The organism is Thauera sp. 2A1 (assembly GCF_009469595.2).
Classification (GTDB): Bacteria; Pseudomonadota; Gammaproteobacteria; order Burkholderiales; family Rhodocyclaceae; genus Thauera.
The window spans coordinates 227,979-284,935 of the sequence record NZ_SSXV01000002.1; the positions used below are offsets into that span (position 1 = coordinate 227,979).

Sequence of the window (56,957 nt, forward strand, 5' to 3'; positions counted from 1 at the left end):
AGAACGTGAAGGTCGAGCCAAAGGAAACAGTCACGGTCATGACCAAAAAAGGACCGAAGGTTTTTAATTGCAAGCCCGACTTCATGGTAGACAACCGTATCATCGACGCAAAGTTTCCCTGCGACGAAGGCAAGCTTAGGCCGAAGTTGGCGCCCCCCGGCAAGCCCGGCTTGGTTCAGGATCGCGCGGTCGGCGCGGCCAAGAAAACCCCGAAGGAAAAGCTCGCATATCCAAAAATGAAAGGTCCGGATGGCAAGAAGGTGAAGAGTGTTCGCGTAATGGGGCCGAAGGAGGCCGCGAAGAAGAAGGGTGACTGCCAATGCTCATGATGGACGTCGCCCGATGAAAATTCTGCAGTACTTCGAGTTGCAGGAAGAAGGCATTCGGCTCACGTCGCTGGTCCTTGCAACAACAATATTCTTCGACGGATCGATACGCGAGCACGGCGACGATTTGCTGGCGGCCTGGAGCGAGTACCGCGATTGGTGCCCGCCGGAAAGCATGAACTTCTATTCGACCGAGACAATGTCGAAACACAAGGCGGTCACCCAGAACACATTGGGCATGCTGCAAGCGTGGTTCGCGCCTGGGTCTCCCGAGCGCAGCATCATTTCGTTCGAGGTCAAGGACGGAAAGACATTCGATGAAACGCCGCGATGGCTGTTCGATATTGTTGGTATCGAAGGCGATCTGGAGGAACCCTCGCTGTTTCAGATTACGGTTCCTTACGCCACTGATCCGGCGGTCGCAGACAGGTTGCGCGCATTTACCTGCATGATGATTGGTCGTCTCGACGCGTCGCATGCCGTCGCCGGCGTCGCGCTGGCGTGTTCGCCGTACGAAGAGGAAACCGCCCAAACCTTTGCGCGTGCGAGGTCGATGCGGCACCGGGGTGTGGACATCCTGCTACGCGAGGCGGACCGAGTGACCGTCGGTCGAGCTGGCGTCAAGGGGGCGAACTGGCTCACATTCATCGATCAGGGACGGGTGCAGCGACTTGGCGGTGAGGCCGGAGTTCGCTCCGCGCTTGATCCTGCGGTCGAACTGACTTCCATAAACGGCGGGCTGCTGATGCGGGCAGGTCCAACACCCGCCATCGGCGACGAAAACCGGCGCGACCGGCTGCCGCTATATCGTAGCGTTTTCCGGGTGATCGAGCCGCTGACAGTTGACGCCTTTGACCGTGCCCTCGATCTTGTGCTCGAGGACGACGAGGAAGCGACCGAACTCTCCCAGCGCTGGCGCAGGCGTCTCGCCGAATGAGCCTTCTCTTGCCCATCCGCGCTCCCCGGATTGCCAATCTGAATGGGCACTGGCTTTTTTGCATACGCGCAGATGCGGTTGTCCATGGCCAACTTCGCAGCCTTGCGGGCATGATCCTGCCCTACTGGGTCGCCGCGGGCAAAGAGGGGGGCTATCTCGCCGCAGCGGCTGAGCCCGGCAACGCTTGTCTGATCGAACGGCCCTTGCCCGATGAGCTTGTAAATGAGGCCGATCTTGCGTTCTTCGCCCGTGCGCTCGACCTCCGCGCGTTTCAGATTGTTCGCTCGGCAGTTCTGGCCCAAGCTGCTGGACGCCTGCCGCCCGCAGCCGGAGGTATGGATGACAGGGGCGGTGGGGCGGAATGGCCCGAGCCACTCTTGTCACTCTTCGGGGCCGCGAGTTTCGTGATCCGACCGCTCGCACGGGGTACCGAGGAGCTCGTTCCTTTGCCGGGTGCGGAGCCCGACGCCGACGTGTCTGAAATGGATCTGTATCCGTCCGCGCGTCTCCATGCGAGTTACAATTTCGTCTTGGCGCCACAGCCCGGCAAGCTGAGACGCTGCATCGTCACGTTTGCGGAGAGCGTGGATCGAGCGCTATTGAGCCAGCTTGCGCAGTTCATTTTCCCGTGGGTGCGTTTACTCGAAACCGGTGGTTTCGATCAGCCGACGGATACGCCGGGCGAACGATCGGCAAGATTCGGCACCGTACAGGTGTACGATCAATTCAGCGCGGAGATCGTCGTCGATCACTTTGCCGCGGCGGAGGGCGCCTGGAGCGTTCTCGCCAATCTCCTCGCTACGTTTGCCCTCACGCATCCGATCGTCTCGGTCGAGATCAACTAAGGGTTCAAGGGCGTCGAGTCACGCTTCCTGATCAGCATCCACTCATGCCAGTCGCCCCCAGCCACCTTGTAACGACGGTCATTAATCAGCACGTCGAAGAATCGGCGATTCTGCGCAATATCCGTTCGGTGTTGCTGACGGCACCCCACGTCAAACTCCATCAACTCCGCCGCCTTGATGACCGCATTGCCGCACACCTGGATGGTCTCGCGATAGCGGGAGACTTTGGCGTGGCCTTGTCGATGGAGGCTTTGGAAACGCCCGGCGTTGGCGAGGTTTTCGCGGCAGCGGTGCGGGCAATCGAAGACGCGGACAAAGGGCGCCTCGACCGGTTGTTCGCAGTGGCCGAGGCGGTGCCGGAAGCGCAGCCGGGACTGATTTCGTCCTTCGGCTGGGTGTCGTCTCAGGTTCTTCAAGGCACCGTCAGCCAACTGCTCGCGTCCGGCTCGCCGTTTCGTCGCCGGGTGGGCATCGCGGCCTGCGCGATGCACCGCGTCTCCCCCGGGGCTGCGCTCGACGCCGCCCTTGAGCATCTGGATTCACCGCTGCGTGCCCGAGCGCTGCGTACGCTTGGCGATCTGGGCAAACGTGACACTCTTGCGTCGGTGCGCGATTCGCTGGAGGACGAGAACGAAGGGTGCCGCTTTTGGGCGGCCCGGTCGGCGGTGCTGCTCGGGGATCGCGAGTCCGCGCTGGCAAGGCTTGCGAGCGTCTGCCAAGCACCAGGACCACAACGCGAACGGGCGATGCATCTGACGCTGCGCGCAATGGATGTGCCCCGTGCCCACGAACTGCTCAAGCTTTTCGCCCGCGAGCTCAAAGACATCCGCCCGCTGATTCAGGGTGCCGGCATCGCCGGTGACCCGCATTACGTCCCGTGGCTCATCAGACACATGGACGACCTGAAGCTGGCGCGCCTGGCCGGCGAATCCTTCACCTTTATCACCGGCCTGGATCTCGCCTACCTCAATCTAGATCGGCGCCGGCCGGAGGGCGTGGAGTTCGGCCCGAACGACAATCCCGAGGACGACGACGTCTCGATGGATCCGGACGATAGCCTGCCGTGGCCCGACCGGCAAAAGATCACTGCCTGGTGGACGGCCCATTCGCAGCGTTTCCAGTCGGGTGTCAGATACTTCATGGGCGAGCCGGTCAGCCGCGGGCACTGCCTCACCGTTCTCAAGGAAGGTTGTCAGCGCCAGCGCATTGCCGCGGCGGAATTCCTTTGCCTACTCGATCCTGGCACCGGACTCTTCCCGACCAGCGCCCCCGCCTGGCGCCAGCAGCGATGGCTGGCGGAAATGAGTTGATCGGCAATGACCGCGAAAGTCATTCTGCCCCTGCTTGCCTTGCTGTTCCTGCTCTTCAGTGTCGCCCGGCTGGCTGCGGCGGGCTGGAGGGTCACTCCGGCGAGCAAGGCCTGGCTGTTGATCGGCACAATCTTCTCAGCCGTGTCACTCTGGCTGTGGTTCCACGTGGCCTGACAAGTGCCGCCCTACGAATGTGTCAAGCGCGCAGGCGGGCGCTGTTGCGCCGTTATCGCTCTCCGCCTTGGATTGTCCCATTTCCACCGTGCCTCAAGACTGACTTTGCGACTGCCCATCCACGCACAGGTCCGGAAACCTGTGCTGGCAGCGAAGAGCGTCACTTCGCCAGCATCCCGCTCGTCAAGTGTGCCTCGTCATACGCAAAGACAACTTCCGGATTCGGCAGCACCAGGTCGCGATCCTTGCCATCGTAATGCAGGCGCATCAGCAGGTCCTTGATGAGGTTGATGCGAGCGACCTCCTTGTTGTCGGCGCGCACCACCGTCCAGGGTGCGGACAGGGTGTGGGTGCGCGCGAACATCTCATTGCGTGCCTGGCTGTAGCCGGCCCAGTGCTTGAGTGCCTCCGCGTCGATCGGGCTCATCTTCCACTGCTTGAGCGGATCCTTGCGCCGATCCTGCAGGCGCTTTTTCTGCTCCGCCTGGCTGATGTCGAGGTAGTACTTGAACAGCTTGATGCCCGATCGCACGAGCATGTGCTCGAAATCGGGGACGGTCTCCATGAACTCGTCGTAGTCCGCCTCGCTGCAGAAACCCATGACCCGCTCGACGCCTGCGCGGTTGTACCAGCTTCGGTTGAACAGGACGAATTCCTGACATGCGGGGAGGTGGGGGACATAGCGCTGGAAATACCAGGTGCCGCGGTCACGATCGGACGGCCTGCCGAGCGCCACCACGCGGGTCTCTCGCGGGCTCAGGTGCTGGATGATGCGCTTGATCGTGCCGTCCTTCCCGGCGCCGTCGCGGCCTTCGAGAATCACCAGGATTCTGTCGTTGCACTTGATGAAGTGGCGCTGCAGCTTTACCAATTCGATCTGCAGGGCGTGAAGGGTCTCTTTGTATTCCTTCTTGCCGATGTGCGGGGCGACGTGCGCTGCGTCGTCGTGATTGGATTTCTTGTTCATGGTCGGCTCCAGACAGCGGATGGAATGGGCGATGGTCATTCCTTCTTGACCAAGCCCGTCGGCTGTTGCGGGGGCGAGGTCCTCGCGTGCAGGAGGGCTCACCATTTTTTTCCGGCACCGTGTGCTCTGGTTTCATCGGCCGGTCGTTCGGGCCAGCGGTAGCTCGCCGAGCGGCGGCGGTGCAATCAACTGGGGAGTCTGCGGCCCCACGCTCTTGTCGCGGAGCCTTTCGACGATGGGCCGGGCGGCAGTGAAAACTTCCTGCACCGTCACCAGGCCGTTGTTATCGGTGTCGGACGAGGGCGACAGGGCATCGATCAGGGCGTAAGTGAAAAGTCCATGCTTGCCGGGGGCGTATTCCTGCGATTCCTCGTCGCCCTTGGAGGCGACGATCAGGGAGAACAGCGACGCGGCCGAGCGTTTCATCAGCGAATAGGGCTCGAAGCGTCCTTCGATGTTTCTCGCCTGACAAGTATCGACAATCAGCAGCCGGCGGCCGGCGGCTCCGCGCAGAGCCTCGAAGAACACCGTCCAGGGCAACAAGGACTCGAGCGTGCGTCCCTCGCGCAGTGCCTCTAGGTCGGCGGGTTCGGCGTCGCGCGGGACGAAGTAGTAGTTTCCAGCGGGGTCGCTGATGCCGTGCGAGGCCAGGAAAACGACCACGGTGTCTTTTGGGCGTGTCTGGCTCAGAAAATCCAGGGCATCCAGGATTGCACGTCGATCCGGTTTGGTATTGGTGTCGTCGGTGAGCAACTGTGTGTTCACCCGCCGGAAGTAGCTGCTGCCGCGCTGTCGGAGGGCTTCAGCGATACCCGCTGCGTCCGCTGCCCCGTAGGCAAGCTGCGCCCGGGGCGGCAATTTCGGAAAGGCGTTGATGCCTACCGCCAGCAGGTAAAGATCACCCGCGGGCGCCTTGTCCCCGATGGGATCGGATAGCTCGTAGTAGGTTTCGGCGACGCCCATCGAGACGCCGGTGAAGGATTCGACCCGGATATTGTTACCGCGGTCAAAGAGCTCGACTTCGAGTTGGCGTTCGAAGCGTTCAGTCTCGCGTCCAGACAGGCGCCGCTGCTGACTTGGGGTGACCGGAATGTTGTTGACGAAGACGGTGAGGTCCTGCATGTCGAGCCGGTTTCTTTCGCCCTTGATCTGCAACTGAAGGCGCGGCTCGCCGTCCCGTCCTCGCTTCGTTGCCAACGGCTGCAGACTGAGCCGCGGCGGGGCGATGTCGCGCAGTTGGCCGATCTCGAAATTCGCAGCCGGGGTGTTCTGGCCAAGACTCCTAGTCGTGGTCGGCTTGATGGCGGCCAGGAATGCTGCGGCGACGACATCGGGGCGATACAGGATGCGGTCGAACTGCACCGCACGGTAGAAGTCGGGCGTGAGGTCTCGTCCCCGGTTGAAGTGCCAGCCGACGAAGTTGTCGCCGTAGACGGAGGACATGTAATAGCCGTTTGGAACCCAGGCGACCCAGTCGCGGCCATTGGAGTGCGGAAAATAGGCCAACTCCTCGTGGCCGTCGCTCATTCGATACCAGCGCAGGGTGCCGTCGGATAGCGCCGCGACGGCGAGTTTGCCGTTCTGAGCGATGTTTACGGCCCACGCGACTGCCGGCAGTTTTACGCTCCAGATTTCCTCGGCGTTCGCATCGAACAGCCGTAGTGCCCATTCCGTGCCCAGCAGCACGACCTTGCGCTTTGGGTGCAGGGCGTAGCTGCGGGACATTTCGTACTCGTCCAACAGCGCTTGCTTGCCGTTGATAGTGGGATCGAAGGAATCCTTCCACCGAGCCACCTCCATGCCCGGCGCATGTGTCAGCGGCCGAAAAGATTTCTCCTGCGATGTTTCTTCGAGCCCCTGATCACCCGCAAGAAGGGGGGAGAAGCTCCGCATCGCCGTCTCGGTGCGTCGCGTTGGATAGCGCAGCAAGGAACCGTCGGCAGAAAGTTCGATTCTCCCCTGGGAAGCGCTGAAATCCACAATCTCGGGTCCGCGCCACGCATGGCGCTTGCCGTCTGGGCCCACGATGCCCACTCCCGGGTCCTCCGCCGCAAAGGCCATCGCGCCTTCGGCCATCGGCTGGACGTCGATAATGCGGTTGTTGGACACAGGAATCGACTGCAAGGCACCTCGGCCGCCGTCGGCCCAACGATACAGCGGCGTCTCGCCGCTGCCCCGGTAATCGCCGCCAGCGTAGAGATACCGCCCGTCGGAGGACCACCCAACACTGTTGAAGCCCGCTTGCGCGTCGACGCCTTCGATGCGTGGTCGATAAGCCTCGCTCAAGTCGCGCGCCTGGAGCAGGGTGATCGCCGGCTGGTCAAAAAAGCTTACGGCGAGCCAGCGGCCATCGGGTGAGAATCGAACGCTCGAGGGCTTGCTGCCGCCGGCGACTGTCCGCCGCCCCAACAGCTTGAAGTCGCGATCGTAGAGCCGCACCATGCCGTCCAAGGCGACCGTCACCACCAGCCCGTCGAGCCGTTCATCGATCTCCATGATCTTGTCGCGGTAGTCGAGATCGCTCGCAACGACCTGGTAGTCCGATAGCCTGAGCCGGTGGAGCCCTCCACGCGCTTGCAGTCCAATCAGCAGGTGCTTGCCGTCCCGCGTCCAGGTAAGCGCCTGGAAGGCGTCCTTGAAGCCACCCACTCGGTGGATCAGTTCGCCGCTGGCGATGTCGAAAAGGTAGAGCGATGCGGCCCCATCCCAGTCCCAGCCTGTCCAGCCACCTGTCGCCACCGTCTTGCCATCGGGCGACACCGCCACAGCAAAGAGTTGGCCTTCGTGGCCCTTATCGATGGGTACGCGAAGCGTACGGATTAGTCGTGCCTCGGGCATCTGCCACACCCGCACCGTCTTGTCGTCGGAACAGGTGATGAGCCGGTTACGTGGCGTGTCCACCGCGATGCGGCGGATGAGGGTCGTGTGCATGCCGACCTCCACGCGCAGTACCGGCTCTGCAGTCGGGTCGCCGGCGCTGGCAGAGGCGACGCAAGTCAGCAGCAAGAAGCTACCGGCTGCCGCGAGCGCGAGCGCGAGAGTCAGAGTGAGTGAGGCGAGAGGCCGCTTCACGGCCCTATTGCAGCGATTTCGGCTTGCGGCGCAAGCTTTCATCGTCGTCCTCATCGGCGTAGACGACGGAGGGGCTGCCGAAAGCGCCACTCCGTCCCAGATCCACACTCTGAGCTAGGCCACGTCCGCCGCTGAAAAGCAGCACTCCCCCTTGAACTGCTACCGTGCCGTCGACGCCCGGTGTTCCGTTTCCGTCGGCGGCCATTTCCGTCCCGATGGTGGCCAGCGCGGCAGCAGTGTCCGCAGCCTGCAAGGCATCCGCAACCTGCGTCGATTTAGTCGTGCCCGCCGAGCCGGGTGGACCGGCGATGCCCACGTCGATCGCATCAGGGGCGGTCACCAAGATCTCGGGCAAAGCCGGCGCGGCCGGCCCGGAAGCCACTGGAATCGGAGGTGCATCAACCGGAGTGGCGCGCAAGGGACCCGGTGCGGGCGGGCCGACGGGAATATCGGGAACGGAGATCGGTAGTCGCGAAACTGTTGCAGTCGGAGCAGGCGACGCGTTGAAGGACGCCGCATTCACGACCACTGCGCTGGAGTTGGACGTGAGAGCGAAGCTCGCTGTCACGTCTCCGCTGGGCGAGTTGATAACGATAGGGCCCTCGGCCCGCGCACCTTGCAGGTTGACCGTCGCACCGACACCCGATGCGGTCAGGTTCAGAGAGTCGACCCCCTGATTGTTCGGGTTCCAGATTGCAAGCCCCGGCGCTACCACGTCCACCGGGGCGCCGATGGGGTGAGTTATCGTGATGTTGCCGTTGTCCGAGTTCAGGCTCACTGGGCCGATCGTCTCCAGTTGGCCCATCGTCATGTTGCCGCGGGCGTTAAGCATGGTTGGTTGCGGCGTGGCTTCGAAGCCGAGAAGGCTGTCCGAGACGTGCACTGGCTGGACGATATCGATGCTGCCGCTTGGCGCCGACAGCCAGAGCCCCCCCATCGGTTCCACCCGACCGCCATCGGCGGGATTGCGCAGCGTCATCGATCCGCCCGGACCCGCGATCCACGTCTGGCGAAATCGCGATGCCGGAATCGGGTCGATGACAATGTTGCCGCCGGCCTGTGCCTTGAGCGCATTCGCTATGACGTCGCCGTCGACCTTGAAATCACGGCCCGCGCTGACCCAAAGCAAGTTGCAGCAGAATGTCGACAGATTGACGTCCCGCCCCGCCACGAGTTCAGCCGTGCCACCGAAATTGCCGCTGATGTCGTGTGCCGCGCGAATGTAAAGTGCGTCGGCTCGCAGGTTGGCTGCCACGGAGCCTGCCGCGGAGAGGGCTTCAATATCTTCGGCAGTGGCTTGGAAGTTGTCGATGCCGAGTTCGCCCTCTAACCGTACTGATTGCGGAAAGGTACTGTCGTCCGAAGTAACCTTGCTCCTGAACACCGCGCCGTCGATGATCTTCCCTGCCGTAGAGGTGATACGCAGCGTGCCAGCCGTCCGCACGGAAGGTGCGTTGATGTCTCCCTGAGCCAGCAACGTGACATTGCCTCGCCTAGCGTCGATGTCGCTGATGAAGGTGCAGACGGTTTCGGACGTGCAGTTGGTTTCATCAGTAGGAAGCGGGCCGATCGGCAGTGCCTTGATCGTCGTATTCATCACAATTCCACCGGATCCTGCGGTGATGCTGATGTTCTCATCATTGGAATAGATGCGCTCGTTGACGTGGACTGCATTGCCCCCGTATAGATTCACCGGGCCGGTGGTTGCCGGAATAGGCGCCTCGATGTACAAGGTGCCCCCACTCGATGCAATGTCGAGCGCGCCGGAGGTAACAAAGGGGGTATCGGGATTGGGCTTGGGGGCCGAGGCATCGCCGACAGACAGATCTCCGCCGGCGGACACCGTGAGGGTGCCGTTTCCCGTGCGCAACTGTTTCCCTGCCGCTATGCGGACGGTGCCCAAGCGACCCTGCACCGTGAGGGCCGCATTGCGAGTCACGACGTCATCAGCGACGATGACATCGGTTCCGGCGATCAAGGTGATGGTGCCGGTGTCGGTGATGGCGTCGCGATCCTGGCCAATCTGGGAATTCACACGAATGTCCCGTCCGGCGTTGATCGCGAGGCTCGCCCCGGTACGCACGTTTTCCACGCGCCGATCCACATTCACGTCGGTTGCCGCGGCAATGGCGGTTGTTCCGGTGGTTTCGTAGATGGGCTCACCGACCGTGACCGCGCCGCTCGTGGAGCGGAGGTCCACCGACCCGGTGGTGGCGTAGCTACCGCTCACCAGCTCACCGCCGGCGCTTACTGCAATCGGCGCAGCTCCGCTGCGCAGTTGTACCCCGGCGCCTTGGGCAACCGTGCCCGTGGCAGCGCTGACGCGAATGGCTCCCTCATTGGTGGCAATGGATTGCAGAAGATTCACCGTTCGACCGGCGGACAGGGTCGCTTTGCCACCGGCGACACCGCCCCGTCCATCCACCTGGGCACGCACTGCGATGTCCCGTCCCGCAGTCACCGAGAGGGGCGCGCCGCTGCGAAGATTCAGCACTTCGGCCTCGAGGTTGGCATCCTGCGCGGCAGTCAGTGTCAGCGCGCCGACCGTGCCGTCGATCCCTTGACCGAGGGTGACCGAGCCGCTTGTCGACGCGAGGTTCACAGGGCCAGTCGTAGCCAGAATGCCGGTCGTAAAGTCGCTCCCCGCAATCAGGTCGATCGCGCCTCCGTACGCAAACACGCCTTTGGCCGACGCGGTGACAATGCTGCCGGTGTTGGCCCGAACACGGATCATGCCGTTATTGGTGAGGAGGAAATCGTTGAGCTGCACGCTGCGCCCCGCGACGAGATCTATCGCGCCGCCGGCGCTGCCGCCGCGCCCGTCGACCTGCGCGTTCACCATCACGTCTCCGCCCGCGTTGGCCGTGAAGCTGCTGCCGTTTCGCAGGTTTACCACCGGCTGGTTGATGCTCACGTTGCCGGCCGCGTTCACGCTGACCGGACCGGTGGCCGCGCTGATCGCCGTGTCGAGGCTGACGCTGCCACCCGTGGAAGTGAAACTCAGGGGGCCAGTCGTGATCATCGGGCCAGTGGACAGGTTGTTGCCGGTCCTCACCGAAATCGGTGCGCTCTGGGTGAACACACCCTTGCCTGCAGCTACGCGGACCGTCCCCCCGGCCGCGTCGAGGCTCACTGCCCCGTTGTTGGTCACGATGAAATCATTCACGTTGATGTCCTGGCCGGCCGTCAGCGTCAGGCCACCGCCCGAAATGCCGCCGCGGCCATCGATCATGGCGTTGACGTTGACATCGAGGTCGGCACGCAAGGTAGTGCTGGTGCCGGTACGCAGTGTCGTGTTTATGACGCGGGCCTCGTTAGGGCCGATGTCGAATGTCAGCGGATCGAGCAGTAGCGACCCCGCTGCGCCGAAGGGCGCGCTGGCATCGACTGCGCCGGCGAAGACCAGGCTTCCCTTGCCCGAAACCTCCACCTGCCCGCCATCGCCGCCCCGAGCGCCACCGCGAGCGCTGATGCTACCTGCGTAGCGCGTATGCCCATCAGCCCAGACCACGATGTTGCCGCCCTTGCCGTCATCGGCGGCGTCGGCTGTCAGCGCTGCCCCTGCATCCACGGCGGTTGTTCGGGCGCGGTAGGTCGACCCGCGTCCCTGGAGCGCGCCACCCACATGGATCGTGCCGCCGCCCCTATCGCCGCTGACGTTAAGTTGCGAGCCGGCAGCGATGTGCACTGTGTCGCCGAGAATCTCGACTGTCCCGCCGCGCTGCCCAGCCTGCACGCCCTGGGCGCCGATCGTGCCGCGCACTTCGACCGTGCCGCCGTGACTCAGCAGCACGACACGCCCGTCCTGCTGCAGTGCCGAATCCGCCTGAATGGTGCCGGACAGATTGATGACCTGATCGAGCACCGCCTTGGCTGTTGGTGCGTTGATCAGCACCACCTGACCACCCGTGGCCTCGATCTTGCCAGACTGTGAAATCAAGGCGCTCAAGGGTTTGCCGGCGCTATCCAGCAGGGTGAGCGCTTGCTCGGGCGCGAGCGCGACGTTGATCAGCCCGTCGCCGTACAGGTCCAGCGTGAAGGTGTCGCCCGCACCGAGCGCCACCTTGCCGAGGCGCGCCTGGATGAGTCCGCTATTGGCGACATGCGGGGCGACGAGCGCGACGAGCCCCCCGTCGGCCGCGCTCAGATGACCTTGGTTGCTGATGCCGGCGCCCGGCTTGCCGGCTTCGAGAAAGCGCAGCCGCCCTGCCATGAAGTCCTGATCGCTGACATTTGCAGTGCTCGCGATCAGGCTGCCGACGTCTATCCGGGACCCGGGGCCGAAAACGATTCCATTCGGATTGATCAATACGAACTGGCCGTTTGCCTCGATCCGGCCGAGGATCATCGAGAGCTGGCCACCCGTCACGCGATTCAGCGTCGCAGAGGTGCGCGACGGCTGGGCAAACACGACGGACTCTGGAGCATCGACGCCGAAGCTGCGCCAGTCGATCACTGCCCGATCGGTTCGCTGGTCGATGCGCGTGTTCGTGCCGGACTGGGAAACGCTGGCCGTTCCGGCACGTATGACAGCACCCTGAGGCGCAGCCCAGGTGGCGAACGAACAAAGGCCCAAGGACAACAGGGCCGCCACGAGGGGCAGAGGGCGGACGAACCTCGGGAGTGGGTGGGGGTGCTTCACCTGGTCCATGGCCTTGCTCCTTCTCCTAGATGGTGCGACCGTGCCTAGTCACCTTCGTATCAGGAACGAATGGGCACTGATGGAAACATCGAACGTCGATTAGAACCGTGCAGAAAGACCGACGTAGCCGCGCAGATCACGATTGCCTTCTGCAGCGACCGTGCGGGTCAGGGGCTTTGCAATTTCGACAAACCCTGAAAAATTCCGCGTCAGGTCGAAACGCAGACCGATCCCGGCCGAGGCAGCCGACGAGGAGTCGTCGAGGCCAGCAGGGGTGCGCTGACTTACGTAGCCGGCGTCGTAAAAGCCGTAGCCTGTATAGCCCACGCCGTTATCGAGCGCGTTCGTATAGCGCACTTCGAGCTTCATTGCGGCGCCGTGGTCGCCAACCAGCTCCGCAGGATCGTAGCCCCGCCCGAACTGCTCGCCACCAAAGCTGAAGAGTTCGGGAGCAAGCAGGTCCGATGCCGCGTATTGCGCATTCAGGGCGGCGAGGAGCGACCATCCCGGCGCGAGGGACTGCAGCCGAGCCGCATAGAGGCTGAACTTGGTGAAGTCTGGCCTGCCTTCCGCACGCGACAGATCGGGCTCATGCGGCTCGGATGCCCCGAGCGCACGCAAGCCCTGCGCGATCTCGAAATCGAGGATGTTTATTCCTTGGTAAGGGTCAGCGAGGTCGTACGTCATGCCGACCCGCAGGGCGCGGATTCGGTCGCGCGAACTGGTGAAGCGTAGCAATTCCGTCGAGCCGTCATAGGACGACAAGCCGGCGTGCACATACAAGTTCTGATTGCGGCTGCGGACAACGGGATAAGAATAGGTAATGGACCCCGAATCCGACCTGGTCTGGAGGTTCAGCGGGATGAATGAGGCCCCCTCAGCCGGACGCGACCGAACAGCATTTGCCTGAATACCGAGCTTGCCCCCTTCCACGCCGATCTGCTGCTCGTGCCAGATCGAGGCGTAGTCGAGCTCGCCATTCAGCGTGGAGACGAGCTTGATGCCGGTCGTTTCATGTAGATCGAGGACGGAGTTCAGCCGCAGGTCGGCGCTCCACCGCACCGGGCCGAGTGCATCGCTGCCGCGGTTATCGACGCTGACGCCCCCGCTGACACGGCGTTGTGAGAACTCGACGATCAGGTCGGACGCTCCGGGCTCGGTCTTCGAAGCTACCAGCGATGCCCGTGCAAATGCGCCGGGCAGATCGTTCATCAGCAGAAGGTAGCGTTCAAGCGTGGCAGAAGTGAGGGGACGTTCGCGCTCGATCGCTCGGGCATAGCGGGTAACGAGGGCTCGCCGCGATTCCTCATCGCCCTCCAGCACTACGCGAGCGACATACCCTTCGACCGCCTGCAGCTTCAACCGTCCGTCTTCGACGATCTGCGCGGGTACCAGAACCTGCGACAGGATGTAGCCGTCGTTGCGGTAACGAGCGGTCAGCGCGGCGGCGATGGCATAGATGTCGGCAAGCGACACCTCGCGATCCAGGGAAGGATCGAAATAGGATCGCATGTCGTCCTGACGATAGACGGACATTCCCTCAATTTCAAAGTGAGAAAGGGTGAAACGCACCTGATCTGCATTGGGCGGAACGACTTGCGGTGATATTGGTACCCGGAACTGTCCCGGCTGGGCGCGGGGTTCGGCGGGGGCCTGAAACTGCCGTTGGATCAGCCCGGGTTGGCCGGGCGCCGACGTCTGCGCGGCTGCGATCGTGGGAGTGATGGCGAATGAGATTAAGGAGAGTGCGTGCAGCGTGGTTTCAAGCTTGCTGATTCTCATGAGTCGTCCTTATTCATTGACGGCCGAAGAGAGATGAAGCACACCCTCCGGCCAGCACGCAGCGCCAACGCCATACGAAATACACATTCATTTCGAGTCAACATGCTGCCGGATGCCGATCGAGATCATCCATCGTCAAGCTTGGATCTACTTGCTAACGATCCGGCAATGTCTGATTCACTTCGGGGCGTCCGGGTAACGTTTTCCTCTGTTTGGGGTGTGCACGGAACTGGTCTTTCGCGAGGAAAAGGCGCGGCCGCTCTCCGCCCGCACGAAGCTGCGGATGGATATACGTTTGCGCCGCTCTCTTGTCGCCAATTACCGCCACGTCGAGGATGCAATCGTCGAGCAATTGTTTCTTGACTCCCGTACTCAAACAATGTTTCTTGGCCTGCAGGTAGATCTTCGGCTTAAGATGGCTTGCATCGAAACGTTGCTTGGGGTTCGAGGCTCGTACGGCGGGAAGCTGAGGCTTTGCTTGACTGAACAGGGATTCATCGTTCGTTACCCGCCAGCTATCACCATAGTCCTGGTAAAACGTTTCAAAATCAAAAGGAGCAGTGAATATTTTTCCCTTGCGCGCCTCGACGGCACCCGCATTATCGGATGCGCTGGCGAGTAGCCCTTTCACGTAAGTCGGCCAGCGGCCAAGGCCGACGTAGACGTCCAAGTAGTGCGTCGCCGCACGTTGAACATACACCTGGATCGAATTGCCACGCATGTCACGTGCCAGGTACATGTCCATGTGGCGGATCAGGTCGCCGTCATCGGGTAGTACGCGTCTTTCCCCGTCCTTCAGGGAAACGAGGGTGCCGTCGACGAAGACCTTCGGATTGTTGTCCGCCACCGAGAATACAAGCACGGAATTTCCGATCTTCGCTGCGATGGCCTGGTTGAGCGTCGCGTTAGGCCACGTCGGCGCGCCTGATATCTGGCGAGTTTGGACTTCGAAGCCCATGTCCGTCCTGGCCAGGATGAACTCGCCCTCCGCCTGGAAATCGTAGGCCAGGCTCGCAGCGGAAGTGGTGACTTGCTGAGCCGGCGGGAACGTGCGGATATGGATGTCACCCAAGCCTGCGGCAACGACGCAGGACGCGGGTGGCGCATTGGTACTTGCCTGGTTCGAGACCATGGTCGGCGAGGGTTGAATGCCAATTGCGGGTGTGGCGGCCAGATACAGATTGTTCTGCTCTCCAGTGAGGCCCTGCAGCATACAGGTTGGCGCATTTGTCGTTCCGTTGTGAACCGTGAGCTTTACTGCAATCGAAGTATTGCCACTGAACTTTGCCGTGTGGCGGCAGCAGTCTCCAACAATCGCATATTCTGCGTCAGTCCAGTTCGCGGCCAACGACAAGTAGTCATCCGGTACGGAGAGTGCGTAACGAGTCGTCCCCGATGCCAGGTCTACGCGGTAGCCTTTACTGCCGTTCGCATTGCTCTCAACCGTCGCGGAGAGTCTCGTTTGCGCAAGAGATCCAGCCGGTATCAACGGCACAGGAGATATCGAAGAAGTTCGATAACAGTCACCCGCTAGATTGCTGTTGTCCGGGCTCCAACCCGACGGGCAATTATTCCCAGGAGTGCTACCTCTGTAGTTGAGGAGCCAGTGCTGTATGAAGATGCCGCCGTAACTGATGCTCGAGTAGGCGAATTGCTGCCAGCCCTTGCAGTTAGCTGGATTAGGGGAGGCAGCACAAGCGGGAGAATCAAATCGGTTACTGTTGAGTTGCAAGCTGTACGCATCAGGTTGGTCTTGGAATTGGGATTGAAACGTACGACCCATGATCCCGTTGGTCACCAATTGATCGAAAGAGCCTTCGGCGGATATGAGTTGACCCGACACCTGCGCCGAATAATTATTCCCATTTCCAACATTGTAGGGTATGTCCTTGGCCATCGGTGAAAATGGAATGTTCTCCCGATCAACACATGGGATTTCCTCCCACTTGAGGTCCGGATACTTCGCCTTGAAACAGCCATCCCGATGCAGCGGCAAATTCCCCATTTTCGTGTGCCACTCGCGCGCCTTCCGCTCCTTCTCGAGCCGAGCCATACGCGCGTTGTTGGGTAACGGCTTCTCCCTGGCCTCGGTGAGCGCCGGTTTCAACTTGCGATCGGGTTCGGCGATCGACGGCTGGCTGGTCAGCGCGATCAAAGCGGTGGCGGTGCAGCCAGCGATCGTGCCAAGTAGATGTCTGCTTCCAGATGGCGTGCTCATGGTCACGATGTTTCCCTTTGAAGAAATGTAAATCGCGGAATGGCAATCAACGAGGCCGAAGGGTGTGCCAGGCACGACGCGAGCGCATGTCGGCGAAGTTGTCTGCTCCAAACGGACGCGTGCCCCTTATTTGTAGCATTCAATCCGAATTATTGAAGTACTGATGTCATGGGATCATGGCATGCAAGACGTGGCGCGATGCGATCGCCCTCTACGACGATCATCACCTGGAAGCAGGAACTGGCGGGGTGGGTAGTGGCTCTGTTCGAACGGTCCCCATGTGAATGCAACTTCACTCAGTCGGCAGCAAGTCCTGCAGGTATGCCTGGTCATACGCAAGACGACCGCCGGATTCGGCAGGACCAGGTCGCAGTCCTTGCCTTCGTAGCGCAGCCGCATCAACAGGTCCTTGAGCAGGTCGATGCGAGCAACCTCCTTGCTGTAGGGGCGTACCATCGTCCAAGGGGCGGACAGGGTGCGCGTGCGCGCGAACATCTCGTTGCGTGCCTGGCTGTAGTCGGCCCAGTGCTTGAGTGCTTCCGCGTCGATGGGGCTCAATTCCCACTGCTTGAGCGGATCCTTGCGTCGCTCCTGCCGGCGCTTCTTCTGCTCAGCCTGGCTGATGTCGAGGCAGTACTTGAAAAGCTTGATGCACGTTCGCACAAGCACGTGGTCGAAATCGGGACTGGTTTCCATGAAATCGTCGTATTCGGCACTGCTGCAGAACCCCATCACCCCGTCTACGCTAGCGCGGCTGTACCAGCTTCGGTCGAACAGGACGAATTCCAGCGACGCCGGCAGATGGGGGCGTAACGCTGGAAATGCCAGTTGCCGCGGTCGCGCTTGGACTGGCGGCCTAGCGCCACCACGCGTGTCCCGTGCGCGCGGATTCTCTCCGCTCACCGGGTCGTTGAATCCTGCAATGGGCGCCCCCTTGCCGTCGGCAATCACTCAGCTTCATTACGTCGGCTCGGAGGATCGCAACGTTACGCCGGCGATGGTGCGAGGCTATGCGGAGCGCGATCCGGGTGCTCGCGTGGTCGAGGTTCCGGGCTTCGATCACCGTTGCTGCTGGGAGGTCGAGTGGCCGCGTTTTCTGTGCCGGTCGCCATTGCAGGATTCGACCGCGTGCCATAATTGAAGCGCGTAGCGAGCGCGATTCCTTCCGGGGGCTCCAGCGATGATCATGATCCGGGTCGTATCCTTCAATGGTCAGGCGCCTGCGCAGCCGCTCGCGTACGAGTTCGACGAACTCGGCGGCACGATCGGCCGCGCCGACACCAACCAGCTCGTGTTGCCCGACCCCGAACGGCATGTTTCGCGGCAGCAGGCGCGCATCGTGTGGCGCAATGGCCGCTTCGAGATTCTCAACATCGGTGCAAATCCGCTGGATGCGGGGATGCAGGTCGTGCCCAACGGAGGGGCTGCCCCGATCGGCCCTGGCGATCGCCTCACGATAGGTGGCTACGTGCTCGAGGTGGCCGGGGAGCTGCGAGAGGCGGCGGGAGCCGACCGCCCGGGGCCAGCGCCGGTCGATGATCCGCTGGGGCTTTTTGGCGCAAGCAATCCGGCGCAGCCGCCGCTTGCGCCGCGCCCGATCGACGATCCTTTCGCGGCTTTCGCTGCGCCGCCTGCTAGCCCCAAGGGGGCAAGCGGCGGCGCGTCACGCACGCCCTCCGCAGCGACGCCGCCTGCGCGTTCGGCGGCGCTCATCCCGGACGATTTCGACCCCTTCGCCGATCCTTTCGCCCCGCGCCCCGCGGAAACGCCGCAGCCTGCATCGACGGCGCTCGACGATCTGGGGTTCGGGCCGACCGGCGAGTCGGTATCGGGTCCGGGTATCGACACGATGTTCGGACTCGGATCTTCGGCGCCTGCGAGCGGGAATGACCCGCTGGCGGGAAGTGCGCTCGCTGCGCCGCCGGCGGGCGAGGAGCGGGGTGGGCAGGTCGTCGAACCGCTGGCGGCACTGGCCGGCGTGCGACCGCAGGCGGCGGAGCCGGCACCCGTGCCCGATCGCGTGCCCGAAGTTCAGGGCGCCTACCGGCCGCCGGCAGCCGTGCTGCCTGACGATGCCTTCCTGTCCTGGGAGCAGGCCGGTGAAGGTTTGAGCAAAGGGGGCGAGCAGCGCTCCGAGGCGCAGCGTGGTGGTGCGGACGCATCCGCCGTGGTCAGGCCGCGGATCGACGTCGAAGTGTCGCTCGGGGAGCCACCCCGACAGCCTGCGGAGCGGGAGGCATCAGCCGGTGCGCCGCCGGCGGCCGAATCCCGAGTGCCTGCCCCCGCGCCCGTCGAAACGCTGGCGGCGGGCCCTGTCAGCACCGACGAGGAAGCCTTGCTCCGCGCCTTCCTGAAGGGCCTCGGCATGCCCGATCTGGCCCTGCCGCAGGGCTTGACGCCGGCAACGATGGAGGCGGTCGGCCGGCTGCTGCGCGAGGCCACCGAGGGCACGCTCGCCCTGCTGCTGGCGCGCGCGGTGACCAAGCGCGAGGTTCGGGCCGAGGTGACGATGATCGTCAGCCGCGACAACAATCCGCTGAAGTTCTCGCCCAATGTGGAGGCGGCGCTGGCGCATCTGCTCGCACCGCGCGGCAAGGGCTTCCTGCCGCCGGTGGATGCGATGCGCGACGCCTACGACGATCTGCGTTCGCACGAGCTGGGCTTCATGGCGGGCATGCGGGCGGCGCTCGCCGGCGTGCTGCACCGCTTCGACCCGGCGGTGCTGGAGCAGCGCTTGAGCGGCAAGTCGATGCTCGACAGCCTGCTTCCGATGAACCGTCGCGCGCGCCTGTGGGATCTTTACACCGAGCTCTACCGCGAGATCGCGAGCGAGGCCGAAGACGACTTCCATGCCCTCTTCGGGCGCGAGTTCCTGCGCGCCTACGAGGAGCAGGTCGAGCGCCTCAAGGAGCGCGACCCATGAGGACGATGACAGGCGCGAGGCAGTCATGAAGATGGACATCGCCGTGCTGTCCAGGGCGGGCGGGCGGCCGGGCAACGAGGACGCGTGCGGCTATTGGACGTCGGAGGCGGGCTGTTGCTGGGTGCTTTCGGATGGCGCGGGCGGGCACGGTGGCGGTGACGTGGCGTCGAAGATCGTCGTCGGGACGATCGTGAGCGAGTTCGCGGCCCTGCCCGAGGCTTCACCCGCGACGGTATCCGGCCTCATCCGCCGGGCGCATGCCGTACTGCAGAACGAACAGCAATCCGAGCCGCGCCTGCGGGACATGAGGGCGACCGTCGCCGTGCTGACGATCGATCGGGAGCGGCGCATCTCATGCCGGGGCCACGTCGGTGATTCGCGCATCTACGGCTTCCGCAGCGGCCACGTGCGCTTCCAGTCGCGCGATCAAAGCGTGATGCAGAGCATGATCGATGCCGGCCTCGGCGATGCGGCAATGTTGCGCCGGCATCCGCAGCGCGGCGTGCTGCTGGCGGCGCTGGGTTCGCCGGAAAATGTCGAACCGGACGTGCCGCCGGCAGGCGAACCGGTGCGCGATGGCGATGTCTTCATGCTGTGCAGCGACGGGCTGTGGGAATACGTCGAGGAATCGGTGATGGAGCGCCTGCTCGCCGGCAGTGCGAGCGCGCAGGCGTGGCTGGCGGCGCTGGAGGCCGAGGTGCTGGCCCACGCGCACAGTGGTCACGACAATTACAGTGCGATCGCGGTGTGGGTGGGCGACCCGGCCGAGGATACGCAGATCAAGGTCGTTGGATGAGCCGCGAGGAGAAGGACAATGAAGATGTCGATCGTGTCGTGCCATGTTGCGGCAGCGCTGATGTGCGCGACGTTGGCAACCGGGCTCCATGCCCAGGAAATCCTGAGGGGCAAGAACCTCAATGAGAAGAACCTCATCGAGGCCTTGACGCCCGAACCCGAGGAGATCCGGACCCGCAGCATCCGCGTCGAGCGCGACAAGGCCCTGGCGAAGCCGGGTGAGAAGTCGCCGGCGGTGACTGCCGCCAAGCGGCCCGGCGCCTCGCTGCTGATCACCTTCGTGACCAACTCGGCAGAGCTGACGCCGGATGCGCAGTCCAAGCTCGACATCGTCGCGCGTGCGCTGCAGGCCGAAAAACTCGCGGACTTCAGCTTCTCGGTCGAAGGCCACGCCGATCCGCGCGGCAGCCACGAACGCAACCTGCAACTGTCGCAGGCGCGTGCGGAGAGCGTGGTGGAATACCTGACGACGCGCCATCACATCCAGCGTGACCGCCTCAAGCCCGTCGGCAAGGGCGACACCGAGCTGGCCAATCCCACGCGCCCGGCCGCGCCGGAGAATCGTCGGGTGACCATCCTCACCGTGCGTGAGTGAGTTCCTGCGATCGCTGACTTCCCGGTCGATGCGGCATGGCGGGCGGTCCGCCGGCTGCGTCCGCCTGCAGCGCGAGCTTGAGCGTTTGCCGCCGGGCAGCAGCCTCAGTCGGTTTCTTCGATGGTGAATGCGGCCGCGCCGTAGGCGTCCGAGCACGCGGTCGAGCCCTTTGGGCAAACGGGCTTGCCGAGGAAGGGCGATTGCGTCCCCTGGTGTGCCGCGACGATCGATGCGGCGGAGTCGAGCGGAAACTCGGCGAAGGGGTCCACCGCGACCAGGCCGGTGTCGGAGAAATCCCTCGGATTCTCGCTGACCACCGCAACGAACTGATTCGCCCCCGGTGGCCCGCCCGCCACCATGACCCAGCCACTGCGCGGCAGCGCGATCGACTGGCCGGCGGCGATGCGATTGCGCGTATCCACCGCATTGGGAAAGAGCTTGTAGAAGTGCTGCTTGTCCGTGCCCACCATCAGCACGTAAAGGTAGCCGGGCTTCGACGAACTCACGCGGAAACTCAGGCGGTCGCGGCCGATGCGCACCTGCGCTTTCTCCAGGGCCACGGTGACGCTGTGATCGCGATCGCGTTGCTGGAAGATGCGGTCGATTTCGTCGAGCGCGTTGAACGGACCGGCGGGCACCGTGACCGGCGGCACCACTGCAGCCGCGGTCTCCGGCGCTATGGGTGTCGTCCGTGCCGCGTCACTGGCCGGCGGAGCTGCGGGCGTCTCCGGCGCTCGCGCCGCAGTCTGTGTTGCAGGCCGCTGGCTCAGCCAGTATCCGCCGGCGCCAAGGGCCAGTGCGACGACGACTCCCGCCAGCAGCAGTGGGCTCCGCGAGGGCTTGGCGGCATCGCCGATGCGCGGGGCCGCGTGTGCCGTAGAACCGCCCGCCGGTGATGCCGGAGCGGTCATCGCCGAGGCGTGGTCCAGGCCGAGCAAGGCGCGGAATTCCGCCACCGTCTGCGGCCGGTCCTTGGGCTGGACCGCCAGCCCGCGATCGATGGCGCGCAGGAAGGCGTCCGAATAGCGTCCGGCGAGCTGCTGCGCGAGCGGTTGCATCGTGTCGTTGACTGCGCGGCCGACGGCAGGCGGCGGGGTCTTGCCGACGATGGCGAGGTGTACCACGGCGGCCAGCGCGTAGATGTCCGTCCACGCGCCCTGCTTGAGCTCGGGCATCTCCGCGTACTGCTCGATCGGCGCATAGCCCGGCTTCAGGATTACCGTCAGCGCCTGCGTCATGTCGCTGATCACATGGCGTGCGGCGCCGAAATCCAGTAGCAGCGGGCGTTCGCCCGACAGCAGCATGATGTTGTCCGGGGCGATGTCGCGGTGGAAGACCTGCGCGGCGTGCATGACTTCCAGCGCATCGAGCAGCGGCGCCAGCAGGCGCCGGAGCCAGGCTTCGTCGGGCTGCCCCTTCATCTGCTGCAGGGTGCGCTTGAGGGTGAGTCCCTCGTAGTAGGGCATCACCATGTAGGCGGTGCCGTTGGCTTCCCAGAAGCGATACACCTTGACCAGCGCGGGGTGGTCGAACTGCGCGAGCAGGCGCGCCTCATTGACGAAACTGCGCCGGCCGGCCTCGAAGGTCTCGACGTGGCGCTGCGACTTCACCGTGACCTGCAGCCCCTGGCCGCGCGCGGCCAGCGACGAGGGCATGTACTCCTTCAGCGCGACGCGCCGGCCGAGGGAGTGATCCTCGGCGAGATAGACGATGCCGAATCCGCCGATGCCGACCAGGCCGATGATCTCGAACTCTCCCAGCCGGGTGCCGGCGGGAAGGGTGTTGTCGGCGTGGTCGTTGCGGTCTGCGGCGCCTGCGGCAGAGGCGGGTGGTTCGACTGCCGGGGCCGGATTCGTCGCCGGCGTGGGCGGAACCGTGCCGGCATAAACGGTCCTGTCGTCGTTGTCGCCGCGTGCGTCGTTATCGGGAAGGGCCATGGGCAGAAGCGGGCGGATGCCGTCTCGTCATGCAGGGGCGGGGGAATGCCCCTGCAGCATAGCAGCAAAGCGGGCGGCGTCCGGCAGCCCGCGGCAGGCCAGGACGGGAACGCCGCTGCCAGGCTCGCCGGCCGTCCACCACAGCGAACTGCCCTGAGCCGTCCTTTGCAGCAAGCCGGCCCCGGCGGCCATCAGCGTGGCGGACAGTTCATCGTCGGAAGGCAGCGTCAGCGTCGTCGAACGGCCGTCGAGCAGTGCCGCAAGGATCGCCTGCGCAAAACCCACCCGCGGCGCGGCGACGACGGGCGTACGCAGTGCGGCAAGGGCACGGTCGAAATGCTGCATGTCGCAGGCGGTGTCCAGGGTGGAGAGCGCGAGGCGCTCGAGGCGCTCGAGCCAGTCGGTGTAGAGATCGAATTCGTGCTCGGTGGTAGCGAAGGATGCAAGCTCGCAGGCGATAGTGAGCGGGAAATAGCGTCCCACCCGGTCGACGCTGGGCATCAACACGCCGGCCCAGGTGGCGCTGCCGCAGATGCCGGGGAACAGCACGAAGCGCCACACCGGACAACCGAGATAGGCATCCAGCCAGCCGGCCCCCAGCCGGTCGCGTGATGCCATCATCGCCCCCTGCAGCCAGGCATCCCACGGCGAGATGAAGGACGAGGGCAGCCTGCGCGAGGCGAAATCGCCCAGGCTTGCGGTCTTGCCGTACCAGCCGGCGATGCCCGTGGTGCTCATGGGCACTGGAACTGTTCCAGTTCGCGCAGGCGGAAGGGGTTCTGCACGCTGTTGGCCGTCACCTCGAACTGCGCCCGGCGGCCATCGACGGTGAAGGTGACGGTGAAGCGCTCGGGCTGCGAGGTGGGCGCGATGGCGACCTTGTCGAACAGGCGGAACAGCGCCCACGGGCCCTCGGTGGTGACGCCCGAGACGCCCGTCGGCCCGGCCGGCTGGATCTGAACGCGAACCTGCGTGCTGCCGCGCGGCCCGGGCCACACGACGCTTTGCGGCACCTGCGGACCATGGCTGTAGCGGACGAGCTGCCCGTCGACGTCGAGGATGAACTGGTCGATCGTGGCGTCCATCTCGATGGGCTTGAACTCGAGTTTCAGCCCCGGTGTGCGCCCCCCGGTGGGGAAGAACACCTCGCGGATCTTCTGCGCGCGCTGGAACTGGACCAGCGCGGCCGGCCCGCCGATGGCGACGTCGTTGATGCGGCGGAAGGACCACGGCGTGGTCGAGGTATCGACGAGCGGCGCGAGGTTCTGCTGGAAGAACTGGTCCATCTTTCCACCTGGCGCGAACAGGGTGGCGAAGTCGTCCTGCGTGGCGTCGCGGGTGGACGAGCGCACCAGCGGATAGCGGCCGGCGATCGCCTGGCGGCAGAAGTCGCCCACCTGCGTCTGGATGGCCTCGTTGGTGTTGGCGACGATGGCGCCGCCGGCGAGCCGGGCGCTGACGTCGGCCAGGGTCTGCACCACGGAACGCAGCGGTTCCGGCATGCCCGGCGCCTGCGCCTTCACCTTGTTCGGCACGTCGGAGGGCGGCAGCGCCGTCTTCGCCTTGAGCGCGGTGTCGGTGGCATTGAGCAGGGTATGCAGGTCGCCCATCAGCGCGACCGCGGCGTCGACCGGTGCAGGCTGGCCCGGCGCGCTGCTGGTCACATAGCGTCGCAGGGCCTCGAAACGCCGATCGACGATGTTCTCGACCACGTCGGCGGGCGCGGCGGGCGCCTGGGTGTCGGGGCCGAAGATCGTGCTCAGGCGGCGGGATTCCTGTGCCAGCCGGTCGGCCGCCTTGTCGGCCACGCTCTTCTCGCTCTCCGGCTTGATCAGCGTCGTCTCGCGCGACGCGGCGCGCAGGAAGGGCACCAGCGGGTTGTCGGGTGCCGACAGCAGGCGGGCGACGTCGATCGTCTGCTGTAGGTCACCGGGGCGCACCAGCTTCACGTCGTTCAGGAACTCTTCCCAGGTGCGTGCATAGTCGTTGAGGTAGAGGCGCCGCACGTCCTCCGTCAGGCGGGCGCGCGCGGCCGGATCGGCGAGTCGCCCGATCACGCCGGGGTCCTTCTGGCCCAGCACCCAGGGCTCCTCGTCGGCGAGCTGGTTGGCGACGCGCTCGGCTTCGCGCTTGAAGGCCTTGTGGTAGCCGTCGTAGGTGAACAGGCCGGCGACGCCCTTGGTCAGCGGTTGCCCCGACAGCCGGGTGAAGACGAGCGGGGCGGACGGGCCGCCCGCGCGCGCGATGGTGAACTCGGGAATGTCGCGGCCCACGCCTTCGCGCTTGAGCCGGCTGTATACACGGTTGGCGAGAGGGTAGCGGGCAAGCATGTTGCGCACCGAGGCGATCAGGTTCTGGTCTGCCGGCACCGGGCTGGCGGGTGCGCCGCGCGCGAACAGCGCATCCAGGTGGGCATCGAGCGCGACGCGCTGTTCCTGCGTCGTGTCGCGCGGCAGCGAGCGCTCCCAGTCGAAGCGGATCCACGCCTTCAGCGCATCGGCATCGAAGCGGGTGCCGTCGTTGAGCATCAGGTAGGCCTTCAGGGCCTCGTAGGCGAATTCGAGATTGTTGGCATTGGCGCTGCGCAACTGCTCCTCGATGCGCAGCGCGAGCCTGGGCAGGAAGGCCTGGTCGAGCAGCCGCCCGTAGGATTGCTCGGCGGCGGCGCCGAGCTTGTCGCCCTGGAACATGCCGAAGCCCATCGACAGCGGCACGCCATTGGCGATGGCGGGCGTGATCGTGACCTGACGTACCGCGTCGAGCACCGGCATGAGGGCGACGACGTCCGCCGAGCGTCCCGCGCGCGGCAGGCCTTCGATCTGCTGGGCGATGGCGGGCAGGCGGGCCTCGACTTCGGTGACGTAGGCGGTGTTGCGCGAATAGCTCGTCATCCACGCGGCGACCGCGCCGACCAGCAGCGCCACCGCCAGCGCATACCCGGACCATTGCAGCAGGTTGCGCCGGCGTTCCCAGCGCAGGTTGGTGCCGGCCAGCCCCTGCTCGCGGAAGACGACGTCGCGCACCAGCCGGGTGATGAAGAAGCTGCGCCCGCTGCCCGCCGGCGGCGCGGGCAGCCTGCGTTCGACGCCGAAGCTGCGGGCGAGGGCGCCGATGACGCGGTCGATCGGGCTGCCTTCCTGCGTGCCGCTGGTGAAGTAGACGCCGCGGATCAGCGGCGCCTCCTCGTATCGCGATGCGGCGAACACGCGCTCGAGGAAGCCAGTCAGCATCGGGCGGAGGATGCCCAGTTGCTGCGGAAAGGCGAAGATCTGCGCGCTCCGGGACGGGTCGCGTTCGGCCTGGAGGCGGGCGGGCAGCCGATCCAGCAGGCGTTGCTCGAGCTGGTCGAATTCCGCCCCGAAGGCGGCCAGCGGCATCACCTTCGAATCCGGGTCGTACGCAAACGTCGTGCCCCAGATCTGCGCGCGTTCCTCCTTGCCAAGGTCGGCGAAGAACTCGGTGAAGCCCGCCAGCAGGTCGGCCTTGGTCACCAGCACGTAGATCGGGAAGCGGATCTGGAAGCGTTCGTGCAGTTCCTGCAGCCGTGCGCGCACCGCGTCGGCCTGGGCGTCGCGCTCGGCGGGCGACTGTTGCAGCAGGTCGGCCACGCTGACGGTGAGCAGCACGCCGTTGATCGGCCGCCGCGGACGCGACTGCTTCAGCAATTGCAGGAAACCCTGCCAGGCGGCGCTGTCGACCTCGCGATCGGATTCCTGCGTGGTGTAGCGGCCGGCGGTGTCGAGCAGCACGGCTTCGTCGGTGAACCACCAGTCGCAGTTGCGTGTGCCGCCGACGCCGCGGATCGATGCGGTGCCGAACTTGTCGGCAAGCGGAAACTGCAGGCCCGAGTTGATCAGCGCCGTGGTCTTGCCCGAGCCCGGGGCGCCGATGAAGATGTACCACGGCAACTGGTATAGGTACTGGCGCCCGCTCAGCGCGACGAGGTCGCCGATACCCGGCTTCTTTCCGGCGGCCGACAGGCGCACCTTCTTCAGTACCTCGATCGCTTCCTCGAAACGCTTGTTCAGCGTCGCGACCTCTTCCTCGCCGGGCGTCGGCGCTGCAGGCGCGGCCTTGGGCGCCTTCGCCAGCAGACCATCCATCAACTGCGCGTTGAGCCGCTTGGCTTTCACCAGCGCCCACAGCTTCTTCAGCAGCCACAGGGACACGAGAGCCGCGATCGCGATCCAGCGTACCGTTTCGGATTCGAACGGCCGGAAGCGGTCGATGGCGATCAGCGGGCCGACGAACCAGATGATCGCCGCCGCGGCGCACAGGCCGATGCTGGCCAGCAGCAGCGGATGGGTGAGGAGCCCGAATATCTTCTTCATGCTTGTGGTCCGGTCGGTTCGGCGGTCGGTTTGGCGGTCGACCTAGCGACTGGCGCCGGCGACGTAGAGCGTGATCTCGACGCGCCGGTTTTTGGCACGGTCGGCAGGCGTTGCATTGCCGGCGAGCGGTTCGGCGTCGGCCCGGCCTTCGGCTCGCATCCGCGCCGGCTGCACGGCCTGCGCCAGCAGGGCCTGCACCGACTGCGCCCGTTCCTGCGACAGATGCCAGTTGGACGGGAAGCGCGCGCTGCGGATCGGCTGGCTGTCGGTGTGGCCGGTGATCAGGATGTTGCCCTCGACCGCATTGAGCGCTTCGGCGATGCGCTTCATCAGTGGCAGCACCGCGTCGTCGACCGTTGCGCTCGCCGGGCGGAAGAAGCCGTCGCCGCGGATCGTGATGACGCTGCGATCGGCCAGGTCGTCGACCGCGACCAGGCCCGCGCGGATTTCCGGCTGCAGGAAGGCGCTCAGCCGCGGCTTCTGCGCCGGCTGGGCGGGCGGCGGCGGCGGGGCCTCGATGCGCAGGGCCTGGATGCGGGCGAAGACGGGGTCGGAATGGCTGTTGAGGCGCAGCGACAGGAAGAGATAGAGCGCCAGCGCAAGCACGCCCGCCACGGTGAACACCACCCACATCGGCAGCGTGGCCATCAGGCTGCGGCGCGCCTCAACGCCCGCCGCATGCGGCGAGAGCTGGGGCTCGAACTCGCCGCGCTGTTCCCGCAGCATGGCGTAGAGCCGCTCGCGCACCTGGGCGAGCTGCTCACGCCCGCCGTCGATGACCCGGTATCGGCCCTCGAAGCCGAGCGCGAGGACGACTTGCAGCAGTTCCAGCAGGTGGCGGTTGGCGGCCGGGTTCTCGGCCAGCTTCGCCATCAACTGGAACACCTTTTCGCCGCCCCAGGTCTCGTTGTGGAACATCACCAGCAGGCTGTTGCGCCCCCACACGCCGGAACCGCCCCACGGCGTGCCGGCCGCGGTTTCGTCGAGGAAGGTGCACAGGATGTAGCGCGCGGCGATGATGTTGCGCGATTCGACGCCGAGCTGCGCCGCCTTGCGTTCGAAGGCGCGCACGCCCTCGGCCAGCGTGTCGCGCAGCGCGACCGGGTCGGCCTGCTGCAGCGAGGCCCGCAGCGGCGGCACCGCGTTGAGGAGAGGGCTCGCCGCGGTAACGATGGGGTTGAGACCGTATTCGGGAGTCAGGCTGTCGAGGGTGGCCGCTCCGCCGCCGCCGGGGTCGGGCGCGCCATGGGCCGCAACACCGGCTCTGGCGCCGCGCTGCCCGGGGGAGGGCATGACGAAGGTACGGTCGGATTCGAACGAGGCAAAAGGATCTTCCTGGCTCATCGTCGTCTCTCAAGCCCGAATGGCCCAGCACTCGATCTCGAGCCCGGGAAACTCGCCGGCGATGTGCATCGCCAGACCGCCCGACTGCTGCAGTTGCTTCCACATCTCGCCGCTGCGTTCGAGCTCGAAGTAGTTGAAGCCGGCGTGATAGGGAATCTGCCGCGGCGCCACCGGCAGCGCACGCAGCCCGATGCCCGGCAGCGCCAGGTTCACCAGGTCGCGGATGCGTTCCACAGGGCCGATCTTCACCTGGGTGGGAAAGCGCAGGCGAAGGGTCTCGCCCGGCAGTTGCGCATTCACCGCCAGCACGAAGGAGGCCGTGCGCAGCAGTTCGAGGTCGGGCACGATAGCGACGCGAACGCCGTACTTGCGGTCCTGCAGCTCGATCGGGATCGCGCCCTGCTCGAGGACCATGGACAGCGAACGGCGCAGGTCGGCGATCAGCGGGCCGAAGCAGGCCTGTGGGTCGTCGTGGTCATACAGCGGATAGTCCGGCGGACGGCGGCTCTCGCGCGAGAAGGTGCACAGGTCGCCGGCGAGCATCAGGCAGTGGCCATAGAGCGTGGCAGGGTGCAGCAGCGGCAGGTCGTCGAATTGTCTGAACACCGGTTCGTGGCGATTGACGGTCTGCAACAGCAGGAAGTCGGCAATCTCGGCCACGCCTCCGCGCCCCGGTTGCGACAGGCGGGCGCCGAGCGCCTCGCCGCGCTGGTGCAGCAGGCCGAGCAGTTCGCGCACGTAGCCGGCGAGGATCGGATTGCCGCCGCAGGCGAGCGTGGGCGGAATGTAGGCCTTGTCGAGCACGAGCTGGTTGTCCGCGCGGCGTTCCACCACGCGGACCACGCCGAGCGTGGCATAGGCATCGGTCGCGTCGCGCCGCGGCATGAGCTTCAGGCGCAGGTCGCCCACCTGCACCGGCGCTGTCGGTGCGCTGGCGAGCGTGCTGTCGGCGACGTCCAGCTCGCTGACCTGATAGCGGGTCAGCCCGATCGCGTCTTCTCCGGCGACGTCGGCCTCGAGCGTTCCCGGGCGTCGCAGGGGCAAGGCCAGCACGATGAGTTCGTCGCGGATGTCGGGCGCCACATCCAGGGGCAAGGGCGCCACATCGTCGCCCGGAAAGTCGAAGGGCGTGCCGTCCGGCAGGATGCCGCGTGCGCGCGACAGCGCGAGCTTGCCCAGCGCGAGCGCGGCCTCGTCGACGACGAGTGCGACGTAGCCCCACGCGTGCCCCGCGATGGGCTGGGTGCGGCCTTGGATGAGTCGCTCGATGTGACGGTCATGCTGCTGCAGATGCTGCGGCTGCAGGAACATTCCTTCTGACCACACGACCTTGCTGTTCCAGGACATGGACGATCTCTGATGGGTGGGCGGAATCGGGGTCGGTTGCCTGACGCGGCGGGTCACTCGGTCGACAAGGTGACGGAGCGTGACTCCACCTTGATCGTGATGGGCTGCTTCTGGTGCGCCACCACCGCGACCGATCCGCGCCATCGGGCACGTTCCAGGTCACGGAAGGCGGCGATCACCGCGACGTGGCGGGTGTCGGGTTGCAGGGTGCGCTCGAAGCGCTTGCGCTCACCCGGGCGCAACTGGAGTTCCTCCCGCGCCAACTGGTCGGCGCCGAGCGTCTGCGCCTCGCGGTCCCACAGGGAGAAGAAGTCCGCACGATTGAAGGCGGCGTCGGATTTCAGCTCGAACAGGCGGACGACCACGGGCGATGCGCGTCCGCGGCTGTCGGGATTGAGATCCGCGGCGGCTTCGACCGCAGCGTCGATCACCGTGGGTTTGGGCGGCGCTGAGCCGCAGGCGCTGAGCAAGCTCAGCGCGCATGCCGCGAGCACGAGGCAGGGAACACGGAACGCGGTGTCGGCAGGTCGGAACACGTCGCTCTCCGAAGTGGGATCGTCCGGGCCATTTTCGTCGCGCGCACGCAGGCCGTCCACTGGTGTTCCGGCGCACGCCAGCGACGTCGATGCCATTCACTCTAGTACATGGCGCCGCTGCGGTGCGCGAACTATGCTGAACACGTGAAACGTGCAACTACACGCGTGAATGAAAGATGGACAGCTCGTCTGGTGAGGACAGGTTCATGACAGCTCGGCGGTGCGTTCGGCTGAACATCGGGGGCCTGCTGGGGGCCATGCTGCTTGGCGCTTGCACCGGCACTGCGATTCCACCACCGTCGGCAACGGTGGCCACCGCGCCTTCGGCATCCACGGCTTCGGCTCCGCCGGCTGGCGCGACGGCGCCTGCGGAAGGCGTACCCATTGAGCAGAAACCGCTCCGCGAGGTGGCCACCGCGGCGGGCAGTGCCGACGAACGGGTGGGATTCTCCACGCGATTCGCCAGTTTCGAGCCGGCGCGCTGGGAAGATCTGCCGGATTGGGAGCGCGACGCCGTGGCCGAGGGGTGGGCGGCCTTTCGCCGGAGCTGCGGTGCCCTGGCCAGCAGGGCGGAGTGGCGCGGCGTGTGCGCGCGGGCGCTGGCGCTGGGCGCAGTCGATGATGCGGGCGTGCGTCGCTTCATGCAGCGCGAGTTTTCGCTTTATGCGGTGCTCAAGGCGGACCGCAGTCCGATGGGGGTGATCACCGGCTATTACGAACCCCTGCTCCACGGCAGTCGCACGAAGGGCGGGGCGTTCGTCTACCCGGTGTATGCGACCCCGGAAGACCTGCTGACGCTGGACATCCGCAGCGTGCCGCGCGAACTGCGGGGGCAGTCCATCGGCGCGCGCATCGCAGGGCGCACGGTCGTGCCGGTCACCAGCGGCGACGCGCCCTATGTGCTCGACGTGGGCGATCTTCAGTCCGATGTGCGCGACAAGAAGCTGCGCGTGCGGCGCGAGGGAAACCGCATCGTTCCGTATCCGTCCCGGGCGGAGATCGAGCGCGAGGGGCTTCCCCGGGGGCAGATCATCGCCTGGGTGGATAACCCGGCGGCGCTGTATTCGATGCAGATCCAGGGCTCGGGCAAGATCCGCCTGACCGACGGACGCATCATCCGGCTTGCGTATGCCGAGCAGAACGGCCACCCCTTCAGGCCACCCGTCGCCAGGAGCCGCGTTGCCACGCGGGGGGGCAGGTCGATTGGCGCCGATGGTGCCGGCGTTGACGACGCCGATGACATTTCCTGGCGTGCGGCGCTGATGTTGCCGGACGACGAGTCGGCCCCTCTCACGCGCGGGGGACACGCCCTGAAGCGAATTCGGACCGATCCTGGTGCCGCGCCGTCGGGCGGGGCCGGGGCGCTGGAGCCCGAAGTGGCAAAGTTGATCGAGGATCTCGCGAGCGGCCGGGGGATAGGCGGCGGGGGCGCGCGAAAGCCGTCCGCGGCGGAGCGCCCTGCAGTCGTGGCCCCACCGTCGGCCGAAAAGCCTGCGCCGGCGCCGAAGGTGGGAAAGCCAATGGCGCAACCCGGCGGCGTGGTTGGCGCGGCGCGACCCACGCAAGGCAAGACGAGTGAGGCGTCACCTGGCGACGGCGCACCGATCGACTTTCCCCAACCCAGCGCCGCAATGCGCGAGGCGATCCTCTCGGATCCCAGCTATGTGTTCTTCCGCGAGATCCCGGATGGCCCGGAAGGGCCGATCGGCGCCTTGGGCGTGCCACTGACGGCCGGTCGCTCGGTGGCGGTCGATCCCCGCACCACGCCGCTGGGCTTTCCGGTGTTCCTGTCGACGAGTCTGCCCGGGCGCGAAGGGCGGCTCAACCGCCTGGTCGTGGCGCAGGATACCGGTGGCGCCATCCGTGGCGCGGTGCGTGCCGACTACTTCTGGGGCGGCGGGAGCCGAGCCTATCTGCTGGCCGCGCGCATGAAGGAAAGCGGCCGCATGTGGGTGCTCTTCCCGCGTGATCTGCCGATTGCGGCGCGCGAGCGGGCGGTACGCACGCGTGGCGGCGGCCCCGCCGTCGCCGATATGGACTGTGTGGTCGAGGACCCCTTGCTTTGCGTGGAAGATCACTGATGCGCCGCGCTGCATCCGCGCGGCTGAGCCTGTCATCCAGCACGCGCGGAAGATGAGCGGCGCCTACCGTTCCCCGTCTTCGGCGCGATGCTCCGCGTCCCCCGTGCGATCGTGGTCCGCCGACTGCGCGCGCGAGAACTCCTTGCGCATCTTTGCCAGCTTGCGCAGCCCCTCGACGACGCGTGCGTTCATCGAACCCGCAGGAAGCTCGGCCTTCATTTCGCCAATCTCCTCCGGCTTTCCCGCCGCGAGCCCGGTGAGCAGTTCCAGTGCTTCATCGACGTCGGCGACGGCCCACACATGGAAGCGGCCTGCCTCCACTGCCTCCACCACCTCCGGGCGCAGCATCAGGTCGCAGACGTTGGCGCGCGGGATCAGCACGCCCTGTTCGCCGCTCAGGCCGCGCGCCGCGCATACGTCGAAGTAGCCTTCGATCTTCTCGTTGATGCCGCCCACCGGCTGCACCACGCCGAACTGGTTCACCGAGCCGGTCACCGCCAGCGACTGCCGCAGCGGCACGCCCGCCAGTGCCGACAGCAGCGCGGCGAGTTCCGCCAGCGAGGCGCTGTCGCCCTCGACGCCGCCGTAGGACTGCTCGAACACCAGGCTCGCCTTCAGCGACAGCGGCAGGGTGAGGCCGAAGCGCGCGGCGACGAAGGACGACAGGATGAGCACGCCCTTGGAGTGGATGGGCCCGCCGAGCCTGACCTCGCGCTCGATGTCCACCACCTCGCCATCGCCGACGCGCACGGTGGCGGTGATGCGCACCGGATGGGCGAAGGTGCTCTCGCCCAGCAGCACCACGGCGAGGCCATTGACCTGTCCGACATGCTCGCCCGCGGTGTCGACCAGCAACTGGCCGCGCAGGATGTGATCGAGGAAGCGCTCGCGGATGCGGTCGTTGCGCCGGCGATGAGCCTCGAGCGCGGACTCGATGTGCTCGCGCTCGATGCGAGGCGCCTGGCGCGTTGCGGCGAAATGGTCGGCCTCGCGCAGCAGGTCGCCAAGCGGCTGCGTCTGCGTGGTGAGGCGCTGCGCGTCGCTCGCCAGGCGGGCGGCGTGCTCGATGGTGCGCGCTACCGCCGCGGCAGACAGCGGCCGCAGCCCGCCGCGCTGCGCCATCGTCGCGATCAGGCGTGCGTAGGCGGCGGTGTTCTCCGCGTTGCGTTCGATCTCGCTCTCCATGTCGGCGTTGATCTTGAAGAGCTGCGGAAAATCCGGGTCGTACTGGCACAGCAGGTAATAGACGAGGCGCTCGCCGATCAGCACCACCTTGAGGTCCAGCGGCATCGCCTCGGGCTCGAGTTGCACCGTGCTGGTGAGACCGATGATGTCGGACAGCGACTCGATGCGGATCCTGCCGGCGCGCAGGCAGCGCTTGAGCCCGTCCCAGGCGTAGGGCTGCGACAGCACCTTGATGGCGTCGAGCACCAGGAAGCCGCCATTGGCCCGCTGCAGCGCGCCGGCGCGGATGAGCGTGAAGTTGCTCATCAGCGTGCCCATGTGCACCACATGCTCGATGCGGCCGACGAGGTTCTGCAGCGTGGGGTGGTCTTCATACACCACCGGGCGGGTGCCGTCGGCGGGATTCTCGACCAGCAGATTGACCAGGTAGCGCTGCACCGAAATGCTGCCGGAGTAGGTCGTGGTTTCGGTGTCGCCTTCGCTTTGCGAGGATTCGCGCAGCGATTCGCCGCTCTCGACGATGTCCTGCAGCACTGCGTCGAGCCAGGCGATCACCTCGGGCAAGTCGCCGTAGGCCGGCTTGAGGTCCTCGACCAGGTGCGTCACGGTGATGCGCAGCGCCTCGCTGCCGGCCTCCTTGATGCGGCTCTGCAGCTCGCGGCGCCAGCGCGGAAACTCGTTCATGAGCTTGTGCATGCGCTCGTGCATGGTCTTGATGTGCGCTGCCAGCTCGCGCTGCCGCTCTTCGGGCAACTGCTCGAACTCCTCCTGCGACAGGGTGCTGTCCTCGTTCTTCATCGGCACGAAGGCGAAGCCGTGCGGGGTGCGCAGCAGCGCGACGCCAAGCTCGGCGGATTCGTGCCCAAGGGCGTGCAGCGCGGCCTCCTCGCGCTGCTTCTGCTCCTCCTGCATCGCCTCGATGCGGCTGCGGTATTCGTCGCTCTGGAACACCGCGGTGATGGCAGGCAGCAGTTCCTCGACGAAGCTCTGCATGTCGTCGCGCAGGTGCGCGCCGCGGCCGCAGGGCAGGCGCATCAGGTCGGGGCGGGCGGCGTCGGCGAAGTTGTAGACGTAGCACCAGTCCGCCGGCGGCTCGCCGCTGCGCCGTTCCCTCTCGAGCAACTGGTTGATGATGGCGTGGCGTCCGCTGCCGGTTTCGCCGAGCACGAAGAGGTTGTAGCCGCTGTGCGGGATGTCGAGCCCCATCCGCATCGCCTCGACGGCACGGGTGTGGATCAGCGCCGCATCGATTTCAGGCAGTTCGGTGGAGTCGTTGAACGGCAACGAGGCGGGGTCGCACGCGGTGTACAGGGACTGCGGCGCAAGCGGGGTGGGACGGCCCATCGGACGCACCTCGTGTGGTTTTTATGCCAAGCATAATCGTGCCCCTTGTTGGGGCAAAGCAGGTAGGCGCACGATCGCGGCAGCAAGGGCGAAGTGAGCCGGCATGTGAGCAAATACCGCGACTTTGCGTGCGGTCGTCGCAGAATCAAGACGAAGCAAGAGAGCTTGCCATCGCGACGCTGGTCATTGTCCGTCAATGTGCCGGGACAGCTCGCATGTGCTGAAGCGGGAGAAACAAGATGCTGCAACAGACGATGGTCTCGAACTACCAGTCGCACTCGCTTGCCAATGTCCGGGAGGCGGCGATGCTTACCTTCAATGTGATGCATCAGCTCAATGGGCTGTCGCTCCGAGCGCTCAAAGCCAGCGCGGGCATGTCGCTGCAGCAGGTGCTGTTGCCGGGCGACGGTGTTGCCGGTTATCGCGCGGTCGATGAGGTGCGTGGGCTGTTCCACGAATCCCTGCATCTGACTTCCGCATGGTTGATCGACCTGGTGAAGGTGTCCGAATCGCAGTGGGCGATCTCGCACCGCTGCGCCCATGCCGCGCTACACCAGATGCACAAGTGGTTGCCGCGCGAATTCGACACGACGGTCGGCGCGATCGATCTCGCGCTCGACGCGGCGGAAAGCGCGACCGAAAACCTGGCCGATGCCGGCGTATTGATGGTCAAGCGCCTGGAGGGTGAGGGCGAGCTGCTGTGCTGTACTTCAGGCCAGGACGGACGCGTGGAAACGGCCGCGGCGCACTGAGGTCGGTGGATCTGGCGGCAGCCGCGGGGTGCATTGCCCTGCGCGGATGCCGTCAGTGGGGTGCGCCCAAGCCCGGCAACCCGGGAAAAGTGGTCGAGGATGCGGTGAGGTCGCTCATGCGCAGCGGCAGCGCAGGCCCTTCGTGCTGCGCCAGCATGTAGTTCCCGTAACGCCGGTCGTGCGTGACTTCGAGTCCCGCCCAGGGTGGCAGCACGACGGGGGTATCCTCGCGCGGAAGCTCGATTTCGGCGATCACCAGGCCGGCGTGGCGCCCTTCGAATACATCGACCTCGAACGCCTGGTCGGCGAAATCGACCACGTAGCGGGTCTTGTGGATGATGCGATTGCCGCAGTATTGCGCCAGGATGCGCTGGGCGTCGGCGACCGGGATGGGGTATTCGAACTCGTCGCGCGAAATGCCCTCGTGCGGTCCCTTCAGCGTCAGGTAAGCGCGTTCGGCCCGCAGGCGCACGCGCGTGGACATGGCGCCCGGTTCCTTTGCGACATAGCCTTGTATGATGCGGTCGCCCTTGCGTCCGTCGAGGAAGCCGGTTTCGCGTACCAGGAACTTGCGTTCGATTTCTGTCGCCATGGGACACCGATCAGGCAAGCGGAGATCGGATTGTAGCAAAATATTTTGCGTTGGCTGTTGCGGCGCAAAAAGCCTCCTTGTTATCGGTACGAATGGTCGATCACTGACAGGAAAATGAACGAGAGCGAGCTGATATCGCTGGGCGCCGCGGCGCAGTGGTTGTCGGCGCAGAGCGCCGGGAACTGGACCCCCGCCTTGCTCATCGACCGCCTGCTTGCGCATCGCGCGCCGAGCGTGTGCGTCCTGCTGCCAAAGGGCTGGAGCCTGCTGCGCGAGGAGGATGGCGAGCCGGTGCATGCGGCGCGGCGCAGCCTCTTCCGGGTGAGCGATGGCGAGGATTTCCTCGAACAGTTCGCCATGTTCGGTGACCTGTCGATCGCGAGCGGCCTGCCGCATCGGCTGGAAGACGCGCTCGGCAAGGGTTTTCGCAGCGTTGCACCGATTCCTGCCGCCATGCTGCGCCTTTGGCCGGAGGAACTGCAGGCGATTGCCGCGGACGCCGGCGCGGCGTCGGAGGCAACCTTCATGCGCCGGGTCGCGCAGATGCGCGCCCGTGCTCGACCGCGGGCCGACGATGAGCCTGAGTCGGCGCCGCAGCGGCCCCCTTCGTCGGACTGAAACGGGCTGCCGGGTTCGAGCGCGCAGGGGCCGGTGCGATGCGGTTTTGTTGCGATGCGCAAAAAGCATTGACAGGAAAATTTTCGACGATATAGTGGCCACATGTTGCGTCGCAGCAAAGAGGCGCGATTCAAGCGCCATGCTGCCTCGCAAACGATCGATTTCCTGCCATCAAATCGCCGCATCAATCAAAGGAAGACCGCCATGTCGAAATTCACCACTCCCGAGCAGTTCTCCGCCGTCGCCAAGGCCAACATCGAGACCCTGATCGCGCTGGCCAACAGCAACGTCGCCCGCGTCGAGCGCCTGTCGGCCCTGAACATCAACACCGCCCGTGCCGCGCTGGAAGACGGCGTTGCCGCCACCAAGACCCTGCTGGCCGTGAAGAACCCGCAGGACATCGCCGGTCTGCAGGCCTCGCTGGCCCAGCCGATGATGGACAAGGCCGTGGCCTATGCCCGCAGCGTGTACGAAATCGCCGCCGAAGCGCAGCAGGAAGTCGCCAAGCTGTTCGAAGCCCAGGTTGCCGAGCTGAACAAGAACGTGAACAGCGCCCTCGAGCAGGCTGCCAAGGCCGCGCCGGCTGGTTCCGAGCCGGTCTTCGCCGCCATCAAGTCGTCGATGGAAGCCGCCAACAGCCTGTACGACAACGCCTCCAAGGCGGTGAAGCAGGCGTCGGAAGTGGCCGAGGCCAACATCGCCGCCGCCACCGAAGCGACCGTCAAGGCCGTTTCCTCCAAGAAGGCTGCGTAAGCAGGTTTGCTGCACGCTGCATGACGGGCCGCAAGGCCCGCGTGCAGGACACGAGGGGCTGCCCGGATCGACCGGGCAGCCCCTCGTGCCGTCTACACCGTCGCCCTGGCAGGGGGCGGCGGTCGTGGCGGGAATCGAAATTGCGAGTGGCAGTGCACTTGAAATCGCCGCACCTCGACCCTATTATTAGCACTCGTTGGCAGTGAGTGCTAACAGCCCCGGGCGGTGCCCGTGTGGTACTCGCGAATTTTCCGGCGGGCTGGTCCCGCATTAGTCGAAACCTGGTAGGAGAGAACCTGATGAAGATTCGTCCCTTGCATGATCGCGTGATCGTCAAGCGCCTTGAAGCCGAACGCAAGACCGCCAGCGGCATCGTGATCCCCGACAGCGCCGGCGAGAAGCCCGATCAGGGCGAAGTGCTGGCCGTTGGCAACGGCAAGATCCTGGACGACGGCAAGGTCCGTCCGATGGCCGTCAAGGTGGGCGACAAGGTGCTGTTCGGCAAGTATGCCGGCCAGTCCGTGAAGGTTGAAGGCGAAGAGCTCCTCGTGATGCGCGAGGAAGACATCATGGGCGTGGTCGAGGCCTGAGCCTCCCGCGTTTCCCTGAACCGCTAACCGAAATAAATCCGGAGTTCTGAAGAATGGCAGCTAAAGAAGTCAAGTTTGGTGATTCCGCCCGTGAGCGCATGGTCGCCGGCGTCAACATCCTGGCCAACGCGGTCAAGGTGACCCTGGGTCCGAAGGGCCGCAACGTGGTGCTCGAGCGCTCGTTCGGCGCCCCGACGGTGACCAAGGACGGCGTGTCGGTCGCCAAGGAAATCGAACTGAAGGACAAGTTCGAGAACATGGGCGCGCAGATGGTCAAGGAAGTCGCTTCCAAGACCTCCGACATCGCCGGTGACGGCACCACCACCGCCACCGTGCTGGCGCAGTCGATCGTGCGCGAAGGCATGAAGTTCGTCGCCGCCGGCATGAACCCGATGGACCTGAAGCGCGGCATCGACAAGGCCGTCATCGCCACCATCGAAGAGCTGAAGAAGCTGTCGAAGCCCTGCTCGACGAACAAGGAAATCGCCCAGGTCGGCTCGATCTCGGCCAACTCGGACAGCGACATCGGCGACATCATCGCCCGTGCCATGGACAAGGTCGGCAAGGAAGGCGTGATCACCGTCGAAGACGGCAAGTCGCTGCAGAATGAACTCGACGTCGTCGAGGGCATGCAGTTCGACCGCGGCTACCTGTCGCCGTACTTTATCAACAACCCGGACAAGCAGGTTGCCATCCTCGACAACCCGTTCGTGCTGCTGTTCGACAAGAAGATCTCCAACATCCGTGACCTGCTGCCGGTGCTGGAGCAAGTCGCCAAGGCTGGCCGCCCGCTGCTGATCATCGCCGAAGACGTCGAAGGCGAAGCGCTCGCCACCCTGGTGGTGAACAACATCCGCGGCATCCTGAAGACCTGCGCCGTCAAGGCGCCGGGCTTCGGCGACCGTCGCAAGGCCATGCTGGAAGACATCGCCATCCTGACCGGTGGTCAGGTCATCGCCGAGGAAGTCGGCCTGACGCTGGAGAAGGCCACGCTGAACGACCTCGGCCAGGCCAAACGCATCGAGATCGGTAAGGAAAACACGATCATCATCGACGGCGCCGGCGAAGCCGACCGTATCGAGGCGCGCGTCAAGCAGATCCGCGTGCAGATCGAGGAAGCCACCTCCGACTACGACCGCGAGAAGCTGCAGGAACGCGTGGCCAAGCTGGCCGGCGGCGTTGCCGTGATCAAGGTCGGTGCCGCGACCGAAGTCGAGATGAAGGAAAAGAAGGCCCGCGTCGAAGACGCGCTGCACGCGACCCGCGCTGCGGTGGAAGAGGGCATCGTCCCGGGCGGCGGCGTCGCGCTGCTGCGTGCTCGCGCCAACCTGGCCGGCCTGACGGGCGACAACCACGACCAGGACGCCGGCATCAAGATCGTGCTGCGCGCGATGGAGCAGCCGCTGCGCGAGATCGTCGCCAACGCGGGTGACGAAGCCTCGGTGGTGGTGAACAAGGTCGTCGAGGGTTCGGGCAATTACGGCTTCAACGCCGCCACCGGCGAGTACGGCGACATGGTCGAGATGGGCGTGCTGGATCCGACCAAGGTCACCCGCACCGCGCTGCAGAACGCCGCCTCCGTCGCCGGCCTGATGCTCACCACCGACTGCATGGTCGGCGAGCTGGCCGAAGACAAGCCCGCCATGCCCCCGATGGGCGGCATGGGTGGCATGGGCGACATGGGCATGGGTATGTAATTGCCCTTGCCTGTGGCCCCGGCTCGCCGGGGCCGCAACCTGGCAGCATCGACGACAAACGGCCCCGCCTGGTGCGGGGCCGTTTGTCGTTTACGCGCGCGAACGCAGCCCCGGCTGCGCGCCGAGCCGCGCGAAGCATGTGATAATTGGACCGTTTGGGAGAAAAGTCGGTGGGGAGCGACAGGCAGCCGCCCCCCGGAATGCGGCCGCTCGCGGCGGGCATTCCCCAGGACCGAGCAAAAGGAGAACAGCGGGGCGGAATCTATCGGCACCCGCTTACATGCAACTTACACCCGGAAACCCATGCGCATTCTGCTGGCTGAAGACGACCCGGTGATTGCCGACGGCATCGGACGTGCGCTGCGCCGCGGCGGCTATGCGGTCGATCACGTCGCCGACGGGGCCGAGGCGGACGCCGCCCTTGCGTCGCAACCTTATGACCTGCTCATCCTCGATCTCGGCTTGCCGCGCCTGCCCGGCATCGAGGTGCTCAAGCGCCTGCGCGCGCGCAAGTCCGCGGTGCCGGTGCTGATCCTCACCGCCCAGGATGGGGTCGACGACCGCGTGCGCGGCCTCGATGCGGGCGCCGACGATTACCTCACCAAGCCCTTTGCCCTGCCGGAGCTCGAAGCCCGGGCGCGTGCGCTGACGCGGCGTGGCACCGGGCAGGCGCGCTGCATCGAGGTCGGTCGACTGAGCTACGACCAGGCCGATCGGGTGGTGAAGATCGCCGGCCAGGTGGTGGATTTTTCGGCGCGCGAGATCGGCCTGCTCGAAGTCTTCCTGTTGCGCGTGGGCCGGCTGGTGAGCAAGGATCAGCTCGTCGATCACCTGTGCGGCTGGGGTGAGGAAGTGTCGAGCAATGCGATCGAAGTCTATGTGCATCGCCTGCGCAAGAAACTCGAGGACAGCGGCGTGCGCATCGTGACGGTGCGCGGCCTCGGCTACTGCCTGGAAAACCCGGATGCAGCTCCGGCGGCGAAAGCCTAGCAAGCGTACTGCACGCGGCCGGGTGTCCGGCCAGCCGAATTCGCTGTTCGGCGAGATCCTCGACTGGATGCTGGCGCCGCTGCTGTTCCTGTGGCCAATCTCCATCATCGTCACCCACAACGTGGCGGACAACATCGCCAGTCAGCCTTACGACCGTGCGCTGGCCGAGGGCGCACGCACGCTGGCGCGCTTCATCGCGGTGGAGGAGGGGCGGGCGGTGATGCGCTTTCCCGCGCCGCCACGCGCGCTGTTCCGCGCCGACCAGGACGACGTCCTGTATTACCAGGTCGCCAACGAATACGGCGAGATGCTGAGCGGCGACGTCGACATTCCGCCCGCGCCGAAGCCCCCTGCGCCCATCATCGACGAGGTGCTGTTCCGCGACGAGGTGATCCAGGGCGAGGAAGTCCGTGTCGCCTACCAGTTCGTGCGAGTCCCGGGCGGCAGCCCGCTGCCGCTGATGGTCGTGCAACTGGCGGAGACGCGCAACAAGCGCACCGACCTGGCATCACGCGTGGTGACCGGCGTGCTGCTGCCGCAGTTCGCGATCATTCCGCTTGCGGTGGTGCTGGTGTGGGTCGGCCTGTCGCGCGGCATCGCGCCGCTCAACCGGCTGCAGAGCCTGATCCGCATGCGGCGGCCGACCGACCTGTCGCCGGTGGAGCCGGCGACGGTGCCCGAGGAAGTGCGTCCTCTCATCGTCGCCTACAACGGCATGATGGCCCGCCTGGAAGAGAACCTGCAGGCGCAGCAGCGTTTCATCGCCGACGCGGCGCACCAGATGCGCACCCCGCTCACCGGCCTCAAGATGCAGACCGATCTCGCGCTGCAGGAGACCGATCCCGACCAGTTGCGCCGCTCGCTGGCCCACATCGCCGAGAGCACCGATCGCGCCGCTCACCTGATCAACCAGTTGCTGTCGCTGGCGCGCGCGGAGGCGAGCTTCGAGAAGCTCTATGTCGTGGAGTCGCTCGACCTTGCCGCTGTGGTGCGCGAAGTGGCGCAGGACCTGTTCCCGCGCGCGCTCGCCAAGGGCATCGACCTCGGCGTGGAAGATGCCGGGCATCACCTGCAGATCGAAGGCAACCCGGTGCTGCTGCGCGAGATGATCAAGAACCTCATGGACAACGCGATCAAGTACACGCCGCGCGGCGGCAGCGTCACCGCGCGCACCCGGCATGCCGGCGCGCCCATCTTCGAAGTCGAGGACACCGGTGTCGGCATCCCCGAGGCGGACCGCGAGCGTGTCTTCGAGCGCTTCTACCGCGTGCTCGGCAGCGGCGTGGACGGCTCGGGCCTCGGCCTGCCGATCGTGCGCGAGATCGCCGAGCTGCACCGTGCGACCGTCGCGCTCAGTCCCAATCCCCAAGGCCGGGGAACGCTTGCGCAGGTCGTGTTTCCCCGTAGCCAGCGTCAGTTGCCGCCACCAGTGCACGGCGACTTCTATCCCCTGGGTTGAGTCGTCCCTCCGTGCCGAGCGCGTGCGGCGTGAGCCGCCAGGCAGGCAGCGCGAGCATCTTTCGGTACCACATTCACCGAATTTCTTCTTTGATAAACCAATGTTGCATCTCGTAAGCCGGTCGTAAGTCTCCGCCGCTAACTTGTCATCGTCCGGGCGAAAGTCCGGTTCATCCAAATTGCAAGCGGAGGGAGACATGGAAGACGACCTGGTGAAGAAGATCACCGCCAATCCGAAATATCAGAAGTTGGTGGGGACGCGCACATCCTACGGCTGGCTGCTCACCATCATCATGCTGATCGTGTATTACGGCTACATCGCTTTGATCGCGTTCAGCAAAGAGACGCTAGCCGTCAAGCTCGGTGCCGGCGTCATGACCGTCGGCATTCCAGTCGGCCTCGGCGTCATCTTCTTCACGATCATCATCACCGGCATCTATGTCCGTCGTGCGAACTCCGAGTTCGACGCGCTGACCCAGGAAATCGTCAAGGAGAGCGGCAAATGAGCGGACGCTTCACGAAATTGTCTGCCGGCGTCGCGCTGGCGGCGCTGTCGGTGGCGGCGCTGGCCGCGGGCGGTGATCTCGGCCAGGCCGAGAAGCAGGCCACCAACTGGACCGCGATCATCATGTTCGGCGCGTTCGTCGTCTTCACGCTGTTCATCACCAAGTGGGCGGCGGCCAAGACCAAGTCGGCGGCCGACTTCTACACTGCCGGCGGCGGCATCACCGGTTTCCAGAACGGCCTGGCGATCGCCGGCGACTACATGTCGGCGGCATCCTTTCTCGGTATTTCTGCAGCGGTGATGACCAGCGGCTACGATGGCCTGATCTACTCGATCGGCTTCCTCGTCGGCTGGCCGGTGATCACCTTCCTGATGGCCGAGAAGCTGCGCAACCTCGGCAAGTTCACCTTCGCCGACGTCGCCGCCTACCGCTTCAAGCAGACCCCGATCCGCGCCTTCGCGGCCTCGGGCACGCTGGTGGTGGTGGCCTTCTACCTGATCGCGCAGATGGTCGGTGCCGGCCAGCTCATCAAGCTGCTGTTCGGCCTCGAGTACTGGATGGCGGTGGTCATCGTCGGCGCGCTGATGATGGTCTACGTGCTGTTCGGCGGCATGACGGCAACCACCTGGGTGCAGATCATCAAGGCCTGCCTGCTGCTCGCGGGTGCGTCCTTCATGGCCTTCATGGTGTTGTTGAACTACGGTTTCTCGCCTGAGGCGCTGTTCGCCGACGCCGTTCGCATCAAGGCGGGTGTGGCCACCGCTGCCGGCAAGACGCCGGAGGAGGCGGGTGTCATCGGTCAGGCGATCATGGGGCCGGGTTCCTTCATCAAGGATCCGATCTCGGCGATCTCCTTCGGCATGGCGCTGATGTTCGGCACCGCCGGCCTGCCGCACATCCTGATGCGCTTCTTCACCGTGCCGGACGCCAAGGAAGCCCGCAAGTCGGTGTTCTGGGCGACCACCTGGATCGGCTACTTCTACATCCTGACCTTCATCATCGGCTTCGGCGCCATCGTGCTGGTGTCCACCAACCCGCAGTTCCTCGACGCCAAGGGCGGCCTGATCGGCGGCGGCAACATGGCGGCCATCCACCTCGCCAACGCAGTCGGCGGCAACGTCTTCCTCGGCTTCATCTCCGCGGTCGCGTTCGCCACGATTCTGGCGGTGGTTGCGGGCCTGACCCTGTCGGGGGCCTCGGCCGTGTCGCACGACCTCTACGCCACGGTGTTCAAGCACGGCAACGCGGATTCGGCCTCCGAGCTGCGCGTGTCGCGCATGACCACCATTGCGCTGGGCGTCATCGCGGTGATCCTGGGTATCGCCTTCGAGAAGCAGAACATCGCCTTCATGGTGTCGCTGGCCTTCGCGATCGCCGCCTCGGCCAACTTCCCGGTGCTGTTCATGTCGGTGCTGTGGAAGGACTGCACGACCCGTGGTGCGACGCTGGGCGGCTTCCTCGGCCTGATCGTCGCCGTTGTGCTGACGGTCGTGTCGCCGTCGGTGTGGGAAGCCACGCTCGGCAACCCGAAGGGTTCGGCGCTGTTCCCCTACACCTCGCCCGCGCTGTTCTCGATGGCTGCCGGCTTCATCGGCATCTGGCTGTTCTCGATCCTCGACAACAGCCAGCGCGCGAAGGAAGACCGCGCCGGCTACCTTGCCCAGCGCGTCCGCTCGGAAACGGGTATCGGTGCCGCTGGCGCGTCCGGCCACTAAGCAGCAAGCCCGGCCGGACTCCCGGGGAGGGAGGCCGGAAACCGGGTGATCGAAAAACGGCGGGCGCCCCTTCGGCGCCCGCCGTGTTCCGTTGGAGCGCCTGCATGGCATCTTCGTGCAGGCGGGGAAAAATCCAGAATATGTTTGACAGGGGGCGAAAGCCCGCTATAATGCGCGCTCTGTTGGCCAGTTAGCTCAGTTGGTAGAGCAGCGGATTGAAAATCCGCGTGTCCGTGGTTCGATTCCGCGACTGGCCACCAAAATTCAGCGCCCAACTGTTCTCAGTTGGGCGTTTTCATTTGTGCTTCCCGCATGACACGCGGGGTTCCCGCACATTCTGCGTGTGCGACCGGGGTCCTATGGCCTGGCAGGAACATCCCCGGTTGCCCTCCGTTCCGCCCTCTCTTCTCTCGAAATCGGCGCTAACTTCTTCGCCGTGGCACACGCAGACGGCGTTGTTCGTCAACCACTTATGCTTGCGCCGACGGGAATGGTTGGCTCGCGGGTTTGCACGAGCAAAGCAGAACGGCAAACCCGCGAGGCCAGCCTCCACGTCAACCCTTGGGCGGGAACGGATCGTCACCGTAGCTGTTGCGCTCACGGATCTGGCCGTTCCGCCCTTGGATGAGCATCTCGCTCTGCTGGTTGATGGCGATGTCCCGCGCACGGTCAATCGCCTGTTGCTGCGTGTCATGGATGGAGGTGAGACGGTCGTTGCCTTCTCCCCGCACACCCCACTGATCACCGCCGTTGATGGGTACGACCCATTGGTTCTTTCCGCTCATTTCAATCTCTCCAAAAAATGAAAAAGTCAGGCTCTTGAAGTCGGCGCGAGCCAGGCGCTTCGGTGCTGAATTCATGTCATGACGTTCGCGCCCCCTTTCCAGTTGCCGAACACGGCATCGCATACAGTCCAGCGCGTTGCTGTGTGACGACGAGTGCCCCGTAGGCTGCCAGTCGAGCCTCGTGCTCCGGCTTGCCCTTGTCCTTCGACTTGATCTTGAACAGGTCAATCGGCTTGTCGCTCTTCTGGCCAGCGCGCTGCATGATCCTTTCGCCGTCCACCTCGGCCCCCTTGAACGACCAGAGCGCTTCGAACACCTTGGCCTGACCTTGGGTGAATCGGATTGGTGTGGACTGCACATCCGGCAGCGTTGCCCACTTGAAGTCGGCCGAGAACGGCCCGTTCACTGGCGCGGCCGGATCGGCCACTGCTGGCACTGCAAACGGCACAGAGGGGATGAAGGTGATTACGCCGCCATAGAACGTGAAACGTTCCTCCAGTGCCAGCCATTCCACGCTGGAGCCGAAGGACGATCCACGCGTCGTGCGCGGCCTGGGAGTGATGACCCGGATGTTGCTTCCCGCCACCCGAATACGATCCAGCAAGGTCGGCTCATGCAGCACTCTCGTCAGATCTCGGGCCAGCACGACCGGAGAGCTGCGGGCGTTACCGAGCCGCCAAGCACCGTCGCCCAAGTCATAGATGTCGTCGCGGCTCTCGATGTCGAGCGCGAGGCGCATTTTCTGCCGCAGCCAGTCTTCGTCCAGGGCCAACGCCGCACCGTCGATTGCCTCGACAGGAACCTGGCCACACTCCGGGCACCGGCAGACCCGACCGCCCCGTCCATCGCCCCAGACCTGCGCCCGATGCTGCTGACAGTGGGGACAGAGCACAAAAAACTGATCCACCACTGTTGGCCTGACGGCTTTGCCGAGCATAGACAAAGCAGATACCTCGCGTGGCGACAGCGTGGCCCGCAGCACCGGCGTGCCGCCTGCGAACAGCCGGCAAACCAGGGTCCAGGCATCGTGCGTCGTCATTGGTCAGTCCTCGAAAGCGGATGAGGAACTGACTGGGTCGGTCTCCGGCGGCAACTCCTGGGCGCTGAGGGTCTGGCCCTTCTGCAAGATGCCCACCGCAACCAAGTAGCCTTCCAGCTGCGCCTGCATCTTGGCGTCGAACTTGTGCAGGTTCAGCCGCCCTTTGCTGGTCACTTCGATGGTGACCACCTTGGGGCGAGTCCTGCCCGGCTCGGGTGGGTAGTAGAGATTTACCTGCGCCGCCGTCACCGCCCACTGCCCCTCCAGCGGGCCCGGCAGCTTCTCCTTCAGCAAATCGTGCACCGAGCGTTGCTGGCTGGATTGCATCGCCGTGCATTCGATCTTCAGCGCCGTGTCAGGGCTGAGCAGGGTGAGTGCCTTCAACTGAACCATCGAGAAGCCGTCCTCGAACGCATCCGGCACATCGAACCCGGTGCGCAGCATCGACAGATCCAGAGTCGGCGACTTGATCTTGTGAGCGCTTGCTTTCACGCCCAGCACATGCTCCGCGAAGGCCTCGACCAGCATTTGCTGATACTTTGCGCCGCCGCGCACCAGCGTGCGCACCACACCGGTGGACTTGGCGTACTCCAGCACCATGTGGATGTTGGGGTTGCCGACCCGGCGTTTCAGGGTCGCTCCCTCGAACTCCAGACGCAGCATCGCCATGTCCTTGACATGGACCGACAGCAGGAACACGCCCGGGCTGCGCTCGACCAAGTGCGCCACGCTGCCGTCTCCGCATTGGAGTTCGCGCTTGTAGAAGGCCGAGATGGCGTGACGCAACGTGGTCAGATTGGCATCCGAACCGTTCGGTTGGCGTTTCAGGCCAAGATCGTATTGCTGTGTCTGTTGCCCATGCTGTTCCCAAAAGCTGAAGTCATAGGCACGCTCGAACAGTGCCGGGTGGTGGACGTAGAGCCAGAAGGAACGGTGGATGTCACTTGCGCACAGCGTCAAACCCGCCAAAGCGGCACCGTCGGTCACGGCCGCCTCAAACATCGCCTGCTTGCCAGCCGAATCGCCCAACTGAACGCTGGCCATGAGGTTGGCCGTCATCCGGTCGCGGGCAGCAATGTCGGGCCAGACTTTGACCGCTTCGACCAGAAACTGGCTGGTCTCCGGTGTGTCATCCCAGGCAAAGCCATCGGGCACAGGCAGGTTGTGGGTGGTCAGGAAGTCGCGCAGCGTGGCGTCCACCGGCAGCTCGAGCATCACGTCGACAAAGGTCTTCTTCATCTTGATCGTCCTTTCTGGATCGGCGTCGAAGGTCTGCGACCGATGTACGGACTGCACTGGCCAGCGACTTGGTTACTGAACACGCACCTCGAACAAGTAAAGTAGCGAGATACAAGCGCGATTCTGAACCTCAGATTTCCGCTTGTCAATCAAAGCGGCACATCTAGACCTCATTTGTATCTCGCGGCTATACTAGCGGTCTTGTTTTTGTTAACTGACTGTTTTCCCCTACAGGAGCATCGCTATGGCTTCAGCGTTCGGAGCACGCCTGCGACGCTTACGCGAGGCGAAGAAATTGACCTTGCAACAGGTCGCCGACGCGGTCGGCTGTACCAAGGCGTACATATGGGAACTGGAAATGAAGGACGGCCAGCGCCCTTCTGCCGAGCGAATTCAGGCGATAGCCAAGGTGCTGGGCGTGACGATGGAGGATGTGATGGGGGAGCCCGTCGATCAGGTTCCCCAAGCCAGTCCAGAAGATGTGGCCTTCTTCCGCGAGTACGCTGGAATGACGGACGAGGAGAAGGATCGCTACCGTCAGGCACTCAAAATCATGTTCCCTGACAAGAGCTAAGGCGGTCTGACAATTGAGCGCATCCCAGCCCATCACCGGTTCCATCGCAGCCAGCACCGTATTGAGATGGTTGCGGGCCTGGCACGCCGACGGCATGCCGGATGCCGTGGATCTGGAAGTCGTCCGGCAGATGCTTCCAGAGACGCCTTACGGCAAAGGGGTACGGGAGATCAAGGCCCCGATGGTGCTGGACATCAATAGCTGCGAAGGTATGCTGGTGCGCAACCCACAGGACACCGCAGAGTGGGGCATCTTCTATAACGGCAAGGCAAACCCCGAGCGCCAGCGTTTCACCATCGCTCACGAACTGGGCCACTTCATACTTCACCGCGATCAGCGGCAAAGTTTCAACTGCGACAAGGAAAGCGTGTACTCCGGCGCTGACACTATCCGTGTCATCGAACGTGAGGCGGACGACTTTGCCAGCAACCTGCTGATGCCTGGCGACTTGCTGCGCGAGTGGATCTCGAACCAGCGCATCGACTTGCATGTCCTGAGCGCCCTTGCCAAACGGTTCCAGGTGTCGTTCGAGGCGCTGTGCATTCGGTTCATCAAATTCACCACGCAGCGGGCAATCCTTGTCTATTGGGACAACGGTTTCGTGAAGTACGAATGGCGCAGCAGCAGCGCGGTCAAGACGCGCGCCCGCATTCGGCGCACTGACGATCCGCAGGAACCATTACCCGGCACCCTGGCTGCTGATTCCACCGTTGAGCAGGAGTGGGATGGCACGGAGATGTCTGCCGCGATCTGGTGCCCGGAGGAGGCACCACACATGAAGTTGCGCGAGTTCAAGCACAGCTACACCACAGGAGATCGCGTCCTGACCCTTCTGCTACTGGAAAGTGCTGAACCACGGTCATGGGATCGGTCTTGGCAAGACGGCGAGAGCTTTGACAGCTTCGATCAGTTCGTCTCGAACGGGCAATTGCCAGTACGGTGAGTCCCTCGATGACAGGCTTGCCGATCCAACCCATTGATGAAGAACTGCAGACCTTGCAACGCGAGGTGCAGCGAATGCTGGGCCGTTGTCTCTTGCGTCTGCAGCAGTACGAACAACTGATGAAGGCCATCGTGGCCCACCACGAAATCTCCGCGTCAGGATCACCCCTCGAATCGAACCAGGCGGAGCGAATTGCGGATGCCGCAAACAAGACTCTGGGTACGTTGGTTGGCACGCTGCTCGGAACGTATGTCACCAGCGGCGACCAAGACGAGGTCGCCGAACCCGATGCGCCCGACAACATCATCTCGTTCAAGATGAAGATGAGCTTGCGGATGTCTGCCGAGGATTTCGATACGACGCAAAACGATCTGAAGGAACTGGTTCTGCTGCGGAACAACCTGGTGCACCACTTTATCGACCAGCACGACCTTTGGAGTCTGGACGGATGCCGTGGTGCGCAAGAGTCCTTGGTGGCGGCCTACAGTCGCGTCGATCAACACTTTGAGCAACTGCGAGGCTGGGCGGAGCACATGGATCAGGCCCGTCGTCTGGCGGCGGAGTTTGCCCAGTCCGATGCCTTCTGCGATCTGGTGATCAACGGCATAGCGCCGGATGGCTCGGTGGATTGGCCCGCAGCCGGAATTATTCGCGCATTGCGTGAAGCAGCAGATCAGTTGGCTGTCGACGAGTGGACGCCGGTCGCTATTGCTGGACGATGGATTGCAGAAAGGCATCCCGATCAACTGCCGGCCAAGTATGGGTGCAGCAGTTGGCGGCAGGTCGTGCACGAATCCCGCCTTTTCGATCTTCGGTATCGGGAAGTGAATGGCCAGCGCGCGGCTTGGTATCGACCCAAAGAGACATAGCGTCAAACCCGCGCACTCACGCTAAATCACGTTACGCGAAGTGCCCTTGGTTTCTAGCATGAGCAGCGTTTTCCATCGGAACGCTTGCCATGACAGAAATCGAACCTATCTCCATTTGCACATCACCCGACCGGCCACGGCACGGGCATCAAGAAATCGCTGATCTATTGGCTGCCGCGCTACTGCGCTTCCGTGTCCGCCAATCGCGCGACATCCCCAAAAACAGCGAGCAGGTTTGCCTTGGCTTCCCCGGCCAACAGCGCGTGAATGCGAACCCCGATCACAACAACGGAGTTCGCCCATGACAGCACACGCAACCTCACCAACGCCCGCCTCAGTCGCCGCCCGCGTCGCGGCTATTCCCCATCTTTCGATGGATGATCTTTGGGCTCTCTGGGACGACCATTTCGATGAACGGCCGAATCACCACCATCGGGTCTGGTTGGAAAGTCGCCTGGCCTACCGGATGCAAGAGCGCGCGTTTGGCGGTTTGAAACCGTCACTGCGCAAGAAGCTTGAGGAGGTTGGCGAAACCGGCATCTTGCCCAAGCAACTACGCGGCGATAGCCAACGCCTACTGCCCGGTACCGTTCTGACACGCATCTACGACGACATTGAACATCGTGTGCTGGTGCGCGGATCGAATGATTTCGAGTACCAGGGGCAACGCTTCAAGAGCCTGTCCGCTGTGGCCAAGCGCATCACAGGCAGCCATTGGTCAGGCCCGGTGTTCTTTGGTTTGAAGGCGCCAGCTTCGAAGAAGGGGGCGGCATGAGCTCAGTGCGTCGAAACCAGATTCCCGCAGTCACGCCAAAGAAGCGCTGCGCCGTCTACACCCGTAAGTCCACTGACGAAGGCCTCGATCAGGAATACAACAGCCTCGAGGCACAGCGTGATGCAGGCTTGGCCTTCATTGCAAGCCAACGGCATGAGGGCTGGATAGCCGTCGACGACGGATACGACGACGGCGGCTACTCGGGCGGCAACATGGAACGGCCAGGGTTGCGCCGACTGATGATCGACATTGAGGCGGGGAAGATCGATACCGTGGTCGTCTACAAAATCGACCGCCTCACGCGCAGCCTGCCGGACTTCGCAAAGCTGGTCGAGGTTTTCGACCGCAACGGCGTCTCCTTTGTCGCGGTCACGCAGCAGTTCAACACCACCACATCGATGGGGCGATTGACGCTCAACATCCTTTTGTCATTCGCGCAGTTCGAACGCGAGGTCACCGGCGAACGCATCCGCGACAAGATCGCCGCCAGCAAGGCCAAAGGCATGTGGATGGGCGGAGTTCCACCGCTCGGATACGACGTGGTCGAACGCAAGCTCGTCATCAACGACCATGAAGCTGCGCTGGTACGTGACATCTTCCGCCGCTACGCCGAGCATGGCTCGGCTGCGCGACTCGTCCGCGAACTGGAAATCGAAGGGCATACCACCAAGGCATGGGTCACCCAGTCCGGCCGGGAGCGATTGGGGCGCAGCATCGATCAGCAGTACCTCTTTACCTTGCTGCGTAACCGCATTTACCTCGGTGAAATCTGTAATCACGAGACGTGGTACTCGGCCCAGCACGATCCCATCGTTTCTCAAGAATTGTGGGACGCGGCACATGCCTTCATTGAGAGGCGAAAGCAGGCACCGCGCGAACACCGAGCCAAGCATCCGGCACTGCTGGCGGGACTTCTATTCGCACCGGATGGCCAACGCATGTTGCACTCCTTCGTCAAGAAGAAAAATGGTCGGCAGTACCGCTATTACGTGCCTTACCTGCACAAGCGGCGCAACGCAGGTGCCAGCCTGGCTCCGCATACGCCGGACGTGGGCCACCTGCCAGCCGCCGAGATCGAAGATGCCGTATTGGCGCAAATCCATGCTGCGCTCTCATCGCCGCAAATGCTGATCGCAGTGTGGAGATCCTGCCAGCAGCATCCGGCGGGGGCGACGCTGGACGAGGCACAGGTGGTGGTCGCCATGCAGCGCATCGGTGACGTGTGGTCGCAGTTGTTCCCTGCCGAGCAGCAACGTATCACACGGCTGTTGATCGAACGCGTGCAACTACACGGGCACGGCCTGGATATCGTTTGGCGGGAGGACGGTTGGATCGGATTCGGTGCGGATATCAGCACGCATCCCTTGATCGAAGAGTCCCAGGAGCGTGTCGAGGAGGCTTTGGCATGAATACCACGACCCACCAGCGCCAGCGCGCCGTCCGCATCGAGGTCGGAGCCGAGGCGCGCAGTTATGTCAGCGAGGGGCAGCGGGTCACCTTGGTGCCCCTGACGATCAAGCGTCGCCAGAATCGGAAGCTGCTGATACCGCCAGCCCCCGAGATCGCGGACCGAATCGGTGGCTTCGATGTGCCGATGATCAAAACGCTGGGCAAGGCCTTCTACTGGAAGCGCTTGATCGACGATGGCACCTACTCCACGACAACGGATTTGGCGCACGCCATGAAAGTAGAGCCGGGCTGGGCTGCCGAGGTCTTGCGCATGACCATGCTGGCCCCCGATATCGTGGAGGCGATATTCGAAGGACGTCAGCCACGCCACTTGAATCTGCACACCTTGCGTGGCCGCCAAGAGCAACTACCGCGCGATTGGGCTGCGCAGCGTCGATTGCTCGGCTTTTCCGACGTCTGATCTGCCTCTAGACACACCCGATGACGGCGAGCCATGTGCTCGCCGCTTGCTTTTCCGCCTTGGGCCATTGGCGAACCAGGAGTTCCGTCGTGGTTCGCCATTGCGTCCCTTAAAGGTTCGCCACCCGAAGTTTGGAATGACACCTGTTACTCAACAACGTCACAGGAGCATTCCATGCAGACACCAACCAGCGGTATCCCCCGGTCGCCACAGCAGGCGATCAACACCATGTCACCCGGTGATCGCCGCGTGCTCAACGAGAACGAGCTCGCGCAACGCTGGGGCGTGAGCCCCAAGACTTTGCAGCGCTGGCGCAGTGAGGGTCGCGGTCCACGCTACCTGAAGCTGTCCAAGCGTGTCGGCTACCCGGTCGACGCGATCCTCGAGTTTGAGCGCGAAGCGCTGCACGACTCGACGTCCGAACGCGCGGCTGTTTGAGAAGAGATGCGATGAATGACATCACCATCTTCCCCGCCGACATCGCCGAAATGTCCGTCAACCAACTGGCCGCATTGCCGCCCGCGCAGAAACACGAGATCGACAAGAACCTCGATGCAGCCATCGACTGGCTGAAGAAGGCGCGCATCAAGTTCGACGCGGCACTGGATCAGTGCTACGGCGAGCAGGCACGCACCGCGCTGCGGGAATCCGGCCGTGACTTCGGCACCGCACACATCAGCGATGGCCCGCTGCACCTGAAGTTCGAGCTGCCCAAGAAGGTTAGCTGGGATCAGAAGCAACTGGCTGAGATCGCTGAACGCATCGTCGCCTCAGGCGAGAACGTTGAGGGTTACCTCGACATCAAGTTGTCCGTCTCCGAATCCCGCTTCACGAACTGGCCGCCTGCTTTGCAACAGCAGTTCGCTGCCGCTCGCACTGTGGATTCCGGCAAGCCGTCTTTCACCCTTTCCATCGATTCGGAGTAATGACCATGAGCACCAATCTCATCGCCTCGCTGCGTCAACAGCTGCCGTCCATCTACGGCGAACACCTCCCTGACGAAATCCGGTATCGCCGCGCGGACGGACAGGACGTCGTTGTCCCGCTCGATGTCGCCACTGTGGACGAGTTGGCCTTTGCCATCCAGACGGCCAGCGCGGAATCGCTGGCGCTCGGTCGCCGCCGCACCGCGCTGGAAGAACTCCACACCGAGGTGCGCAAACGTGCCGCGCGTGGAGTCGACCGTATCGCCAACGTGTCGTGGGAGGGCTGATCATGAGCGCGATCATTCCCTTCCAGTTCGAAGCGCACGCCGTGCGCGTCCAGGTCGATAAACTCGGGCAGCCGTGGTTCAACGCCACCGATGTCTGCGACGCCCTGGAGATGGGCAATCCGTCTCAGGCGATCAAGTCCCATGTCGATGCCGATGATCTCCAGAAATTGGAGGTCATCGACAGCCTCGGGCGCACACAGCGTGCCAACCACGTCAACGAGTCAGGCCTTTACGCCCTGATCCTCGGCAGCACCAAGGATGCCGCCAAACGTTTCAAGCGCTGGATCACCGGTGAAGTGCTGCCTGCAATCCGCAAGACAGGCGCGTATTCCGCCGCCACCACGATGGCCGCCTTGCCCGCGCAGACCCAAGATCGCGTCACCGCCATCCTGCTGATCGGCGAAGCGGTCGCCAAGGTACCGGGCGTCAAGACCGGCATTGCAATGGCTGCCACGTTGACCTGCATTCAGGAAAACACCGGCCTGACCACGGAAGTGCTGCGCCGCGCTTTGCCTGCCGCCAACGAGCCGATCTGCTCGCTCAACGCCACACAGCTCGGCAAATTGCTGAGTCGCTCAGCCAAAGCCACGAACCAGTTGCTGGCATCCGGAGGCCTTCAGTTCCGCAACGACCGGGACGAGTGGGAACTGACCGAGGCCGGTGAAGCATGGGCCGAAGCCATGCCGTACTCGCGCAACGGTCACAGCGGCTACCAAATCCTCTGGAATTCGGCGGTCGCGGAACAACTGAAGGAGGTGGCGTGATGTCCCTCCCGATCATTTCCGCGCAGCAGCGCTTGGCCGAACGCAAGGGTGTGAAATTGCTGATGCTGGGCAAGTCCGGCATCGGCAAGACCACCCGGCTCAAAGACCTCGACCCTGCCACCACCTTGTTCCTCGATATTGAGGCGGGCGATCTCGCCGTGGCCGATTGGCCGGGCGACACCATCCGCCCGGCATCGTGGCCGGAAAGCCGCGACTTTTTCGTGTTCCTCGCAGGCCCGGACAAGTCACTGCCGCCGGAGAGCGCGTTCTCGCAGGCGCATTACGACCACGTCATCGAGAAATTTGGCAGCCCGACGCAGCTCGACCGCTACCAGTCCTTCTTTCTCGACTCGATCACGCAGTTGTCCCGGCAGTGCTTCGCATGGTGCAAGACGCAACCCGGTGCCACCAGTGACCGCTCCGGCAAACCGGATCTGCGCGCGGCCTATGGCCTGCTCGGCCAGGAAATGATCGGCGCACTGACCCACTTGCAGCACGCCCGGGGCAAGAACGTGGTGTTCGTCGCCATCCTCGACGAGCGCCTCGATGACTACAACCGCAAGGTGTTCGTGCCACAGATCGAAGGCAGCAAGACCTGTCTGGAGCTGCCCGGCATTGTCGATGAGGTCGTGACACTGGCCGAGATCAAGGCCGACGACGGCAGTGCTTACCGCGCCTTCGTCACCCACACCGTCAATCCCTACGGCTTCCCGGCCAAAGACCGCAGCGGTCGTCTCGACCTGCTGGAGCCGCCGCATCTCGGCGCACTGATCGCCAAGTGCGCAGGCCAGTCGCCATTTCCCATGCCCGGCAGCACCGGCACCCCCACCGCAGCAAACACCACCGAATCCAAGGAGTAATCGCCATGTCGTCCAACTATTTTGATTTCCAAGATGCCGATCCCCAACAGTCGGGCTTTGACCTGATCCCCAAGGGCGCTGTCGTGCCAGTGCGCATGACCATCAAGCCCGGTGGCTATGACGATCCGGGACAAGGCTGGGGCGGCGGCTACGCCACCGAGTCCTTCGAAACCGGCTCTGTCTACCTCGCCGCCGAGTTTGTCGTCACGGCGGGCGACCATGCCAAGCGCAAGATGTGGAGCAACATCGGCCTGCACTCCAAGAAGGGGCCGACCTGGGGTCAGATGGGGCGCAGCTTTATCCGCGCCGCGCTCAACAGCGCCCGCAGCGTCCATCCCCAGGACAACAGCCCGCAGGCCGCCGCCGCGCGCCGCATCCAGGGTTTTCATGAACTGGATGGCCTGGAGTTTCTGGCGCGCGTGGACATTGAGAAGGATGGCAAGGGCCAAGACCGGAACGTGGTCAAGATCGCGGTCGAGCCTGATCACCCCGACTACGCAAAACTGATGGGCGTGCCGCCCAAGGCTCCGGGCAGTGGACATTCCGGCGCTCCGGCGCAGGCGGCTGCGCCTGCGTATCAGGCACCGGCTCCACAACGCGCACCGGTGACCGGCAAGCCGTCGTGGGCACAGTGAGGGAGGCCGATGAAATGCTGGGTCTGCAAACGACAGGCCCGGGGATTCGGCCACACCGACAACCGTCACGGTGTCGGCCATCCCCGGCGCTATCCCATCGACTGGGTGTTCTGCTCACAACGCTGCCAAAACGCGTTTCATGCGCTGTACGGCAACTGGCTGCGGGTCAAGGAAGGTCGCGTCGACAGTACGGAGGTCGCCATGATCGATCCATCTGATGTCGAACTGGCCGCGATGAAGAAGTGCCTCAAGGCCTTCGGCGAGGCTGCGGGCGAGATTGGCTTCACCAAGCCGCTGGGCGACTACTCCGAAGCCGAGGCGCTGCAAGTGATCGACGCCATCGTCACTTGCTACACCGAGGCAATGGTCACGCACCACGAGGCGAGCAAGTACCCACCGGTACGCGGCATGACGCCTGCGCCCGACCCTCTGGCCAACCCGTTCGCGGATCTGGAGGACGACCTGCCCTGGGAAGAGCCGAAGGGGAAGAAGCCATGATCGACTTCAACTCCTCATCGAGCATCTCGGGTCAGGTCACCACCCTGGTGGACACGGGCCTGCAGCAGGCTCGCGCCCGCCAGTCCGAGCGCCAGTACCTCGGGGCCTCGCGCCTCGGAGTGGCCTGCGAGCGAGCGCTGCAGTTCGAGTACGCCAAGGCACCCATCGACCACGGGCGTGACACCCCGGGCCGAATGCTGCGGATCTTCGAACGCGGTCACGTCATGGAGGACTGCATGGTCGCGTGGCTCCGGGACGCGGGCTTTGACCTGCGCACCCGCAAGGCCGACGGCGAGCAGTTCGGTTTCTCGGTGGCCGATGGCCGCCTGCAGGGCCACATCGACGGCGTCATCGTCGGCGGCCCCGAGGGCTTCGCCTATCCCGCGCTCTGGGAATGTAAGTGTCTCGGCAACAAGTCCTGGAGCGATCTGGACAACAAGGGCCTGACTCTCTCCAAGCCCGTCTACGCCGCGCAAGTGGCGATCTACCAAGCCTATCTCGAACTGCACGAGCACCCGGCGATCTTCACGG

The 56,957-nt window shown here is 64.5% G+C and carries 50 protein-coding genes and 1 tRNA gene (2 of these 51 cut by a window edge); 34 read left to right on the forward strand and 17 right to left on the reverse strand.

All coding sequences use genetic code 11. The features are described 5' to 3' along the window. The 5 genes from GH664_RS03105 to GH664_RS03125 all read left to right on the forward strand — a co-directional run. A protein-coding gene (locus GH664_RS03105) for a hypothetical protein (protein WP_228111356.1) crosses the window boundary here: on the forward strand, positions 1-329 show its 3' portion. Its footprint begins 193 nt before the window's first position; the window shows 329 of its 522 coding nt (coding positions 194-522); the start codon falls outside the window, past its left edge; the stop codon is at positions 327-329. A 13-nt stretch (positions 330-342) separates the two neighbouring features. Further along, complete coding sequence (locus GH664_RS03110) at positions 343-1,263, forward strand: type VI immunity family protein (RefSeq protein ID WP_153166681.1); 921 nt, start codon at positions 343-345, stop codon at positions 1,261-1,263. Positions 1,264-1,373: 110 nt separating this feature from the next. Further along, positions 1,374-2,108 carry a hypothetical protein gene (locus GH664_RS03115; RefSeq protein WP_153166682.1) on the forward strand — a complete coding sequence of 245 codons (735 nt, stop codon included), beginning with the start codon at positions 1,374-1,376 and terminating at the stop codon, positions 2,106-2,108. 44 nt (positions 2,109-2,152) lie between these two features. Beyond that, a complete protein-coding gene (locus GH664_RS03120) occupies positions 2,153-3,418 on the forward strand; it encodes a TIGR02270 family protein (protein ID WP_153166683.1) in 1,266 nt (421 codons plus the stop codon). Between the two features lie 6 nt (positions 3,419-3,424). Next, positions 3,425-3,592: a hypothetical protein gene (locus GH664_RS03125; protein WP_153166684.1), complete on the forward strand. Its 168-nt coding sequence runs from the start codon at positions 3,425-3,427 to the stop codon at positions 3,590-3,592. 160 nt (positions 3,593-3,752) lie between these two features. Here the strand turns inward: GH664_RS03125 and ppk2 are convergent, their stop codons facing one another. The 6 genes from ppk2 to GH664_RS03155 all read right to left on the reverse strand — a co-directional run bounded on the left by ppk2 (position 3,753) and on the right by GH664_RS03155 (position 17,224). Then, complete coding sequence (gene ppk2 / locus GH664_RS03130; protein WP_153166685.1) at positions 3,753-4,559, reverse strand: polyphosphate kinase 2; 807 nt, start codon at positions 4,557-4,559, stop codon at positions 3,753-3,755. 132 nt (positions 4,560-4,691) lie between these two features. After that, positions 4,692-7,490 carry a caspase family protein gene (locus GH664_RS03135; protein ID WP_194270310.1) on the reverse strand — a complete coding sequence of 933 codons (2,799 nt, stop codon included), beginning with the start codon at positions 7,488-7,490 and terminating at the stop codon, positions 4,692-4,694. A gap of 145 nt (positions 7,491-7,635) precedes the next feature. Beyond that, positions 7,636-12,282, reverse strand: coding sequence for a filamentous hemagglutinin N-terminal domain-containing protein (locus GH664_RS03140; RefSeq protein ID WP_153166687.1), 4,647 nt, complete (start codon positions 12,280-12,282; stop codon positions 7,636-7,638). Positions 12,283-12,372: 90 nt separating this feature from the next. Further along, positions 12,373-14,055, reverse strand: coding sequence for a ShlB/FhaC/HecB family hemolysin secretion/activation protein (locus tag GH664_RS03145; RefSeq protein ID WP_153166688.1), 1,683 nt, complete (start codon positions 14,053-14,055; stop codon positions 12,373-12,375). 154 nt (positions 14,056-14,209) lie between these two features. Further along, on the reverse strand, positions 14,210-16,273 hold the full coding sequence (locus GH664_RS03150; protein WP_153166689.1) for a hypothetical protein: 2,064 nt from the start codon (positions 16,271-16,273) through the stop codon (positions 14,210-14,212). Positions 16,274-16,447: 174 nt separating this feature from the next. Continuing rightward, entirely contained in the window at positions 16,448-17,224 is a 777-nt protein-coding gene (locus GH664_RS03155; RefSeq protein WP_308445421.1) for a hypothetical protein, read from the reverse strand. Between the two features lie 235 nt (positions 17,225-17,459). On the opposite strand from GH664_RS03155, the gene tagH reads away from it, so the two are divergent. From tagH to GH664_RS03170, 3 genes are read left to right on the forward strand one after another with little or no spacing between them, the layout of a single operon-like run. Beyond that, positions 17,460-19,196, forward strand: coding sequence for a type VI secretion system-associated FHA domain protein TagH (tagH, locus tag GH664_RS03160; protein ID WP_194270311.1), 1,737 nt, complete (start codon positions 17,460-17,462; stop codon positions 19,194-19,196). Between the two features lie 25 nt (positions 19,197-19,221). Beyond that, entirely contained in the window at positions 19,222-19,992 is a 771-nt protein-coding gene (locus tag GH664_RS03165; protein ID WP_194270312.1) for a PP2C family serine/threonine-protein phosphatase, read from the forward strand. 18 nt (positions 19,993-20,010) lie between these two features. Beyond that, on the forward strand, positions 20,011-20,586 hold the full coding sequence (locus GH664_RS03170; RefSeq protein ID WP_153166692.1) for an OmpA family protein: 576 nt from the start codon (positions 20,011-20,013) through the stop codon (positions 20,584-20,586). Between the two features lie 104 nt (positions 20,587-20,690). Here GH664_RS03170 and GH664_RS03175 read toward each other — a convergent pair whose 3' ends face one another. The 6 genes from GH664_RS03175 to tssJ are packed head-to-tail and all read right to left on the reverse strand — an operon-like array spanning position 20,691 to position 30,177. Next, the gene (locus tag GH664_RS03175; RefSeq protein ID WP_153166693.1) at positions 20,691-22,523 is read right to left on the reverse strand and encodes a serine/threonine-protein kinase; all 1,833 of its coding nucleotides are present in this window, start codon (positions 22,521-22,523) and stop codon (positions 20,691-20,693) included. A 27-nt stretch (positions 22,524-22,550) separates the two neighbouring features. Then, positions 22,551-23,261, reverse strand: a complete 711-nt coding sequence (gene tagF, locus GH664_RS03180; protein WP_153166694.1) for a type VI secretion system-associated protein TagF — start codon at positions 23,259-23,261, stop codon at positions 22,551-22,553. Then, positions 23,258-26,854 carry a type VI secretion system membrane subunit TssM gene (gene tssM, locus GH664_RS03185; protein ID WP_153166695.1) on the reverse strand — a complete coding sequence of 1,199 codons (3,597 nt, stop codon included), beginning with the start codon at positions 26,852-26,854 and terminating at the stop codon, positions 23,258-23,260. The genes tagF and tssM overlap by 4 nt, the downstream gene beginning before the upstream one ends. Positions 26,855-26,896: 42 nt before the next feature. Further along, positions 26,897-28,198 carry a DotU family type VI secretion system protein gene (locus tag GH664_RS03190; protein WP_153166696.1) on the reverse strand — a complete coding sequence of 434 codons (1,302 nt, stop codon included), beginning with the start codon at positions 28,196-28,198 and terminating at the stop codon, positions 26,897-26,899. Positions 28,199-28,207: 9 nt separating this feature from the next. Continuing rightward, positions 28,208-29,545, reverse strand: coding sequence for a type VI secretion system baseplate subunit TssK (gene tssK / locus GH664_RS03195; RefSeq protein WP_153166697.1), 1,338 nt, complete (start codon positions 29,543-29,545; stop codon positions 28,208-28,210). A gap of 53 nt (positions 29,546-29,598) precedes the next feature. After that, positions 29,599-30,177 carry a type VI secretion system lipoprotein TssJ gene (gene tssJ, locus GH664_RS03200; RefSeq protein ID WP_153166698.1) on the reverse strand — a complete coding sequence of 193 codons (579 nt, stop codon included), beginning with the start codon at positions 30,175-30,177 and terminating at the stop codon, positions 29,599-29,601. A 110-nt stretch (positions 30,178-30,287) separates the two neighbouring features. Between tssJ and GH664_RS23880 the strand changes: the two genes are divergently transcribed. Continuing rightward, positions 30,288-32,162 (forward strand): MltA domain-containing protein, encoded by a 1,875-nt coding sequence (locus GH664_RS23880; RefSeq protein WP_194270313.1) that lies wholly within the window; start codon positions 30,288-30,290, stop codon positions 32,160-32,162. A 63-nt stretch (positions 32,163-32,225) separates the two neighbouring features. On the opposite strand, the gene GH664_RS03215 is transcribed toward GH664_RS23880, so the two are convergent. After that, complete coding sequence (locus GH664_RS03215) at positions 32,226-34,691, reverse strand: Lon protease family protein (protein ID WP_153166700.1); 2,466 nt, start codon at positions 34,689-34,691, stop codon at positions 32,226-32,228. Between the two features lie 239 nt (positions 34,692-34,930). On the opposite strand from GH664_RS03215, the gene GH664_RS03220 reads away from it, so the two are divergent. Further along, positions 34,931-35,443 carry a hypothetical protein gene (locus GH664_RS03220; protein WP_153166701.1) on the forward strand — a complete coding sequence of 171 codons (513 nt, stop codon included), beginning with the start codon at positions 34,931-34,933 and terminating at the stop codon, positions 35,441-35,443. A gap of 52 nt (positions 35,444-35,495) precedes the next feature. On the opposite strand, the gene GH664_RS03225 is transcribed toward GH664_RS03220, so the two are convergent. Beyond that, the gene (locus GH664_RS03225; protein WP_153166702.1) at positions 35,496-36,035 is read right to left on the reverse strand and encodes a CYTH domain-containing protein; all 540 of its coding nucleotides are present in this window, start codon (positions 36,033-36,035) and stop codon (positions 35,496-35,498) included. A gap of 114 nt (positions 36,036-36,149) precedes the next feature. Here GH664_RS03225 and GH664_RS03230 point away from each other — a divergent pair, with 114 nt between their 5' ends. The 9 genes from GH664_RS03230 to GH664_RS03270 all read left to right on the forward strand — a co-directional run bounded on the left by GH664_RS03230 (position 36,150) and on the right by GH664_RS03270 (position 44,622). Continuing rightward, complete coding sequence (locus tag GH664_RS03230; protein ID WP_153166703.1) at positions 36,150-36,653, forward strand: hypothetical protein; 504 nt, start codon at positions 36,150-36,152, stop codon at positions 36,651-36,653. Positions 36,654-36,857: 204 nt separating this feature from the next. Next, entirely contained in the window at positions 36,858-37,406 is a 549-nt protein-coding gene (locus GH664_RS03235) for a phasin family protein (protein WP_153166704.1), read from the forward strand. Positions 37,407-37,705: 299 nt separating this feature from the next. Then, positions 37,706-37,996, forward strand: a complete 291-nt coding sequence (gene groES, locus GH664_RS03240) for a co-chaperone GroES (protein WP_136386082.1) — start codon at positions 37,706-37,708, stop codon at positions 37,994-37,996. Positions 37,997-38,049: 53 nt separating this feature from the next. Then, positions 38,050-39,693 (forward strand): chaperonin GroEL, encoded by a 1,644-nt coding sequence (groL, locus tag GH664_RS03245; protein ID WP_153166705.1) that lies wholly within the window; start codon positions 38,050-38,052, stop codon positions 39,691-39,693. A 303-nt stretch (positions 39,694-39,996) separates the two neighbouring features. Then, positions 39,997-40,683 (forward strand): response regulator transcription factor, encoded by a 687-nt coding sequence (locus GH664_RS03250; protein ID WP_153166706.1) that lies wholly within the window; start codon positions 39,997-39,999, stop codon positions 40,681-40,683. Next, positions 40,658-42,142: a sensor histidine kinase gene (locus GH664_RS03255; RefSeq protein ID WP_153166707.1), complete on the forward strand. Its 1,485-nt coding sequence runs from the start codon at positions 40,658-40,660 to the stop codon at positions 42,140-42,142. The genes GH664_RS03250 and GH664_RS03255 overlap by 26 nt, the downstream gene beginning before the upstream one ends. A gap of 196 nt (positions 42,143-42,338) precedes the next feature. Beyond that, on the forward strand, positions 42,339-42,647 hold the full coding sequence (locus GH664_RS03260; RefSeq protein ID WP_153166708.1) for a DUF485 domain-containing protein: 309 nt from the start codon (positions 42,339-42,341) through the stop codon (positions 42,645-42,647). Continuing rightward, positions 42,644-44,362, forward strand: coding sequence for a cation acetate symporter (locus GH664_RS03265; protein WP_153166709.1), 1,719 nt, complete (start codon positions 42,644-42,646; stop codon positions 44,360-44,362). The genes GH664_RS03260 and GH664_RS03265 overlap by 4 nt, the downstream gene beginning before the upstream one ends. A 184-nt stretch (positions 44,363-44,546) precedes the next feature. Next, positions 44,547-44,622 (forward strand) — tRNA-Phe (locus GH664_RS03270). A 294-nt stretch (positions 44,623-44,916) separates the two neighbouring features. Here the strand turns inward: GH664_RS03270 and GH664_RS03275 are convergent. From GH664_RS03275 to GH664_RS03285, 3 genes are all read right to left on the reverse strand, one after another. After that, the gene (locus GH664_RS03275) at positions 44,917-45,147 is read right to left on the reverse strand and encodes a DUF2188 domain-containing protein (protein ID WP_020228533.1); all 231 of its coding nucleotides are present in this window, start codon (positions 45,145-45,147) and stop codon (positions 44,917-44,919) included. Positions 45,148-45,223: 76 nt separating this feature from the next. Beyond that, positions 45,224-46,186, reverse strand: a complete 963-nt coding sequence (locus GH664_RS03280; RefSeq protein ID WP_153166710.1) for a hypothetical protein — start codon at positions 46,184-46,186, stop codon at positions 45,224-45,226. 3 nt (positions 46,187-46,189) lie between these two features. Further along, on the reverse strand, positions 46,190-47,425 hold the full coding sequence (locus tag GH664_RS03285; protein WP_153166711.1) for a hypothetical protein: 1,236 nt from the start codon (positions 47,423-47,425) through the stop codon (positions 46,190-46,192). Between the two features lie 244 nt (positions 47,426-47,669). Between GH664_RS03285 and GH664_RS03290 the strand changes: the two genes are divergently transcribed. From GH664_RS03290 to GH664_RS03360, 15 genes are all read left to right on the forward strand, one after another. Continuing rightward, positions 47,670-47,999, forward strand: coding sequence for a helix-turn-helix transcriptional regulator (locus GH664_RS03290; protein WP_062794267.1), 330 nt, complete (start codon positions 47,670-47,672; stop codon positions 47,997-47,999). 13 nt (positions 48,000-48,012) lie between these two features. Beyond that, positions 48,013-48,942 (forward strand): ImmA/IrrE family metallo-endopeptidase, encoded by a 930-nt coding sequence (locus tag GH664_RS03295; protein WP_228111358.1) that lies wholly within the window; start codon positions 48,013-48,015, stop codon positions 48,940-48,942. Positions 48,943-48,950: 8 nt separating this feature from the next. Continuing rightward, positions 48,951-49,811: an OST-HTH/LOTUS domain-containing protein gene (locus GH664_RS03300; protein ID WP_153166712.1), complete on the forward strand. Its 861-nt coding sequence runs from the start codon at positions 48,951-48,953 to the stop codon at positions 49,809-49,811. Between the two features lie 89 nt (positions 49,812-49,900). Next, entirely contained in the window at positions 49,901-50,116 is a 216-nt protein-coding gene (locus GH664_RS03305) for a hypothetical protein (protein WP_153166713.1), read from the forward strand. Beyond that, positions 50,113-50,586, forward strand: a complete 474-nt coding sequence (locus tag GH664_RS03310; RefSeq protein WP_055451266.1) for a DUF2924 domain-containing protein — start codon at positions 50,113-50,115, stop codon at positions 50,584-50,586. The genes GH664_RS03305 and GH664_RS03310 overlap by 4 nt, the downstream gene beginning before the upstream one ends. Next, positions 50,583-51,995 carry a recombinase family protein gene (locus GH664_RS03315; protein WP_153166714.1) on the forward strand — a complete coding sequence of 471 codons (1,413 nt, stop codon included), beginning with the start codon at positions 50,583-50,585 and terminating at the stop codon, positions 51,993-51,995. The genes GH664_RS03310 and GH664_RS03315 overlap by 4 nt, the downstream gene beginning before the upstream one ends. Further along, entirely contained in the window at positions 51,992-52,456 is a 465-nt protein-coding gene (locus GH664_RS03320) for a hypothetical protein (RefSeq protein ID WP_088861533.1), read from the forward strand. The genes GH664_RS03315 and GH664_RS03320 overlap by 4 nt, the downstream gene beginning before the upstream one ends. A 174-nt stretch (positions 52,457-52,630) precedes the next feature. Beyond that, positions 52,631-52,894, forward strand: a complete 264-nt coding sequence (locus GH664_RS03325; protein ID WP_020200569.1) for an AlpA family transcriptional regulator — start codon at positions 52,631-52,633, stop codon at positions 52,892-52,894. A gap of 11 nt (positions 52,895-52,905) precedes the next feature. After that, entirely contained in the window at positions 52,906-53,382 is a 477-nt protein-coding gene (locus GH664_RS03330) for a hypothetical protein (RefSeq protein WP_153166715.1), read from the forward strand. Between the two features lie 5 nt (positions 53,383-53,387). Then, positions 53,388-53,669: a hypothetical protein gene (locus GH664_RS03335; RefSeq protein WP_153166716.1), complete on the forward strand. Its 282-nt coding sequence runs from the start codon at positions 53,388-53,390 to the stop codon at positions 53,667-53,669. A gap of 2 nt (positions 53,670-53,671) precedes the next feature. After that, positions 53,672-54,433 carry a Bro-N domain-containing protein gene (locus GH664_RS03340; RefSeq protein ID WP_153166717.1) on the forward strand — a complete coding sequence of 254 codons (762 nt, stop codon included), beginning with the start codon at positions 53,672-53,674 and terminating at the stop codon, positions 54,431-54,433. Beyond that, complete coding sequence (locus GH664_RS03345) at positions 54,433-55,293, forward strand: ATP-binding protein (protein WP_194270314.1); 861 nt, start codon at positions 54,433-54,435, stop codon at positions 55,291-55,293. The genes GH664_RS03340 and GH664_RS03345 overlap by 1 nt, the downstream gene beginning before the upstream one ends. A gap of 5 nt (positions 55,294-55,298) precedes the next feature. Next, positions 55,299-55,928, forward strand: a complete 630-nt coding sequence (locus tag GH664_RS03350) for a hypothetical protein (protein WP_153166719.1) — start codon at positions 55,299-55,301, stop codon at positions 55,926-55,928. Between the two features lie 9 nt (positions 55,929-55,937). Then, positions 55,938-56,426 (forward strand): DUF6511 domain-containing protein, encoded by a 489-nt coding sequence (locus tag GH664_RS03355; RefSeq protein ID WP_153166720.1) that lies wholly within the window; start codon positions 55,938-55,940, stop codon positions 56,424-56,426. Continuing rightward, positions 56,423-56,957, forward strand: partial view of a hypothetical protein gene (locus GH664_RS03360; protein WP_153166721.1) — the 5' portion only. 203 nt of this gene lie beyond the right edge of the window; only the first 535 of its 738 coding nucleotides appear in the window; its start codon is at positions 56,423-56,425; the stop codon falls past the right edge of the window. Before GH664_RS03355 ends, GH664_RS03360 begins: the two co-directional genes overlap by 4 nt.

Coding starts and splice junctions, on each gene's coding strand:
- GH664_RS03310 (WP_055451266.1), top strand. CDS start 50,113: ATGACAGCACACGCAACCTCACCAACGCCCGCCTCAGTCGCCGCCCGC.
- GH664_RS03335 (WP_153166716.1), top strand. CDS start 53,388: ATGAGCACCAATCTCATCGCCTCGCTGCGTCAACAGCTGCCGTCCATC.
- GH664_RS03300 (WP_153166712.1), top strand. CDS start 48,951: ATGACAGGCTTGCCGATCCAACCCATTGATGAAGAACTGCAGACCTTG.
- GH664_RS03175 (WP_153166693.1), bottom strand. CDS start 22,523: ATGGCCCTTCCCGATAACGACGCACGCGGCGACAACGACGACAGGACC.
- tagH (WP_194270311.1), top strand. CDS start 17,460: ATGATCCGGGTCGTATCCTTCAATGGTCAGGCGCCTGCGCAGCCGCTC.
- GH664_RS03325 (WP_020200569.1), top strand. CDS start 52,631: ATGCAGACACCAACCAGCGGTATCCCCCGGTCGCCACAGCAGGCGATC.
- GH664_RS03165 (WP_194270312.1), top strand. CDS start 19,222: ATGAAGATGGACATCGCCGTGCTGTCCAGGGCGGGCGGGCGGCCGGGC.
- GH664_RS03230 (WP_153166703.1), top strand. CDS start 36,150: ATGAACGAGAGCGAGCTGATATCGCTGGGCGCCGCGGCGCAGTGGTTG.
- groES (WP_136386082.1), top strand. CDS start 37,706: ATGAAGATTCGTCCCTTGCATGATCGCGTGATCGTCAAGCGCCTTGAA.
- GH664_RS03140 (WP_153166687.1), bottom strand. CDS start 12,282: ATGGACCAGGTGAAGCACCCCCACCCACTCCCGAGGTTCGTCCGCCCT.
- GH664_RS03225 (WP_153166702.1), bottom strand. CDS start 36,035: ATGGCGACAGAAATCGAACGCAAGTTCCTGGTACGCGAAACCGGCTTC.
- GH664_RS03260 (WP_153166708.1), top strand. CDS start 42,339: ATGGAAGACGACCTGGTGAAGAAGATCACCGCCAATCCGAAATATCAG.
- GH664_RS03135 (WP_194270310.1), bottom strand. CDS start 7,490: ATGCACACGACCCTCATCCGCCGCATCGCGGTGGACACGCCACGTAAC.
- tssK (WP_153166697.1), bottom strand. CDS start 29,545: ATGTCCTGGAACAGCAAGGTCGTGTGGTCAGAAGGAATGTTCCTGCAG.
- ppk2 (WP_153166685.1), bottom strand. CDS start 4,559: ATGAACAAGAAATCCAATCACGACGACGCAGCGCACGTCGCCCCGCAC.
- groL (WP_153166705.1), top strand. CDS start 38,050: ATGGCAGCTAAAGAAGTCAAGTTTGGTGATTCCGCCCGTGAGCGCATG.
- GH664_RS03285 (WP_153166711.1), bottom strand. CDS start 47,425: ATGAAGAAGACCTTTGTCGACGTGATGCTCGAGCTGCCGGTGGACGCC.
- GH664_RS03120 (WP_153166683.1), top strand. CDS start 2,153: ATGCCAGTCGCCCCCAGCCACCTTGTAACGACGGTCATTAATCAGCAC.
- tssM (WP_153166695.1), bottom strand. CDS start 26,854: ATGAAGAAGATATTCGGGCTCCTCACCCATCCGCTGCTGCTGGCCAGC.
- GH664_RS03340 (WP_153166717.1), top strand. CDS start 53,672: ATGAGCGCGATCATTCCCTTCCAGTTCGAAGCGCACGCCGTGCGCGTC.
- GH664_RS03115 (WP_153166682.1), top strand. CDS start 1,374: ATGATCCTGCCCTACTGGGTCGCCGCGGGCAAAGAGGGGGGCTATCTC.
- GH664_RS03255 (WP_153166707.1), top strand. CDS start 40,658: ATGCAGCTCCGGCGGCGAAAGCCTAGCAAGCGTACTGCACGCGGCCGG.
- GH664_RS03290 (WP_062794267.1), top strand. CDS start 47,670: ATGGCTTCAGCGTTCGGAGCACGCCTGCGACGCTTACGCGAGGCGAAG.
- GH664_RS03110 (WP_153166681.1), top strand. CDS start 343: ATGAAAATTCTGCAGTACTTCGAGTTGCAGGAAGAAGGCATTCGGCTC.
- GH664_RS03215 (WP_153166700.1), bottom strand. CDS start 34,691: ATGGGCCGTCCCACCCCGCTTGCGCCGCAGTCCCTGTACACCGCGTGC.
- tagF (WP_153166694.1), bottom strand. CDS start 23,261: ATGAGCACCACGGGCATCGCCGGCTGGTACGGCAAGACCGCAAGCCTG.
- GH664_RS03320 (WP_088861533.1), top strand. CDS start 51,992: ATGAATACCACGACCCACCAGCGCCAGCGCGCCGTCCGCATCGAGGTC.
- GH664_RS03250 (WP_153166706.1), top strand. CDS start 39,997: ATGCGCATTCTGCTGGCTGAAGACGACCCGGTGATTGCCGACGGCATC.
- GH664_RS03275 (WP_020228533.1), bottom strand. CDS start 45,147: ATGAGCGGAAAGAACCAATGGGTCGTACCCATCAACGGCGGTGATCAG.
- GH664_RS03125 (WP_153166684.1), top strand. CDS start 3,425: ATGACCGCGAAAGTCATTCTGCCCCTGCTTGCCTTGCTGTTCCTGCTC.
- GH664_RS23880 (WP_194270313.1), top strand. CDS start 30,288: ATGACAGCTCGGCGGTGCGTTCGGCTGAACATCGGGGGCCTGCTGGGG.
- GH664_RS03170 (WP_153166692.1), top strand. CDS start 20,011: ATGAAGATGTCGATCGTGTCGTGCCATGTTGCGGCAGCGCTGATGTGC.
- GH664_RS03150 (WP_153166689.1), bottom strand. CDS start 16,273: ATGAGCACGCCATCTGGAAGCAGACATCTACTTGGCACGATCGCTGGC.
- GH664_RS03315 (WP_153166714.1), top strand. CDS start 50,583: ATGAGCTCAGTGCGTCGAAACCAGATTCCCGCAGTCACGCCAAAGAAG.
- GH664_RS03145 (WP_153166688.1), bottom strand. CDS start 14,055: ATGAGAATCAGCAAGCTTGAAACCACGCTGCACGCACTCTCCTTAATC.
- GH664_RS03280 (WP_153166710.1), bottom strand. CDS start 46,186: ATGACGACGCACGATGCCTGGACCCTGGTTTGCCGGCTGTTCGCAGGC.
- GH664_RS03350 (WP_153166719.1), top strand. CDS start 55,299: ATGTCGTCCAACTATTTTGATTTCCAAGATGCCGATCCCCAACAGTCG.
- GH664_RS03355 (WP_153166720.1), top strand. CDS start 55,938: ATGAAATGCTGGGTCTGCAAACGACAGGCCCGGGGATTCGGCCACACC.
- GH664_RS03345 (WP_194270314.1), top strand. CDS start 54,433: ATGTCCCTCCCGATCATTTCCGCGCAGCAGCGCTTGGCCGAACGCAAG.
- tssJ (WP_153166698.1), bottom strand. CDS start 30,177: ATGGCATCGACGTCGCTGGCGTGCGCCGGAACACCAGTGGACGGCCTG.
- GH664_RS03190 (WP_153166696.1), bottom strand. CDS start 28,198: ATGAGCCAGGAAGATCCTTTTGCCTCGTTCGAATCCGACCGTACCTTC.
- GH664_RS03235 (WP_153166704.1), top strand. CDS start 36,858: ATGTCGAAATTCACCACTCCCGAGCAGTTCTCCGCCGTCGCCAAGGCC.
- GH664_RS03220 (WP_153166701.1), top strand. CDS start 34,931: ATGCTGCAACAGACGATGGTCTCGAACTACCAGTCGCACTCGCTTGCC.
- GH664_RS03305 (WP_153166713.1), top strand. CDS start 49,901: ATGACAGAAATCGAACCTATCTCCATTTGCACATCACCCGACCGGCCA.
- GH664_RS03265 (WP_153166709.1), top strand. CDS start 42,644: ATGAGCGGACGCTTCACGAAATTGTCTGCCGGCGTCGCGCTGGCGGCG.
- GH664_RS03330 (WP_153166715.1), top strand. CDS start 52,906: ATGAATGACATCACCATCTTCCCCGCCGACATCGCCGAAATGTCCGTC.